This is a genomic window from Pirellulales bacterium (genome assembly GCA_036267355.1).
Taxonomy (GTDB): Bacteria; Planctomycetota; Planctomycetia; order Pirellulales; family DATAWG01; genus DATAWG01.
Window position 1 is genome coordinate 1 of sequence record DATAWG010000005.1, and the last position, 50,228, is coordinate 50,228.

The window sequence follows — 50,228 nt, forward strand, 5'->3', positions numbered from 1 at the left end:
TCCTGTTCCGCCGTCAAGTTCAACCCGTCGTCCTTCAACTCACGCATCACACACCTCAACACGGCTTCAAGTTCGCCCCCCTTTTGCGACGCCACCTCTATCAGAGCAGATTTTCCACCCACTTTCGAGATGCCCACACGCTGTTTCCAATTCGGCCAAAATTGTCTTGACTTGCGGCCAAAATGACGAATAAAATGTAGTTACTCATCTGCCAATGGCTGAATGAGTATCGGTGCCGCCCCAAAAGCGTCACCAGCCTGAAGCCGCTGATTAACCAATCAGCGGCTTCAGCCATTTATAGGGCGCGAGTTGTGGTATGCCTCATACTCGATTCGATTCTTCTGTCGCTGTCCGTTCGACTCGATCAATACGCGGACCACAAGAAATAGTAGCCGCGACGCTTCGCTAGGACCACCAGGTAGCTGAAATCATCGGTCGCTACCAGGACGTTATCGCGCGATCCTCGCTGATTTCTCCACCATCGCAATCCCTTATGTGCGATGCCGGCGACAATTGTGAACTATTTCCAGCGCCTCCAGCCGGCGGCTATCCATTGCCGCAAGCGCCACTAGAAGGTGCCCCGCCTTGTCAATTTCGCCTTTACGGAACTGCGGCTCGGTCCATCACTCCGGAGAGCGGCCCGCGTCTTGGCGATGCGGGGCCTTATAAACCCCGCTAGGGATCGGCTTGCGCCGAATGGACTTCGATTCCCTCTCTTTCCGCTAGCCCGTGGCGGCACGCTTGCGTTTGCCCACAAGCGCCCGGATTGCGCGCGTAACGGCTTCCGATCGGCTGCATTGCTCGCACTTCCGGTAGGCGTCTAGCGCTTCCACGAGCCCGCTAGGCACGCTGGCCGCAAGCACCACGGCCGGCCCGTCCGGATTGGTGACTTTGCGCCCGGCACCTTCGCGCTTGCCGCCATGCTGCTTTGCCTTGGCCATCTTTTTCCTTTTCTTGATAATTGTATAAGAAATCATGGTGACGCCATTACTTGATTGTTTATAATATAATCATCGGAACAAGACAGGTCAACCACTAACGAGCCAAGCCATGATAGCCCCAGTTTGCCAACACACCGACCGCAAGAAACACGGCAAAGACCGCAAGGCCAACCAGCGATGGAAGTGCCCGAACTGCGGCGGCACGTTCGCCAGCAACGAAGCCCGACGCCTGGGCGATATGCGGATCGAATTGGGCGATGCCATCAAGGTGCTGTGCGCGCTCTTGGGTGGGATGAGCATTCGGGCCTGCGAACGATTGTTCGGCATGAAGCGCGACACGATTTGCGATCTTGTTTTGAACGTCGGCGAGCGGTGCGTGGTTCTTGCGCGACACGGTTCGCAACGTCGAGGCCAAGCAAATCGAAATGGACGAGATTTGCGATTTCATCGCCATGAAAGACCGCACGAAGAAAAAGCTCGTGCGCGTCGGCGACGATATTGGTGACTCGTGGACGTGGCTGGCGATCGACGTTGAAAGCAAGCTGATTCTTTCGCATGCGGTTGGGCTTCGCGATGAGGCAGCGTGCGAACGGTTCGTGACGCCGCTTCAATCTGCCGGTTCGGATGCACGTTCGCCGATTCACGCGATTGACCAATGCCCACAGCAAGACCTACCAGCACCGTTCGGCCATGACGGCACTGTTCGTGGCTTGGCACAATTTCGCCCGGCCGAACATGGCCTTGGGCAAGGGCACCACGCCGGCGATGGCGGCGGGACTCACGGACGTGCGATTGGATCTGGATACGCGTTTGCGGCGGGTGGCGTGATTTGTCCGCAGCGTGACAGGCATTGTCTTGCGGCCACCGCCCAGCGTAAAATAGCCTTCCGGTGGCGACTAGCAACGCGTTGCGGGGGGGCATCCGATGGCATCTAGAGCAAAGGATAGCTGGCCGCAATGGGCAGCGCTTCTCGTGCAGGGGGCTGCGGTAGTCGTTGCGATATTGGCCGTCGTCTGGCCGTATTCCTGCGCACAAAGCGAGCGACTGGCCAAGCTAGAGACATCACTGAGCGATACGAAAGAGTCGGCAGCAAAAGCGAAGCAAGACGCAACCGACGCGATTAAGACCGCATCAGCTAGCCTGAACGATTCGATAAGATCATTCGATGCAGCGCTCGACAAACGCATTGACGAATTAAAAGCCAGTGTTGCGTCCGATCTAAAGACCAACTCCGACGCTACGGCAAAGGCGATTTCATCGCTTGACGCAAAGACAGACAAAATTGCCGATCGACTCTCTGGCCAGGATTCAAAAATGGCTCAGTTTGAGGCCAGCCTTGGAACCGTGTCTCGCGACGTAAATACCATCCGCGACAACGTCGGCAAAGTACAAGATTTGACGCAGACGGCGGTGCGCAGTGAAATGCGCCCGCGCGTGACCACGACCCAGACTGGAAAATTCAATGATGCGTCACAGCTCCCCGAACGTGTGCCCGGACATGACGGAGCGATCGCTTTCCGGTGGCGGTTGGTGACGCCGATCGCAGCGGACACGGTGATTGATACGGAGGCCGATACGGTCGATGCGATCCCAGGTGTGTCGGTTTCGGCCGTAGTCGATCGCAACGGCGAAACATGCACGATGCTTGTCTATGGGCCGCTGACCGCAGAAAGGATCAAGCAGGGCGTGGATGCTAAGGTGCGTATTACAACGCACGGCGCGTCGCGGGGCGAATAGACTCTCCGACCCGCCCATCGCCCGGCGTGGTTTTTCATGCGATGCCGGAAAGTTTCCCGAACCCAGCCCCGTTTCCCGGCTTACGCGCTGGTGTGTGGGTCTAAGGGGACAGTGCCACCGGATCCGCGGATACGCCGTGACCGACAAATCATGCGCCGCGAAAACGAACGATTGAAACCAACGATGTTAGATTTCGTGCTAACCGTATGGAGTCTACAGCCAGCGGTTGGCGCTTGCCAGAACCGCGGTGTGAACTTGAACGAATCGCGGCCCGTTGTTTCGCACGGCGCGGGCCGCTGATTATAATGGGAGCGTTGTCCCGCCCGATTGGTCCCCGTTTCGACTCGTCGTTGATTTCGGTTCCTATCTCCGCTATGAATGTCATCCGCTTTCGAGGTCTTGTTGTCTTTCTTGGTCTTACGCTAGCGGCGCCGCGTTGCCCGGCGGCCTCTCGGGCGAACTCGTCACAGCCGGCAACCAGCGGCAGGGGCTCGTCGGGCGCGACCGATATTTCGGTCAGCAGCCCGTTCACCAGCGCCTACGACAATTACATTACGGTCGGCGTCAAGTCGCTCGGCGGTAAACTGCGCCTGCGGATTTCGACCGGGCCGGGCTATGTGCGCAGTCGCAGCTTGATCTCTCTCGTCGACGGGAGCGCGAGCAGCTTTCACGACACCGATTCGGCCCAGGCGGCGATCCGCTGGACGAACGACCAAACCCCGCTTCAAGCTGCTTGGAATTCCGGCGGCACGAATGCGCGTGAACCATCGCCGACGCGCAGCAAAGCGGCCGACTGGACGCGAGATGCCGTCGCGCGTGGCGCCGACGGCAAGCTGCTCGAGGTCGTGCATTGGGACGCCGCGATTCCATCCGAGGCTCGGCATGTGGACGTGGTGCTCGTGTTTACCGACGTTCTGTCCTATACGTCTCGCGATCACGACGATCGCACGGCGGCGGGCCGCAAGCGCGGCGACGCCCCGGCGACGATCGGTTCCTGGTCGGGTGAGCGGCTGAACGGCAAATGGACGTTCAAAATCAATCGGTCGGATCTTACCCCGCCCAACCGCAACGCCGCCGGACAAAAAGAGTATCCGACGCAAGCGCAGATCGACCGCCTGGTCGGCCAAGCGCAGCGGATCGTGAAATCGCGCACCGGCTTCTTGCTGGTGAAGCGCGACTTCGGCAATGCTTCGTCCGGCGGCGGCGATCGCAAGTGGGACACGGGATTCGACATCGTGCCCGCGAATTGAAGGCGGGGCGCCGCCGCGTAGGGCCGTATGGCGTTTTGAGCCGGTGGGTTACAATGCGCGAGACGACGGGTTCACTTCGTTTCGGGACTTTTGAAGTTCTTGTTGGAGAGCCTGCACCTGGAGGCGAAGCGCTCGCTCTGCCCACGTGTCACGGGTTTCCTTCTCGTGCCACATACCGAGCAGCGAGAGCATGAGAATCAGTCCGCAAAAGCAGCGCGATGTGAACGGCCTACGGAGCATGAGAAGACCGGAGACGCCGGCGATGATGGAAAAGAAGACAAAGCAGCAACCGGGGCCACACGCCGCGACAGACATGCTTGCGATGACAACGGTGGCCATGTAAACGGTCGCGAGAAATAATGGCTCCGATCGGAGCGTTCGACGTGGACGCGACGCATCCTGTCCGCTGGCTTCCAAACCTGTACCATGAGCAGAACCGGAATGATGCATTTGACTTTCGTTCCCTGGACTCACGAGAATGCGGCGACCGCCGAAGATCCGTTGGCGCCGAAGCTCGGTGGCCGCCCGGACACCGACCAAATTGAGAGATCATTTTAGCACGCATCTTTGTGCGGCGGGGATAAGTCATGGACAGTCTGGTTGTGCGATTTGCGCGCCGGTTGCTGCCGCTACTTTTGATCGGCGCCATGGCCCGCTCGGCGCCGGCCGGCGAACCGATTGCGCTGCATCCGGATCATCCGCACTACTTCTTGTTTCGCGGCAAGCCGACGGTGCTGATCACGTCCGGCGAGCACTACGGCGCCGTGCTCAATGGAGGATTCGATTACATTCCGTATCTCGACGAACTGCACTCCCGCGGCTTTAACCTGACGCGGACTTTCAGCGGCACGTATCGCGAACAGCCGAGTTCGTTCAACATCGAAGATAATCCGCTCAGCCCGTCTTCGGAAAACTTTGTTTGTCCGTTTGCGATCAGCGACACTCCGGGGGCGGCGGCCGGGGGCGCCAAGTTCGATTTGACCCGCTGGAACGACGCTTATTTCGCGCGGCTCAAGGATTTCGTCGCCCAGGCCGGCAAGCGCGGCATTGTCGTTGAATTGAGCCTGTTTTGCGCGATGTACGACGACGGGCTGTGGAAGCTCAGCCCGCTGAATCCGGCAAACATCATCAATCCCGTGGAAGCGGTCAGCCGGCAGGACGTGTATACGACGCGCCACCCCAAGCATCTCGCATTGCAAGAGGCGCTGGTGCGCAAGATCGTCGGCGAGCTGAAAGACGCCGACAACGTGTATTTCGAGATTTGCAACGAGCCGTATTTCGGCTTTGTATCCAGCGAGTGGAACGACCGCATCGCCGGCGTAATCGCCGGGGCGGAAAAGGACCGGCCGCACCGGCATCTGATTTCGCAGAATATCGCCAACGGATCGCAGGTCGTGAAGGCTCCCAATCCAAACGTGTCGATTCTCAATTTCCATTATGCGAAGCCGCCCAACAGCGTGGCGGAGAATTTTGGATTGCGGCGCGCGATCGCCGACGACGAGACGGGCTTCAGCGGAACGGGCGAGGCGGCCTATCGCGTCGAAGCGTGGGATTTCGTGATTTCCGGCGGGGCCGTGTTCGACAACCTCGACTATTCGTTCACCCCCAAACATCCCGACGGCACATTCCAGCACACGCGCTCGCCGGGCGGCGGCGGCCCCGCGTTCCGCCGTCAGCTTCAAACGCTCAAGCAGTTCGTCGAGTCGTTCGATTTCGTAAAAATGTCGCCGGACGACGGCGTAATCCGCGGCGGAACGCCCGACAAGGCGACCGCCCGCGCGCTAGTCCAACGCGGCGCCCAATACGCGATCTATATCCGCGGCGGGACGAAGGCCGATTTGCGAGTGGAACTGCCGTCCGGCAACTACGAAGCAACCTGGCTGCATCCGTCGTCGGGCGAAACATCGCCAGTCGAAAGATTTGCGCACTCCGGCGGAGTACGCACGTTCGCGTCGCCGAACTACGCCGACGATATCGCGCTGGCAATCCGCCGGCGCTGAGCCTTTCGATCGATCCCGCGGCTTGCGATTCGCGCTGCCATCGAGGGAATAGTCGGCCTGCGTCCGGCCTCTGCCGCTCCAGCTTCGCTCTGCTCGCCCTTCCGACTTGGTCGGCCGGTCGAGCCGCGCTCGTCGGCGACGCGGCCTATTGCCGTTCGCTGCTATCGGGCGAAGGGACCGCGCTGGCAATGGCCGGACGATGTACACTGATCGAAGGGCGCGACTGCGGACGAACGGGCCAAACATTTCTAGCCGGCGCGAATTTCCAATCGGATTTCGCCGATTGGGCCGCCGGGCAAATGCTCGCGGCCGGGGCGGTCGAGCGAGACCGTTTGGACATCTTCGAGCTGCGGAAGTTCGACGTCGAGCGTCAATAGATTTCGTTCCGCAAGCAAACGGCGAATGTCGAATTCGCGCGGCTGCTGGTAGCCGACCACTTTGCCCAGCGGCGTGCCGTTGAGCGACATGTCGGCGAAATAATCGACGCCTTCGACAACCAGCCACACTTGCTCGTGCGGTTCGAGGTTGGTCGGCAGCCCGAATCGACGCGTGTAGCGCACTCGGCCGCGGAAATCGACGCCCAAGATCGCTCCCCAATCGGCAGGCAAATGCACACGGCCCGCGGGCGGCAAGCGGTCGCGGCCTTCATGCCGAGTGCCATCGGCGGCCATCCCGACGCGAGCCAGCGGCTCGTATTCCCAAGGGCCGCGGAGGCGGATGATGTGCGTGTCGGACATGTTGGGAAGAGAGGCCGCGAGTTGCGCTGCTTATGCTTTTTTACCCGGTTCGCCAAGCGGGCGCGCAGCACTGCCGGACGAGCCCAGCGCGGCACCCGGCGGTCGTAGGACACGCGGGCGAGACGGTTGTGTGGCGCCGGCAAGCGAAGTCTGCCATTGCGAAAGTGCGGCTTATGGCCAGTTGGACTCACGAAGTAAGTGCGGACAGCAATTCAGCGACATAATTGCCGACGTCGGCCAATACGGTCTCGCGGGGCGTCCCCGTCTCGCTTGCCGCGGCGATGCGCCGAACCACGGCCGAGCCGACGATCAGGCCGTCGGCCACGGGGGCGAGGCGCCGGACGTGTTCCGGGCCGCTAATCCCGAAGCCGATGCACACCGGCAGCGGCGTTTGTTCGCGAATCCAGGCGACGTTTTCCATCAACTCCGGCGGAAGTTCGCCCCGCTCGCCGGTAATGCCCGTCACGCTCACATAGTAGAGGAATCCGGTCGAAGTTTCGGCGATGCGAATCGCCCGCGGCCGTGGCGTGGTCGGAGTGACCAATTGGATCAAGCTGAAATCGGCGGCGCGGCAAATCCGCGAGAGGGCCCCGGATTCCTCGACCGGCAGATCGGGCACGATCGCGCCGGCCAATCCGGCAGCCTGCGCATCGGCCACGTATTTTTCCAATCCATGCCGGTAGACGATCGCGTAGCTGACCATCGACACCAGTGGCGGCCCGAACGCCGGCTTGAGTTCGCGAACCATCGCTAGAATCTGATCGAGGCGGATTTTTTTCGACAAAGCCCGCGTATACGAAGCCTGAATCACGGGCCCATCGGCGATCGGGTCGCTATAGGGAATGCCAAGTTCGCAGAGGCTCGCACCGCGGCGAGCAATTTCGCGCAGCACCGCGGCGGTGAAGGCCAGATCCGGATCGCCGGCAGTGACGAACGGCATCAACGCCTTCCGCCCGCTACCACGAAGCTTTCGAAAAAGATCATCAATCGCAGACACGCGCCACCTCGATCAACGAATTAACAATATGAAACCACGGATCACACGGATCACACGGATACGAAGCAGAAGACAGGAAACCACGAAATACGCGAAAGGCTCGAAAAGGATAAGAATAGGGAGGAACTGTCGCCACGCAGGATTTGCCCGCTAGGAAGCCGTAACTTGTCGTCGCTGCGTCCTCGATCTTATCGTTCTTCATCCGTGTAATCAGTGTGATCCGTGGTCCCCCTTCTTCGTTTGCTTTTGCTTCTTCCTTTTCGCGTCATTCGCGTACTTCGTGGTTCCGGTCCCCGTCAGCCGAATTGGATTCCACGGAGACGGGCGATTTCGGCGGCATCTTTGTCGCCGCGGCCGGAGAGACACACGACGACGACTTCGCCTGCCGGCCGCGTCGCGGCATGTCGCAATCCCTCGGCCACGGCATGCGAGCTTTCCAGCGCCGCCAGTATTCCTTCCGATTTTGCCAGCTTGTCGAATGCCTCGAGCGCCGCATCGTCGCGGCAACTGGTGTAGCGCACGCGGCCCGTGTCTTTCCAATAACTGTGTTCCGGCCCGACTCCGGGATAATCCAAGCCCGCGGAAACGGAGTGCACGTCGCACGTCTGCCCCTCGGCATCTTGCATGACATAGCTATAGCTGCCGTGCAACACGCCGGGCGCGCCGTAAGAAAGCGTTGCCGCGTGGTCGCCCGGCTGATCGCTACGGCCGCCGGCTTCGACGCCGATCAACTCGACGCCCGGCACTTCGACGAACGGATAAAACATTCCCGCCGAATTGCTTCCGCCGCCGACGCAGGCCACGACCGAATTCGGCATGCGGCCCAATTGCTCGCGGCATTGTGCGATGGTTTCCTGGCCGATGACCGCTTGAAAATCGCGCACCATCCGCGGAAACGGATGCGGCCCGACGACCGAACCGAGAATGTAGTGCGTCGTGGCCACCGAACTCATCCAATCGCGCATGGCTTCGTTGATGGCGTCGCGGAGCGTTCGCGAGCCGCTCGACACCGGCCGCACCTCGGCCCCGAGCAGCTTCATGCTGAACACGTTTGGCCGCTGCCGGCGGATGTCTTCCTCGCCCATATAAACGACGCATTCCAGGCCGAATCGCGCGCAGGCCGTGGCCGTCGCCACACCGTGCTGGCCGGCGCCGGTTTCGGCGATCACGCGGCGTTTGCCCATGCGAACCGTGAGCAGGGCTTGCCCGAGCGTGTTGTTGATCTTATGGGCGCCGGTGTGGTTCAGGTCTTCGCGCTTGAGATAGATTTGGGCGCCGCCGTTTTTTTCGCTGAGCCGCTTGGCGTGGTAGAGCGGCGACGGCCGGCCGACATAATGCTTTAGTAGATCGCTCAGTTCGGCCTGAAAGGCTTTGTCGGCATGAATCTGCTCGTATTGAACCGCCAGATCGTCGAGCGCGCGGATCAACGTTTCGGGCACAAAGCGGCCGCCGAATTCGCCGAATCGGCCGAGCTGGTCGGGAACGTGGGCAGTGGCGGCGGGGAGAGGTGATTGGGGCGCACTCGGCATTTGGAAACGAAGGGGTCAGAGGCCGGAGGTCAGGGGGCAGACAAAGAGGAACGAATTCTGGGCGGCTGCTGGTGGCGCGCGCCCCTATTTCTCGGGCGGCGGTTTCGGTTAGCCTACAGATATCTCGAGCGGGCGCCGAGCGAACTGATTTTTGAGTGTAATTGATCGAGCACGCTTGGACCACTGCCCGGCGCTTGTTTCAATCTCGCGCCGCCACGAGCCTGCATTTTCTCTGGCCCCTGGCCCTCGACCCCTGTCCCCGATCCCCACCCCAATGCCCGAATTACCTGAAGTTGAAACGATGCGGCGGGGGATTTTGGGGATTGTCGGTAGCCGGATCACTGCGGTCGAGCGGGTACGCTGCCGGCGGAAGCCGATTTCCATCGAACCGGAGTTGCCGAAATTTCGCCGCACGGCGGTCGGGGCCACGATTCGCGAAATCGGCCGGATCGGAAAACGCGTTGTCGTGCATTTAGACCGCTCGGCGGCAATCGTGTTCGAACCGCGCATGAGCGGGCTGGTGCTTCTGGCCGATCCGCCGACGGCCGAACATTTGCGGTTTCGCATCACGCTGGCCGGCGGCGATTCGACGGAGCTGGTGTATTGGGACCGCCGCGGGCTCGGCTCGGTTCGCTTGGTTTCCGAGGCCGATTTGAGCGAGCGATATAGCGGCAAGGCGATTGGCCCCGATGCCTTGGCCATTTCGGCCGACGAACTTGCCGCGCGGCTGGCCGGCAGTCACCGGGCCGTGAAAGTCGCCCTATTGGATCAACGCGCGCTGGCCGGGATCGGCAATTTGTACGCCGCCGAGATCCTTCACCTGGCCCGCGTTCATCCCGGCGAGCGTTGCGACGAACTCCGCTCAGCGGACTGGCAGCGGATCCATTCGGCCATGCACGAAGTGCTCGAGGCGGCGATTCACTACGAGGGCTCGACGCTTTCCGACGGCACCTATCGCAATGCCTTGAATCGCGCGGGCGACTATCAAAAGTTTCACCGCGTTTACGGCCGCAAGGGCGAACCGTGTCTGGATTGCGGCGAGGCGAATATCGAGCGAATCGTGCAAGCGCAGCGATCGACGTTCTTTTGCCCGAACTGCCAGCGGCGTCGTGCCGCGCGTTCGATAAGAGCGAAGAAATCTCGGGCGAAGAAATCTCACGCGGAGTCGCGGAGAGGCGGAGGGAGAGGTTGAGAGGGCGGCGGCAAACGGCTGGGGAGGAGTGAACGCTGCGATCAGACGGAGAATCAGAAGGCTCCCTTGCTAGCGCTGCGGGCTCGAGTGTGCGCGCGGCGCGCCCGTTTGCCTTCACCAAACGGTTGGTGTCTAATGGTGCGGGCTGGAGCGTCGTCGTTCGCTTGCGCCCCTGCCCCCCTCCCCCTCACCCTCACCCTTCGAAGGTGCCATCATGTCCGAGAAGCCCGAACGCACTTGCCCCGATTGCGATGCCGAAGCCAGTTGGTTCAATCGCCGCGATTTTCTCCGCACCACCGGAACGATCGCCGCGGCTGGGGCGGCGGCTACGTCGTTGCCGGTTTGGGCGATGGCTGACGCGGCGAAGCCGATCGTGCCGGATCTGAAATCGAAGCCCGAGTCGATCGTCAAGTCGCTCTACGATTCGCTCCACGAAAACCAGAAGAGCAAGATTTGCTTCGGTTGGGATTTCACGGAAGAAAAGCGCGGGCTGCTGCGCACGCGCGTGTCGAACAATTGGAACATCACGCCTCCCTCCATCGGCTCCGATTTTTTCGACAAAGACCAGAAGCAAATGATCCGCGAGGTGTTCGAGGGACTCTATCAATCCGATTGGGTCAAGCGGATCGACAAGCAACTGAAAGACGATGCCGGCGGTTATGGAAAGCACCAAAGCATCGCCATCTTCGGCCATCCCGGAATCGACAAGTTCGAATTCGTCATGACCGGCCGGCATCTGACGATTCGTTGCGACGGCCATTCGGCCGAGCATGTTGCCTTCGGCGGCCCGATCTTTTATGGCCATGCCGCCAGCGGTTTCAACGAAGCGGCCACGCATCCGGGCAACGTTTTTTGGCCGCAAGCGCTCGAGGCCAACAAGGTTTATTCGATGCTCGATGAACGGCACAAGAAACTGGCCCTGGTCGAACACCTGCCGCTGGAAGAATCGGTCGGGTTTCAAGGACCGAAGCGCACCTATCCGGGCTGCCCGGTGACCGAGTTCTCCAGCGATCAAAAGGCCGAGTTGCAGCGAGTGCTTTCGATGCTTCTCGAGCCGTATCGCACCAGCGGCCAGCAAGACGCGCTGCGCTGCCTGAAGGAGCAGGGCGGCTTGGACAAATGCGCGCTGGCATTTTATCGCGAAGGCGACATCGGCGACGATCAGGTGTGGGACTGCTGGCGGTTGGAAGGCCCTTCGCTGGTGTGGTATTTCCGCGGTTCGCCGCACGTGCATGTGTGGGTGAATGTGGCCGATGATCCATCGGTCGAGACGAATTCGTAGGCGGAGGGTTCAAAGGGGTCAGGCACATTTTCGGCGGACGCATTGCTCGCCGTTCGAGCGCTTGTGGGCCGAAAAGTGAGCCAGACCCCGGTGCGGTTCAAAGGGGTCAGGCACATTTTTCGGCGGACGCGTTGCTCGCCGTTCGAGCGCTTGCGGGCCGAAAAATGAGCCAGACCCCAGCGATTGACGAGACCCAATATATTCTGCAATGCACGACTGCTTGATTATCGGCGGCGGAGTGATTGGGCTCTCGCTGGCATATGAGCTTGCTCAGGGCGGCGCTCGGGTGCGCGTGGTCGAGCAAATTAAGCCGGGGCGCGAGGCATCGTGGGCCGCGGCCGGAATTCTGCCGCCGCCCTCCCAAGCCGCAGACGCCGATCCGCTCGAACGGCTGGAGGCGCTCAGTTGCCGCTTGCATTCCGATTGGACCGCACGGTTGCGCGAAGAAACGGGCATCGACACCGGCTTCCGCCGCTGCGGGGCTCTCTATTTGGCCGACGAAGCGCTGCTTGCTGAACTAGATGCGATGGCCGGCCGATGGCGGCGCGGCGGAGTGGAAGTCGAAAAGATTTCGCCGGAAGACGCCGCCGGGTTCGAACCGGCCTTGCGAGCCGCGGTTGCCACTGGCCGGTTGCGCGCCGGCTTGCTGGTGCCGGGCGAGGTGCAAATCCGCAGTCCTTGGAATATGCACGCGCTCGAAGCCGCTTGCATCGCTCGCGGCGTCGAGATATCCGGCGATACACAGGTCGAGGACTTCGAAATCGCCGGCGAAAGAATTCGAGCCGTTCGCACACCGCTTGGATCGATCAGCGCAGAGAGTTTTTGCGTTGCTTGCGGCGCGTGGAGCGGTGGGCTTTTGAGCAAGCTGGGCGTGCATGTCGGGATCAAGCCGATTCGCGGCCAGATCGTGCTCTTGAACACAGGTCGGCCGATTTTGCGGCGCGTGGTCTACGCCGGCCCACATTATCTGGTGCCGCGCGAAGACGGCCGACTGCTCGTCGGTTCGACGCTGGAAGACGTCGGATTCGATCGGAGCGTGACATCCGGCGCGGTGCGCGAATTGCTGGATTTCGCGATCGATTGGATTCCCGAGCTTCGCGGCGCCGAAATGGAGCGATCGTGGGCGGGCCTGCGGCCCGCAAGCGCCAGCGGGCGACCTTGCATCGGCCGTGTGCCCGGGTTGAAAAATGCCTTCGTCGCGGCCGGCCATTATCGCAGCGGCCTGATCCTCGCTCCCGCCACCGCCGTGCTGATGGCCCAACTGATTCGCGGCCAAGAGCCGGAGTTCGATTTGTCGCCGTTCGCTATCGCAAGGGGCGAGGCGGAAGGGGCGAGGGGCGAGTGAGGCGCAAGCGATTTACGAAAATCCCGCGGCGGAACTGCGAGTGACTTTTTTCCTAATCCCTCACCCTCACCCTTGCCTCCGCCATGTCTGTTGAAACACCTGCTCGCATCGCGGTGCTCGGGGCTGGACCGATCGGACTGGAAGCCGCGCTCTATGCCCGCTATTTGGGCTACGAGGTGGATGTATACGAACGTAGCCGCGTGGCCGAGCATTTGTATCAATGGGGCCACGTTCGGCTGTTTACACCCTTCGGCGCAAATAATTCGCCGCTCGGGCTTGCAGCGCTCGCCAACCAAGATGAATCGTGGAACCCGCCGCTCGCCGACGAACTTCTTACCGGCCGAGAGTTGGCGGATCGCTATTACCTGCCGCTGTCGAAGTCGGATCTGTTGGCCGATCACATCCACGAGCGAACCGAGGTATTGGCGATCGGCCGCGGCGGTTTGCTGAAGGGAGATTTAACCGGCGAAGATCGAGCCCACGCCGATTTTCGTATTTTGCTCCGCGATGCTCATTCCGTCGAACCGGCCGGACGACGCGTGGCAACCGCCGATGTGGTGATCGATGCCACCGGCACCTTCAGCCAACACAATTGGCTCGGCGAAGGGGGAATCCCGGCCATCGGCGAGTTGCTGGCCGAGCGCCACATCGACTACGGCATGCCCGACATTCTCGGCGATCGCCGTCCGGATTTTGCACATCGGCATACGCTCGTGGTGGGCGATGGCCATGCGGCGGCGGTCAACGTCTCGGCGCTGGTGCGATTGGGCCATGACGCGCCCTATACACAGGCAACATGGGTCGTGCGGCGTGAGGCAGATTCCGCCGGACCGATCCGCCGCATCCCGAACGATCCCTGGCCTGCGCGCGATGAGTTGGCCGAAGGAGCCAACCGTTTGGTCCGCTCGGAACTTGGCCATTTGATCTTTTGCCCCGGCACGGCCGTTCGGCAGGTCATTTGGCACGAAGGGTTGGAAAAATTTCAAATCGGCTTGAGCGGCGAACGAGCCGGTGAATTGGAAGTCGATCGCGTGATTGCCAGCGTCGGGCATCGGGCCGACAATCAGCTTTTTGCCGAGCTGCAAGTCGGCGAAGATCCGATCCGCGGGGCAGCGACGCGCTGGCCGGCGGAAGGAGAAGAGCATCCCGACCGGTTGCTGCTCACGACGGCCGAGCCTGATTTCTATGTGCTCGGAGCAAAGAGCCTCGGCCGCGATTCACGCTTCACGATCGCCGCCGGCCTGGCGCAGATCCGCGAGCTATTCACGATCCTCGGCGACCGCCCCGATCTCGATCTCTACCGTGCGGTGCGGTAGTTGGAGGACAGAATTACGGCGAGTAAACGGAGTACGCCGAGGCGTTTGCTTCTTTAAGCCTGCAGCCTGTAGCATCAAGCCTCTCCCATGGATTCGCGGTGGATCGATCAGATTCGGGCCGAATTGCGGCGGCCGTTGCCGGGAATCGAAGCCCAGCGGCGGATGGCGCCCATGCCGCTTAGCGGGCCGTATTTCGCCTCACCGCCGGAAGGAGCGCGGCGAGCGGCCGTGATGCTTCTGCTCTATCCGGCCGACGATGGATGGCGGCTGCCGTTGATCGTGCGACCCAAGGATTTGTCGCACCATGGCGGGCAAATCGGCTTGCCCGGCGGACTCATCGAAGCGGGCGAAACGACGTGGCAGGCCGCCCTGCGTGAGTTGGAAGAGGAGATTGGAGTGAAGGGCGAGGGGATCGGCCCGTTGGGCCAGCTTTCGCCGCTCTACGTGTTCGTCAGCAACAATTTCGTGACGCCTTGGGTCGCGACAATCGCTCGAATCCCCACGTTTCTGATGAACGCTGCGGAAGTTGCCGAGGTGATCGAATTGCCGATGGCGACGTTCTTAGACGTGTCGCAAACAGGCGAGTTCAGCAGAGACCGAACCGGCAATACGCAGCGAGTTCCGTATTTTGCCTTCGGCACGCACCGCATCTGGGGCGCGACCGCAATGATTCTGGCCGAATTCGCCGCGGTGTTGCAAGCCGTCGCACACACCGAAAAATAGGGCCGGCCGAACAGTCCGGCCATCGGCTATCGAAACCATCGCTTACGGCGCGCGGCGGTTTACGATGAGCGAGCTGTTGTCGGCGACGTTGAACAGTGGCCGATAGGCGCTGTCGAACGTGTCGCGAGCATGGCAGCCCGGATGCCAGACCACGCTGAAGGCAATATTGGCCGTCTCGCCGGGAACCGATCCGGCAGCCACCTTGTCGGCAATGATATAGGCGAATTCGCCTTCGAGCGAAAACGAATCGCTGATCGCGATGTCCAGATTGGTGCCAACAATCGCACCCAAGCCATCCGCCAAGCCGGCAAATGCTTTCACTTGGCCGCCGTTGCGAAGCCGCCGACCGTAATAGACCGTGTACAAATCGACCGGGCGGTAGAGGGTGTCGTCGGCCGGATGATAGTTGCTATGCACTTCGGCGGCGAACTCGAATCCGAATTCGCTCCAATCGACCACATAGCTCAAATTGCCGCGCATCTGTCCGACCGTAATAGCGTCGTAATACTCGTCGTCCAGATAGTCCCACACAAGGCCGCCTTGCCAACCGCATTCGCGAGTCGGCCGGTAGAAAAGGCCGGTGGTGATGAAGTATTGCTGGCGATGCTCGGTGTAGGGCGTGGCGTTCGGGGCGAAGTCGGACTGGTCGATTTCGGCTCCGATTTGAGCTCCGATGCCGGCACAGCCCCACAGCGGAACGCCCCAATTGAAACCGGTATGGAAACCGAAATCGCCGTTTATTCCATTGTCGATCGGCCCCTTGAATCCCTGGACGCCGCCATAGACCGACAAATCGCGGAACGCATCCTGATGGCACCACTCGTCGAACGCGCGAGCCATATTCTTCGGCCAGCAGTTGCAGCCGCAATCGCAATTTCCATCCGGGCAGCCGCCCGAGGCGCAGTTGCCATTGGCACAACCGCCACCACCTTCTTCCGGCCCGCCCAACGGACCCGATTGGCCATCCATCATCGGCTGCCCAGGTTGCTGCATCTCGACCGACATGCCGGGCTGGCCAGGCATCATCGTGCCGGGAGCCATATGAGGCTGGTCGTCGGCATACTCGATATCCTGCCGACTATAGGCGACCGTGCGGGCGCGCGCCGGCGGATAGCCGTAGTAGGGGCCCGAGGTCGAACCGGCCTGCGGCGTCGGGTAGTTTTGGGCTTGGTTCGCCGGTCGAACAGGACGGCGTTGGTCGGCATTCGGGTCGCGATATTGATTTGAATATTGTGCGTTCTGGCTGGAACGCGGAGGATTGCTCGTCTGGCGATAGCCGCGGTCGGCCGGCGGTTGCGCGGCATTCGAGCGCGCGTCGGCTGCTTGCGGCTGCTGATAGCTGGGCGCATATCCGGGGCTGCCTGCTCGCGGCGATTCCATTGGGCGAACGGGGCGCTCGGGCTGCGATTCGATTGGCCGGGCGTCGGCATCGTCGTCGATGGGCGAGCGATCGTGCCAACCGCTGCTCGAGCCGCCATCCGCCGTTTGAGCCCGGACCGTCGATGCCATGAAGCCAAGCGCGATCGTCGCGCTGGCGGCCAACACCATGCTACCCAGCTTACGCCATTGGACGTTCATAAGGTCCGTTCCTGTTCGCTAGCAATGAGAGAGTGCGGCTAAATGCGTTGCATTTCAGCGTTGGAAATTTATCGACGCTGGGAAATCGGAACTTCCGTTAAAATCGGAATAATCGGAAATGTCGCTCTAATTTGCCGAAGCCGTGCGGTCTCGGTACGCCGGGATGAGACGCGCATTTTTCCGCTTTGCTTGCAGTTTCACGCGTGACCGCTTACAAAATGCTGCACAGGAGCAGGAATTCTTATGGCCGCCGTTCTCGAAAAATGCCCGGTATGCGGCGCGATCCTCGATGAAGAGGATTTGTTTTGCGCCAATTGCGGCACCGCGGCTCCGCAGAACAAGGATCAGCAGAAGCCGCCGTCGGCGCACGAGGTGACCTGCAATTTCACTTGCAAGGGATGCGGCGCGTCGATGAGCTACGACGCGCGGGCCGGGGCGCTGCGCTGCCCATTCTGCGGCTCGACGCAGCTCGAGAAGCAACCCGACGCGAAAGAAATCGCTCCCGATGGCGTCGTCCCCTTCGCCATCCAGCAGGCCGATGCGATCGCGGCAATGCGCAAATGGCTCGGCAGCAGTTTTTGGCGGCCGGGCGATTTATCGGAGCAAGCTTTGGTCGTATCCATGACGCCGGTGTATGTTCCGTATTGGGTTTTCCAAGCCGAAACGCACACGTATTGGACGGCCGACTCGAGTCGCACGCCTCCCGGGGCTCGCGCCTCGTGGTTTCCAACCGCGGGGCAGCACGAAGGCCGATGCGACGGTCTGCTGGTCGGCGCCAGCAGCGCGCTGACTGCGGCGGAAACGTCGGCCATTTGCCCATTCGATCTTGGGCCCGCATTGACGCCCGACAAAGTCGATCTGGTGAATTCCACCTTCGAGCGATTCACGGTTCCACGGAAATACGCCCGGCCCGTCGCGAATCAAGGCTTCGAGGAAATCGAGCGCGAGGCGTGCCAGCAAGATGTTCCCGGAAAAGCGCGCAATCTGCATGTCAATGTTCGCGTCACCAACCTGACAAGTCGCCCGCTGCTGCTGCCGGTTTGGATCATGGCCTATCGATATCAGGACCGCGTTTTTCGATTCGTCGCCAACGGCCAGACCGGCCGATCGACCGGCGAAGCCCCGACTTCGTGGCGAAAGATCGCCGCCGTGGCGATCATTGTCGCGATCGTCGTTCTATTGCTGCTGATGCTTTTGGCCAGCGCGGCGGGAAATCACGGACGACGGTTCGGATGGTCGGAAGAAAGAACGTGGGACTTCGTGCAACGCGCGAAACCGCAAGCGCGCAGCCAACCGCCGTTCGTCATGGGTGCTCGCCCGCGGTTTCGCGAGCCCACCGAGTCGGCGGCAGGTAGTGGCTGAAAGTTGGACCATCCCAAAATTCAGCGTTGACGCAACACTAGCCCGAAGCGTAAGCGAGGATGCGCTCCGTTGCCGGGTCGCTGTTACGAACGTAGTCATCCAATGTGCGCGCGGCTTTGCCGCCTGCAATGAGATGATGCCGCCGTTGCGGGGCTCCCTCGCTAACGCTTCGGGTTAGTGTTGCGAAGATGTTGGATCGTGGATCGGTGGAAGGCGGCGAATCGTCGGGCGAATCGCTTTGACGATCCCAAAATTCAGCGTTGACGCAACACTAGGATCTATAACGTCAACACGCGGCATTTGAGGCCGTCGGCCATCAGGCGTTCATACAACGCTTGCTGCTCTGCTTCATTCGCGCATTCGACGACGACTTGGAACAGTGCGCCAATTTTGGCTTCCTTCGGCGGCTCGCTAGGCTCTTCGCCGGGCACGAGTTCCTCGGCATTGCTCAAGCCGGCCCACATTGCCTGCAAGGCTGGATTGTCGCAATCCACCTCGGCGAGCAGCGATTCGAGCGCGTCGGCGGCAATTCCAGCCATGCCGGCCAGCGGATCGTGGGTTGCCAGAATCAGCTTGGCCTCTGCTTCATCCACGTCGAGCACCAAAATGGGAACGTCCATATCCGGGGTGGTTTCGGCGCGGAGATGGCCATCGATCAATTCGAGCGAACCGTCGGGCAGCTCGCGGGCCAACAGTGCTCCGGCATAACCGACTTGTGCCAAGACACTTTGCAGCGCGTCGCGCTGCGCGTCGTTGTGCGTTCGCCAATTGAGCGCGTTTGGGCGCAACTGGGCCGCCGGCACCCGCCGCAGTTCCTTGATTCGATCGCGAATTTTCATGCCGATCTCCATGCGTTCGCCTGTAAGGCCGTGCCGCTATTTTCGCAACGACACCATTTCGTTGCGCAGCTCGATGATGTCTTCGCGCAGTTCCGTCAGGCCTTCCTCGCGATTCTTGAGCTGGGTTTCGACCACCGCCAGCCGTTCGCGCATATCGATCCCGACACCGATCAGCGCCGTGCTTTGTACCAGCATGAACAAGATGATTTTGATCCAGTCGCCCGCGGAGAGGCTGACGCGGTTGCCGTTGGAATTCGTCATGTCTTGAAAACCTCGGTGAATCCGCCCATCCCAGGGTTGCGATTGCCGCAACCCCGGAATGGCGTGATCGTGGATCGCCCGCTTTCCGTTGAACACTTAGCGAAACAGCAGCGAGCGAACGGGGGTGCGAAATCGCCTCGACGATCGAACGCGGACTCGCTCGACCAGCGGCGTCGAAACCACGACGGGCGACGCGAACACTGAAACCGCAGGCACCACGATCGACGCCACTACCGGCGGACTGACGACAATCGGGGCAGCGACAACCGGTGCCGCCGCAAATGCAACCGCTACGCTCGGAGCAACAACCACCGGCGCGGCGACCACCGGCGTTGCCACCGGCACCGCGACTGCAAACTGCGCAACCGGCGTTAGCATCGAAACGCCTGTCACCACCGGGCAAGCCGACGCGGGCGACAACCAACCGAGACACGTCGTGGCGCAGACCACCAAGCAACTGCAAAACAGCTTCATCGCATTCACTCCTGAAAAGAGACAAGAATCCAGAACCATCGACAACGCACGCGCGGTTACTGTCCGACGAGTTCTTCCAGCACCTTACCGGCTTCGTCGGGCGTGAGTTTTGGTCCGCCCTGGGGCATTTTTTCCGACAATACGGCGCGGATCGCCTTGAGTCGCGTCCGGCAATCGAGGGCGGCCGGGTTTTCGAGCGACACGTTCCCCTTTGGCGCCGCCGCCGAATGGCATTGAGCGCACTTTTGAGCCACGAGCGATTGCAGCCCGATTTTGCCGGGCGTGCTCGGATGCGGCGGCGACGGCTGCGGATCGTTGCTTGCGTTGCCGTTGGCCGCTAGTTTCGCGGCGAGCTTCGTTGCCAGCGCGTCGATGTCGATGGAGGGCGCCGGCTGCGGGGAGTAATTGCTGTAGGCCGAGTAGCTGTAGTAGTAGGGCGTAATCTCGGCGACAGGCACACCGACGGAAACCGCCAGCGGCACCGGCGCAACCGCGACCGTTTGCGCGACGACCGCCTGCGTCTTAACGCGGCAGGCCGCCGCCGCGCTGCCGCAGGCGCCTCCCTGCCAACCGATCAACGAGCAGACAAAAAGAAAATACACACCGAGCCTTGGCCGAGCGATCATCGCAGAACCTCCTTCGAAATTGGTCGTTGATTGAAAAGCGAGCCGTGCCGGCCTTTATTCGTACCCGGCCGACGCCGAAGCGGCCGACGATTTCCGGCAATAGTTGCCGTTGCTGTCGGGCCCATTGCAACGAAAACAACATATCGCTCCGCGCGGCCGTCGCATGGTGCTCCGGATAGATCAAGCGCCGGCTGCGGGCGTTCCAAAGCTGGAAAAACCCGATCGGCACATATCCGCCCGCGTCGAGCTCTTTCTTCAGGCCACCGTTCGCAGGGTCCAAAAATCGCTGCAGAGGTTTTTTGAAAGCAGATAGGCGTAGGGCATCGTGAAATAGCCTGCTTGTCCCCAATCTTCGCCCCACGAGTTGCGGACGATGAACCGCCCCTGAGCATCGGAATAACCGCAGGCCATCACGGCGTGTCCGCCGACGACTTGTTCCGTCGGCCCGGGCATATTCACGATTCCGCTCGCCGCAACCTCGTCGCTCTCGAAGCTGTCGTAGACGGTGAATCCGAATACGAACGGAAACCCGGCTGCCAAACAAGCTTTCATCTGTGTCAGGTTTTGCGGGATTCGCTGATAGGCGGTCACCTTGTGTTGCAGTCCGTCGGCGTATGCTTGTGCTGCCGGCTCGACGGTGAACTGCGAGATGTCGTACGGCCAATCCGTTTCCGGCGGGGCCCCTTCCGACGCCATCACTTTCATCCCGTCGCGAAGCTGAGCGCCGGAATCGGAGTCGATTGTTCCCTCGATTTGCCGCTCGCCGTAGTAAATGAACAAGCGCGAAGGAACAAACGGAGCCGAACTGTCTTGCCGCAGTTGATCGAATTGATCGGCGCCCGCCAGCGCGTTGGCGGTGCAAGAGCCGAGATCCCCTTGGTCGTAAACCGGCGGACAACTGGCCCGCAAATCGATGGCCGAGGGAAGATTCTGCAACACGTGCGGCGGCGCGGAATACAAAAAGTCGCGGTGATCCGGCAGATCGCGAACCCAACCATAACGCTTGTGACTTCGCAGCTTCGGCATCGACATCTCCTTTTCGACAAAAATCAGGCTCGGCCGAAAAATAACTTCCGCTGTTCGAGCTCCTCGCCCGTTCCTCTCCCGCAAGGGGAGACGGTTCTGTGGAGAAGTTATTTTCGGCCGAGCCTTAGTGACGAACTTTCCAAGACTCGGCCAACGTGGCCGCTTCAGCAAAACTCGATTCCCACTGTCCACGCAACACTTGGCGCCCCTCGACAAGCAGCAGCAAGATCGGGTCGTGCGATTGACCGAGCGCATCGCCCAACGCGTCGGCATCGATGCCGAGTTCGCGAGCTGCCTGGGTCGGCGTCACGGGCAAGTAGGCGAACTCGCGAACGGTCGCGGCCAGCGCCGCCGCCAATTCGTCTGCCTTCATTCCGTCGGTCGCGCGGGCGACGGCAAGGTCGTAGGTTTGGCGGTCGAAATCCATTTGCCGTTGCAGCCGCGGCTCATCGTAGAACTCCGCAATTCGCTGCACGAGCGTGGGATCGCTACTGCGCAAATCGACGCGGCCGGTGGCCAGCAGGCGAGTTTGGTCGTCGCGAAACGGGCGCAGCCCGCTTTCCGTGTGGCAGCGAATGCACGAAATCATCGGCACCACCACGCCGTCGGCCAGCGGATCGCTTGTGTCTTTGGCAATCTTGTCGGGCACCGAATCTTGGCGGTTGCCGGCGGCATCGTAGAGCGCCGTGCGCCACAGGCCGTTGGGCGCTACGGCGAACCATTCGCCCGCGTCGAATTTCAGATTCGCTCCGTCGACCGATAGCGGACGGCGGATCGGATCGCGATTGGCATCGACTTGCTGCACGTCGAGCGTTTGATACACGCCTCCGAGCGGGCCTTGCAGCCAGACCACACGCCGGGGCTTTTGCGTGATTCCGGAAATGAGCAGGTTTGCGCCGGCATTGGCGCGGAGCCGCTCGATCGTTTCGCTCTCGACGCCCAGCGTTTTAAGAAACTCGGTCTCGGTGGCCGGGATACCGGAAAATGCGTAATAGGCTGGAGGCACGGTGGAGCGAGCGATGAAATCGTCGGCCCGCAAGATCGCGCCGGCGCTTGTTGTGAGGGATCGCAGTTTCGCGGCTTGATCGAGACCCACCCAGCCGCCGTCGGTTGTGACTCGCAGGGCCGCGGCGGTTGCGGCTTGTGCCGCCTTGGTCGGCGTGGGCGCTTGGCGCGTGGGGTCGGTTGGCCCACTCGAGACGGCGACTTCCGTCGGCAGATGCCAATATGGATCGCTCTCGACCAGCTTTTCCCATGCGGCCGACCAGGCGGCAAATTCACGGCCGTCGGTCACGAAATTCGAAATCGAAAACCGTAGCAGCGTCGGACTCATCGTTGTGGGAACGAAGATCGCCCGGGTGCGGCTCAGCGAATTTAATGTGTACGCCACCACCTGCGTGGCCGCCGGCCGCCGCGCCGCCGGAATCGCGTACAGCGACAGATATCGCACCCCGGGCCGGACTTCGGCGGGCAATTGCTCGACATCCGCCACCGCCGCACGCAGCTCGCTTTCGGGCGTTTGAGCAAGCGCCGTGATGGCGAACATCGCCAGCACGGCGACGAGCGTCAAGGATGTTGCGAAACTGCGAGGCATTGCTGTGAATTTCCTTTTGTCCGGGGTCTGGCTCATTTGTTCGGCCCGCTGTCGGCCGGAAATATCCATCCGACCCTTCCGCCGAAAAATGTGCCTGACCCCCTGGAGCTGCAAGTTGACGCGGCTCACGAACCGCCGCGAATGCTCTGGATCAATTGCAAAATCTGGATCACGATCGGCAGCCAATCGACGAGCGACTGGGCGTCGATCGCCAACTCGGCAGTCGCGGGGGAAGCACTGGCGCCGACCGGCCTGCCCGAGGAGCTGCTCGAGCCGCCCAGTGATTCGAGATAGGCGATGATCGACAGCACGGTGTTGAAACCGCTTGTGTTGCTCAGCAGGCTTTCCAAGCGGGCAAGCCAAGCCGGGTTCAATCCTGCGGCGGCGCCGAATTGCACCAATAACTCGATTGCTTGCCGCAGGCCGTCGGCGGTCGCCAGCGGGGCGGCAAGTTGTTGTAATTTCTGGAGCAGGGCCAGCAAGCCCGGGAGGTTTGCGATTCCGGGCAACGAGGGTGGAATGGATCGCAACGTGACGCATTGGCTCATCGGATCGGTCTCCAAAGGGCTTGGCGAAGGCGCAAAAAAAGAGCCCGCCGCCGGATCGACTCCGGGGCGGGCTCTGGAGATACCTGGTTTGAATCAGGCTCCGCGGATACTCGCTCAACGAACGCAACTATACGACAAAGCTTGGCCCAATTTCAAGCAAAAGCTCTTAGTTAATCGGCGCTTTCACAGGGCGAGAACACGCGAAGACGATCGGTTAGTTCTTTGCCGCGGCCTCGGCCTTTTCAGGGTCATTCGCCGGGATAGGCGAGGTGGCCTCGAATTCGATACTTTCGGTCATCGCCACGTCGGCATCGGCGAAGCGTTCGATCAGATCGCTTTCCATCGTATAGGCCAACGCCAGCCGCCGTCCGTCGGGATCGATCGCAAGATAATACCGCCATTGGATCGGCACTTCTGAAGCAAAACCCGACGCGACGACCTTCAATACCCGCAGGCCCCCCGCCCCTTTTCCTTCGGCAACCGTCTCAAATTTATCGAACCGCTTGCCGAGCGATTTTTGCACCTCGGCTTGAAATTCTTCGATCGTCACCGTCTTGCCCTGATCGAGCCGAGGCAGCGGACTGATATTGCATTGGGCGATCAATTCGCCGCGATCGATCAAGCGGAGAACGACCAATTGTGTTTCGTTGCGGGTGACGTGCCAACGGCGGTCGTAAACCAGTTGATAGCCGCCGGTCTCGCTGCGGAGGGCCAGCGGATGCGTGGAGGGATCGCTTTCGCCGGCCTCCTTGACGATGGCGGGCGTCAGCTCCGCGGAATCGGCCTGCGGCGTGATCTGAATATCGAGTTGAGCGGTGACGTCCAAACCCGGGCCGACGTATCCGATCGCGCGTCTTTCTTTGATACGTAGCTGTATTGAAGTGAGACAGTGATGATCGAGATCAAACGTCGCCGTGCCGTTGAGGCGGATTTCTGTCGCCACCCCCGTGACGGCCGCGTTCAGCCGCCCCCCGACTTTGATCTCCGCCACGGATTTGTTTACGTTGCTGAGTTCACAGGTCACTTCGTTGCGACTGACGATATCGACGCACACCAGTTTGGCCAGCAAAGCGTCGGGCACTTTCCAAGAGCCGCCAACGTTGACCTTCTCTGCGGACATCAGTTGGTCCATCAAAAGCGTGTTGGCCGGCAGATCAATCAAGTCGAGTTCTTCGCGAGTCAGCGGGCCATGGAGCGAGGAAATGGAGACTTTGGCCGCGTCGGCATGAACTAGCACGAACCGCGAATCTTCCCGCAGTTTGGGGGAATCGCGATGTTTGTTGACTTCGATGGCTGCTCCCGCTTCATGGTAATAGCGGAGGGACCGGCGGTTGGCCGTTTTGCCATCGTCGAGGCGGATTTCGTCGTACTTGAATCGCCCCCTGACGGTTATCGGCAGAGATGCCGTTTTGGCGTCTGCGGAGGGTTGCAACTTACCATCGACCTGGATTTTTGCAGCAACGCTGTATACGCCTTTGGATTGGCACTTGCTTTGCAGATCGTAAAGATCGTCTGCCGCCGCCATTTTTGGCAGGTGGACAAAACAGGCAAATGTTAGGGGAAGGAGGAGCGAGCTGCGGCGAACGACGGTGTTCATAAGACGGACCTCCGCTCCGAGATGGGGCAGGGAAAGCGCGTTTTGCATCGAGAAAAGTTGATCTTCGATTAAGATCGACGCCCCCCGCCCCAAAGCTCAAGACAATCAAGAGTTACGTCAACGATATCGGCGGGGTGGGATGATTGGCGAGCAGTGGAGATTTGGGTCGATTGAAGGATTTCGCTTTGAATCGCTTAAAGATTTTGCAACTCGTGTACACGGTTGGCGGCTCGGCGGCAACTAATTAAGGAGTCCATCGCGAACTTTGTCTCGACATTTCAACACCTTATTTCGTAGAAATGTCGGGCAACTGGGCATTGATCAACGAGAGTTTGCGACGGTTTATGAATACCCAAATACGACAATCCAAGCTTCCGCATTTGAAAGGCAACCCAGACGGTTGGGAAAAATCGTCGCCGGATGTTGGAACGACCGATGCTGGGCGAGCGACAGCTCGCAGGGAAAGCTGGCAACGGATATAGGACGGAGAAAGAACTAAGATGCACACCGATTATTTCAACCCAGTCATCCGGCAACTTCGCGATCAGCAGGTGCGTTTCGCTCCGCGCGAAAAAAAGGTCGAGCAAGTGAATCGTGCGGAGAAGTTGTTGACGGAAATCGAGCCCCAACGGACCTACCCCTACGACTACCTGTGCTATCGGATCACCGATTTTCGGCCTGAATTGTTTGCCAACCTGAAGATCAAGGGACAAGACGCCAGCCACGATCTGCGGTTGTTCGTCGAAGATCTCTCCGAGGCGGCGGACGTGCAGGCCGAGACGGCAGGCGAGCAAGTCCTGACGGTCGAGGAATTGAGCCGGTTGTTTAATGTCTCGACGAAGACGATCTCGCGTTGGCGCCAACAGGGGTTGGTGAGCCGGCGATTCGTTTTCGACGGCCGCAAGCGAGTCGGTTTCCTTAAAAGTTCGGTCGAGCGGTTTGCCGCTCAAAATGAGGAACGCGTCCGCCGCGGGGCGCAATTCAGCCAACTTTCAGATTCGGAACGGGAGCAGATCATCGATCGGGCGCGCCGATTTTCCGCCGCCGGAGGGTGTCCAGCCGAGGTGACGCGTCGGCTCGCGCGCCGCATGGGCCGGAGCATCGAGACCATCCGCTATACGCTCAAGCAGTTTGACCAAGAGCATCCCGACATAGCGGTTTTTCCCGAGGCGAGCGGTCCGCTTTCGGAAGAAAGCAAGAAGAAGATCTACCAACAATATCGACGGGGCGGGTCGGTCGAATCGCTGGCCAAGCGATTCTGCCGCACCAAAACGAGCATCTACCGCATCATCAATGAAATGCGGGCGAAGCGAATTTTGGAGCTGCCTCTCGACCTGATTCCGAATCCGAGTTTCGCCCGGGCCGACGCCGCCAAGACAATTCTTGGCCCGACGCCGGAGGCCGATGCTCCGCAGAAGAAGGTGCGATTGCCGAGTGGGCTGCCTCCCTATTTGGCCAGCCTGTACGAGGTGCCGCTGTTGAACCGCGAACAGGAAGCGCATCTGTTCCGGAAGTTCAACTACTTGAAGTATGCCGCCGGGAAGCTCCGCGAAGGGCTCGATCCGGCCCATGCCAAGAGCACCGTCATGGATGAAATCGAGCGGCTCTACGATCAGGCCGTGGCCGTGAAGAACCAAATCGTGCGGGCGAATTTGCGCTTGGTTGTGTCGATCGCCAAGCGGCACGTCGGGCCGACCGACAACTTTTTTGAACTAGTCAGCGACGGGAATATGTCGTTGATTCGGGCGGCGGAAAAATTCGACTATGCCCGCGGCAATAAGTTCAGCACGTACGCCAGTTGGGCCATCATGAAGAACTTCGCACGGACGATTCCCGACGAACATCGTCGCCGCGATCGATTCCGCACGAGCCAATTGGAAACGTTCGCAACGACGGAAGATCAGCGGACCGACCAGTACGAGCAGGAGAGCGCGCAGTCGCAACGGCAATCGCAGGTCGAAAAAATCCTGGGGCGCCTTGACGAGCGTGAGCGAAAGATTATCATTAGTCGATTCGGGCTCGATCACTCCCACGAACCGCTGACCTTGAAAGAGGTTGGGGCCGAGAATGGAGTGACCAAAGAGCGAATCCGCCAGATCGAAGCCCGGGCTCTGAGTAAGCTTCGCGAAGCGGCGCAAGAGGAAAAGATCGATTTGCCAGGGATGTGATCGCGAAAGCGGTAGCATGCGATCCCGGAATCGTTCTTGTTTGGTTGAAGAGATTTCGAGCGTGTCTCCACCGGAGGCACGCTTTTTCAATGGTGCCCCAAGCCAGGGGATCCAAGCGACAGGAGCGACGAGACGCCGGGTTTTGCCTTCGAACTTTGACGTATGAGTCGCGCCCAGATTCCGATTGTCGTCGGAATGGGAAGCGAGCCTAGGCAGTTGGGCTTGGCGTTTTTTGCGGTCCGGCGAGGCGATGCGTTCTCGCGGTCGCTCGATTGATTTTCCAAAAACCCCTTGCAACCCATCTTGCATGGGCGCGTAGGATCATTATATTTACTTGTTTTCGTGGCACCTTCTCGCAGGCTAGCGTAGCTCAACTGGCAGAGCAGCTGATTTGTAATCAGCAGGTTGTGGGTTCAAGTCCCTCCGCTAGCTCGTCCTGTTGCTTCGAGCGACTTAGCCCGCGAGGACCGCAATCAGCCGGCGAGAATAACGGAGGGGGGTTTCCCGAGCGGTCAAAGGGGCCAGACTGTAAATCTGGTGGCTCTGCCTTCGCAGGTTCGAATCCTGCACCCCCCAGCTATTGATTGGTTTTGGTCGGTGGGGTGCTCCGGTGAGAAATCGCATTGAAGGGTGGTGGCCGGATTGTTGACTACCCGGCGTTGGTTCCACGGCATCGACATGCGGTACGCCCGACATTGCATGCTCGCTCGCGAATGTGGAAAAGTCGGCGGCGACTCCCCTTTGCTGCGGGTGTAGCTCAATGGTAGAGCAATAGCCTTCCAAGCTAAAGACGAGGGTTCGATTCCCTTCACCCGCTTTGCCTTTCCGGGCCGGGGAAGGTTTTGAGAGGCCGGTAACTGTGCCGTGGGCAGCATGTCCTGGGCAGTATGTCGTGGGCAGTATGCCATGGGATGGGGAGAGGTTCGGCGTCAACCTGGGGCATGAGCGTGTGCCGAAGAGAGCGTCGTTCAAGAGGCGGTGACTGGGCGTTGGGCTTTATGGTACGTTGAATCTTGGCCGGCCGGCCGCAATGGAGCGCAATTGCTGCTGTAGCTCAGTTGGCAGAGCGCGTCCTTGGTAAGGACGAGGTCATGGGTTCAACTCCCATCAGCAGCTTTTTTTAAAGCAATTGCGGTCGGGAAAAGATTATTGTTGTCGAGATTGTTGTTGTCGAGGATTTTTGCACGGATTTGATTGACGGGTTGTTTCGTTAGCGACAGGCAGGCTCGTGGGCGGTGTTGCCCAAGGAGTTGTTCAACCTTCGCTTTCGCTCGTTCGACCACTGTAGGGAGCTAGAATGGCCAAAGACGTATTCGCACGGACAAAACCCCACGTCAACGTGGGAACCATCGGACACATTGACCACGGCAAGACCACGACGACCGGGGCAATCCTGGCCGTTCAGGCGGCAAAGGGATTGGCAAAATCCAAGAGCTATGCCGACATCGCCAAGGGCGGCACCGTCCGCGACGAAACCAAGACGGTGACGATCGCCGTTAGCCACGTCGAGTACGAAACCGACAAGCGGCACTACGCCCACATCGACTGTCCGGGCCACGCCGACTTCATCAAGAACATGATCACCGGCGCCGCCCAAATGGACGGCGGTATCCTGGTGGTATCGGCCGCCGACGGCCCGATGCCGCAGACGCGCGAGCATATCCTCTTGGCCCGCCAAGTCGGTGTTCCGGCGCTCGTCGTGTTCCTGAATAAGGTCGATCTGGTCGACGATCCCGAATTGCTCGAATTGGTGGAGTTGGAACTGCGCGAACTGCTCACGCACTACGGCTTCCCCGGCGATGAAATCCCGATCGTGCGCGGTTCGGCGAAAGCCGCTTACGACAATCCGGCCGATCCGGCTGCATCGAAGTGTATTTCGGAACTGCTCGATGCCGTCGACAGCTATATTCCCGAGCCGCCGCGTGAAGTCGACAAGCCGTTCTTGATGGCCGTCGAAGACGTGTTTTCGATCGAAGGGCGCGGCACCGTGGCCACGGGCCGGATCGAACGCGGCGTCGTGAAGGTCGGCGACGAAGTCGAGTTGATCGGGCTCGCCGAAAAGCCTCGTAAAGTGATCGTGACGGGCGTCGAAATGTTTAACAAGACGCTCGATCAAGGCCAAGCCGGCGACAACGTCGGCTGCCTGATGCGTGGTATTCGCCGCGAGGAAATCGAGCGTGGCCAAGTGTTGGCGAAGGCCGGCTCGATCACGCCGCACACCAGATTCGAAGCCGAAGTGTACGTGCTTTCCAAGGAAGAAGGCGGGCGGCACACGCCGTTTTTCAGCGGATATCGACCGCAGTTCTATTTCCGCACGACCGACGTGACCGGGACGGCCAATTTGGTCGGCGAAGCGGAAATGTGCATGCCCGGCGACAATGCCCGGCTTAGCGTCGAATTGATCACGCCCATCGCCATGGACGATGGCGTGCGGTTCGCTATCCGTGAAGGAGGTCGAACGGTCGGCTCGGGCGTGGTGACCAAGATTCTCGCCTAAGAACCGATTCGATTCTCCGTAGAAAACGAAGGGGTGTAGCTCAATTGGCAGAGCGCTGGTCTCCAAAACCAGAGGTTGCGAGTTCGATTCCCGCCGCCCCTGTAGCATTGGGTCGGTGATCGCCCGTCTGAAACGCAGACGGCGGTTGCCGGGGACCGCGGTCGAGACTGCAGTTGAAACCACGGTTGAATTGCCGAACCGAGAGCTGCGAGAGCGGCTGTTCCGAGCGAAACAGCATTCGCGAAGTCGGCCAAAGGAATGTGGGCCAGGCGTTGCCTCGATGGCCGTGTGGCCTTGATCGCGGGCGATCATGGTGGATCGACAAAATGGAAACTGACGGAACCCATCGATGGGGAAAGAAAAAGAAGCAGCGTGGGGCGGTTTTTGGCGGGACATGTTCCAGGTGGGTTTGTATAAACGAACCCAAGGACGCATTGCCCGGCAGGTGACGTTCGTCGCGCTCGCGCTGACGATCATCATCGGCGCTTTGCGGATGAGCGACGTATTCGGGACGACAGGTTTCACGCGCTACGCGCTGCCAGGGATCGTCGTGGTCGTGGGGTTGTGGCTTTCGTTTCGCTTGGTGAACTTGCCGAAGTTTGCCGACTTTTTGATCGCCGTCGAAGCCGAGATGAGCAAAGTCTCTTGGCCGACGCGGCCGGAAATGATTCGCGGCTCGGTCGTCGTTATCGTGACGCTGGTTTTTCTAGCCGCGATGTTGACGATTTACGACGCGATTTGGCAACGGCTGTTGGCGTGGCTTGGCGTTCGCTGACCGGTGAGGCCAGCCACGTTGAGATGTGGTTTTGGTGTGAGTGAATAGGATCGAGGACTGGTTGTGAGCGACGACGCTGAAAATCCACGAGAAGCTGCCGAGGCGAGCGCTGCCGCTCCGTCGCACGTAGAAGCTGCGCCTGAAGCTAAGGCGGATGCCGTCCCCGAAACGGCCGCGGCGGAATCGCCCGCGGAAGGTTCGAAGAAGAAAAAGCGTGCGGAGCCAGTCAATTCGCCCCCGCCGGCTTCGTCCGATTCCAACGGCGTTGCCGAGGAGCCGGCCCCGGAGGAGATCCGCAAGGAGTGGTATATCCTCAAGGTGCAAAGCAACCGCGAGGAATCGATTCTCGAAGGATTGATGCGACGCGTGAAGATGGAGGGCCTCGAGCGATTTTTCGGCGAATGCATCGTGCCCACGGAAATGGTGTCGGAGTTCAAAGGGGGCAAAAAGCGGATCAGCAAGCGAAAGCTCTATCCGGGCTACCTCGTCGTCAACATGGAAATCAACGACGACACTTGGTACGTCGTCCGCGAGACGCCCGGCATCGGCGACTTCACCGGTTCCATCGGCCGGCCGAGCCCGATGCTCGCCCAGGACGTGCAAAAAATCCTTGCCAAGAGCGAAGAAAAGACCGACGAAGCACCGAAGCTCAAGATCGCCTTCAAGAAGGGGGATCGCGTCAAAATCAACGAAGGAACATTCGAGAATTTCGAAGGAGACGTCGACAGCATCGACGAGGCGAATGGCCGAGTGATCGTGATGATCAATATCTTCGGCCGTTCGACGCCCGTCGAATTGGAGTATTGGCAGATCGAATCGGTTTGAGCCAAGAGAACCCGGAACCGATTCGCGTTCTTTCGCTCAATTGAGCGACCGGACGAGTGAGAATCGGTTCCTGAAATGTTTTGCGCACCCCGCAGATATCGAACGGTTAAAGCATGGCAAAACAGTTAGTCGGACAAGCGAAGTTTCAGGTGCCCGGTGGCCAGGCGACCCCAGCCCCGCCGGTTGGCACGTCGTTGGGTAAGTTCGGAATCAATCTCGGCCAGTTCGTGATGCAATTCAACGAACGGACCCGCGAGGCGGGCGGAATGCCGATTCCGGTTGTGGTGAATGTATATAACGACCGGAGTTTCGACTTCATCACGAAGAGCCCGCCGGCTGCCGCCCTATTGAAGCAAGCTGCCCAGATTGCCAAGGGCTCCGGCGTTCCGAACAAGGAAAAAGTCGGCAAGGTTACCAAAGCCCAAATCGCCGACATTGTCAAGATGAAAATGGCCGATCTGAATGCCCGCGACGCCGATCATGCCGCCCGCATGGTCGAAGGAACGGCACGCAGCATGGGCATTACGGTTGAAGGTTAAACGCACTAGGCACACGACGGGGTCTGGCTCATTTTTCGGCATATGGCGGCAGGAATTAAGACCAACCGCACCGACGAAAAATGTGCCTGACCCCCTGAACCCGATGGCGTCTGGCTCATTTTTCGGCATATGGCGGCAGGAATTAAGACCAACCGCATCGCCGAAAAATGTGCCTGACCCCCTGAACGAACCAAGAAGCAAACCATGGTTAAGCTCACCAAACGATTCAAAGTGATGACCCAAAAGGTCCCGGCCGACGAAGCGGCAGTGCCGGTCGATCAGGCGGTTGCCATCCTCAAGCAATTCAACACGACGAAGTTCGATCAGTCGGTCGAAATCGCCATCCGCTTGGGCATCGACTCGAAGCAGGCCGATCAACTGGTCCGCGGCTCGATCGTTTTGCCGCACGGCATCGGCAAGTCGAAACGGGTCGTGGTGTTCGCCAAGGGAGACCAAGCGGCGGCGGCAAAGGAGGCCGGAGCCGATGAAATTGGAACCGACGACTTGGCCAAGAAAATCAAAGACGGCTGGACCGATTTCGATGCCTGCATCGCGGCGCCCGACATGATGGGGATGGTCGGCCCGTTAGGCAAGGTGCTGGGGCCGCGAGGCCTGATGCCGTCGCCCCGAGCCGGCACCGTTACGCCGGACGTGGGCAAAACGGTTCGCGAATATAAAGCCGGCAAGGTCGAATTCCGCAACGACGCCGGCGGAATTATCCACGCGGTGGTCGGCAAGCTGAGTTTCGACGAGAAGAAACTGTCCGAGAATATCCAAGCCTTCATCCAACACATCCTGGCTCTGAAGCCCCACGGCGTAAAAGGGCAATACGTCAAGGGGATTACGGTGAGCGCAACAATGAGCCCCGGCGTTCATATCGCGGCGTAGGGTGCCCGCCAAGCCCAGGCATGCCGCATCAAGCTTGACCGACTTCCGTAAACTATAGACTGCCGGCCGAACCCCGGCGATGAACCGATCATGAGCAAACTTGTCAAAGACTTGGTGACCAAAGACCTGCGCAGTCAGCTTGCGGGAATCAACGATGTTTTGTTGGTGAATGTCGTCGGGCTCGATGCCATTCGGACGACGAAGCTTCGCCGCGAGCTGCGCAGCAAGAACATCCGCCTTGAAGTGGTAAAAAACAGCTTGGCCCGCCGGGCGACCGAAGGTACGTCGATCGCCACGGCCTTCGAAGGCATGTCGGGAACACTGGCGATCGTGTGGGGCGCCGAAGATGTCGTGTCGCTCGCGAAAGAGATCACGCGCTACACCGAGTTGAAGGAATTCGAGGGATTCCAGCCTCGCGGCGGCGCGATGGATGGCACGAAGCTGTCGGCGCCCGAAATCAAGGTCGTCAGCAAATGGCCCAGCCGGCAGGAACAACTGAGCATTTTGCTCGGCCAGATCCTCGGCCCGGGCGCGGAGCTGTCGGCTCAATTGATCGGCATGGGCGGATCGCTGGCGAGCCAAATCAAGCAACGTGCCGAGGATTTGGAAAAAGCGGCTCCTGCGGCGGAACCTGCCGCACCGGATGCTCAAGCAACTGCGCAATGACGAATGACAAAGAACTCCATGATCCGTGGGCTTCGAAACGGCTGATCGCTCATCATGTGGACATTCGCCATTCTTTAGTCATTCGTGATTAGAAAATCGTCATTCCCCTAAGTGACCCCGAAACTCTAAGAGAAGGATTGCAAGTAACCATGGCGACCGCTGAAGCGACTCGTGAGTTCTCCGCCGGTGCAAAAGATCTGGGCGAGAAGATTATCAGTTTGACCTTGAAAGAAGCCAAGGAACTGAGCGACTACTTGGAAGAGGTCCACGGCATCAAGCCCGCCGCCGGCGGCGCGGTGATGATGGCCGGCCCTGCGGCCGGCCCCGGCGCTGCTGCTCCGGCAGCCGAGGCAAAGACGGAGTTCGATGTGGTGCTCGAAGGCTTTGGCGACAAGAAGATCGGCGTGATCAAGGTCGTCCGGGCCGCCACGAGCTTGGGATTGAAGGAAGCCAAGGATCTCGTCGAAGGCGTTCCGAGCAAAGTCAAGGAGGGGATTTCGAAGGAAGACGCAGAGAAGCTCAAGAAGGAGTTGGAAGAAGCTGGCGCCACGGTTTCCATCAAGTAACACCGCTGAAACGCCAGTCGAATGCCGACCGCGGTGCGATCCGCTCGCACCGCGATTGCGCGTTGATGCGGTCCGCCGTTGTCGGCGGGCCGCTAGTCGATGAAGCACCTTCCTTATTCACGCGGCACGCGTGGCCATGAGGAGAGCCGCAAAGACCGCTTCGGTGGAGGGCCGAAAGGGAAGGCGTTCGCCGCCCCGCAGCGACGAACACCTTGCGGAGCTTTGCGTAATTCAACTTCGATTGCCCGCAACCCCGCACACGAGTCGCTTGATTCCACACGTCAAGCCACCGTCGATTTGCGATTTCCGAGAGGGTCAGGCTGTGCGCGTGCGCTCGCGCAGCCGATGTTCCCGCCGATTCATCGTCGGCAACTCAAATTAGGAGCTAAGAGCAGCCTATGGCTATCACGGCAGAACGACGTCTGCGTCCGAAAGAAGTCCGCCGCTTCGGCAGCCTCCGCCAACCGCATCAGATTCCCGATCTGACCCAAATTCAGACCCACAGCTACGACAACTTCCTCCAATACGAGATCCCGCTTCAAAAGCGCAAAGATCAGGGCATCGAGGGAGTGTTGCGGGAAATTTTCCCGATCGAAAGCTACGACAAGAATCTGCGGCTGGAATACATCCGCTACGAACTCGGCAAGCCACGCTACGAACCGGATGAATGCCGGCAACTGCGGCTGACCTATGGACGTCCGTTCCGCGTCTGGCTGCGGCTCACCAAGGAAGAGCCGATCGAAGAAGAAGTCTATCTCGGCGATATGCCGATCATGCTCGGTGGCGGCGAATTTATCATCAACGGGGCCGAGCGCGTCGTCGTCAGCCAATTGCACCGCAGCCCCGGCGTCGATTTTGTCGCCGATACGGAATCCGGCGAGCGCAAGCTGCATAGCTGCCGGATCATCCCCGAACGCGGCAGTTGGATCGAACTGAACATCTCGAAGAAGGACACGCTCTCGGTCCGCATCGATCAGAGCGGCAAGTTCTCGGCCATGACCTTGCTCCGGGCAATGGACCCGAAATACAGCCGCGACCCCGATTTGCTGCGCATTTTCTACCCCACGACGGTCGAGAAAATCGTCGATGGCCGCAGCGCCGCGAAAATCGAGGGCAAGATCGCCGTCGAAGATATCGTCTACCCGGCCGAAAGCGAAAAAGCCGGCGAGATCATTCTCGAATCGGGCCAGAAAATCACGAAGAACGCCGTGGAATTGATCATCACCTCGGGCCTGACTTCCGTCGAAGTGATGGCCGATGTCAAAGTGCCGCTGATTCTCAACAGCCTGGCGGAAGACAACACCGGCAGCCACGAAGAAGCCCTGCTGCGGATCTATCAGCGGCTCCGGCCAGGCAATCCGCCGCAATTGGAAAAGGCCCGGGCCTTGTTCCACGAAAAATTCTACGACACCAATCGCTACCGCCTGGGCCGCGTCGGCCGCTTCCGCATCAGCCGTAAGCTGAAGCTCGACATTCCGGAAACGGAAATGACGCTCCGGCCCGAGGATCTGATCGCCGCAATCAAGTATCTGCTCGCGCTCACGTCCGGCGACCCGGACGTCGAGGTCGACGATATCGACCACCTGGGCAATCGCCGCTTGCGAACGATCGACGAATTGGCTTGCGACGAATTGCGCAAGGGCTTCCTGAAGCTGCGGCGCACCGTCCAAGAGCGGATGAGCCTGAAAGACGTCGTCGACATGACGCCGCGCAGCTTGATCAATCCCAAGAGCATTTCCGCGGCGATCGAATACTTCTTCGGCCGCGGCGAATTGTCGCAAGTGGTCGACCAGACGAATCCGCTGTCGATGCTGACGCACGAGCGGCGGCTTTCGGCACTTGGCCCCGGCGGCTTGAATCGCAAACGGGCCGGTTTCGAAGTGCGCGACGTGCACATCTCGCACTACGGCCGCATCTGCCCGATCGAAACGCCGGAAGGCACGAACATCGGTCTGATCTCGAGCCTGGGCATCTATTCGGCCGTCGATGAATATGGATTCTTGATCACTCCGTATCGCAAAGTCCACAAGGGAAAATTGGCCGATGAGGTCGTGTGGCTTCGGGCCGATCAGGAAAGCGAAGCCTATCTGGCTCCCGCTGACGCCCCGGTCGTAAACGGCCATTTGCATGGCGACAACATCATCGCCCGCTTCCGCTCCGACTTCGTGTTAGTCTCGCCCGACAAGATTCAGTACATCGACGTGGCCCCGAGCCAGATGGTCGGCGTGTCCGCCGGCTTGATCCCATTCTTGGAACACGACGATGCCAACCGCGCGTTGATGGGCTCGAACATGCAGCGTCAAGCCGTGCCCCTGTTGATCACCGAGCCGCCGGTCGTGGCGACGGGCATGGAGCGAGATGTCGCCCAAAATTCGGGGATGATCGTTCGCGCTGCCCGCAAGGGAACGGTCACGTATGTCGACGCGAATCGGATCGAAATCGCCGGCGATGTTTATCACATGCGCAAATTCGTCGGCCTCAACGAACGCACCTGCCAAAACCAGAAGCCGATCGTCGAGTTGGGCCAAAAGGTCGAAAAGGCGGAGGTGATCGCCGACGGGGCTGCGACGTTCCGAGGCGAATTGGCCTTGGGCCGCAATGTGCTGGTCGGTTTCATGGCCTGGGATGGGTTCAACTTCGAAGATGCCATCATCATCAGCGAAGAATTGGTCGAGCGCGACGTGTACACGTCGATCCATATCGAAGAATTCGACATCGAAATTCGCGAAACCAAGTTGGGCCGCGAGGAATTCACTCGTGATATCCCCAACGTCAGCGAAAAAGCGCTGCGAAATCTCGATGAGACGGGCATCGTGCGAATCGGCACGTACGTGCGCCCCGGCGATATTCTGGTCGGCAAAGTTTCGCCGAAATCGAAGACCGAACTCACGCCGGAAGAAAAACTGTTGCACGCTATCTTCGGCCGAGCCGGCGAAGACGTGAAAAACGATTCGCTCGAAGTCCCCTCGGGCGTGGAAGGCATCGTCATCGACACGCAAAAGTTTTCGCGCCGCATGAGCCTCAGCGAAGACGAACGTAAGTCGTTCGAAAAGGCCCTCAAGGAAGCGGAAGCCGAAGGGAATGCCCAGATCGCGGCCGCCTTCGGCGATATGGTCGCCGAGATGGAAGGCATCTTGCAACGGCCGTTGACCGACGAAGACGGCACGCCGCTGGTGCGCGATCAGGAGCATCGCTTCGTCGCCGAGCGGGCCTTGCAATTCAAGCTCGATGCAATCGACATCCGCAGCCCGCAACGCAAGACGGAAGTCGAAAAGGCGTACAAGACCAAATGGCCGGCCATTGAGGCTGCCATCGATGCCCGCGATCGCAAGCTGAATAGCATGAAGCGCGGCGACGAATTGCGCAGCGGCGTGCTGCAGATGGTGAAGGTCTACATCGCGGCCAAGCGCGTGATCTCGGTCGGCGATAAGATGGCCGGCCGGCACGGGAACAAAGGTGTCATCGCCAAGATTCTGCCGAAGGAAGACATGCCGTTCCTGGCCGACGGCACGAGCGTGCAAATCCTGTTGAACCCGCTCGGCGTTCCCAGCCGCATGAACGTGGGCCAGATTCTGGAAACGCATCTCGGCTGGGCCGGCGCTTTGCTCGGTTTCCAAGCGATTACGCCGGTCTTCGACGGCGCCACGGAAGAGGCCATCGGCAAGTGCCTGACGGAAGCGAAACTTCCCAAGCACGGCAAGGCCCAACTCTTCGACGGGCGAACCGGAGAAGCGTTGGAGCAGGAAACCACCGTCGGCTACATCTACATGCTCAAACTGCACCATCTGGTCGACGACAAGGTGCATGCCCGGTCGACCGGCCCCTACTCGCTGATCACGCAGCAGCCGCTGGGTGGCAAGGCGCGATTCGGCGGCCAGCGGTTTGGGGAAATGGAAGTTTGGGCGCTCGAGGCCTACGGCGCGGCCTACGTGCTGCAAGAACTGCTGACGGTGAAAAGCGACGACGTCGAAGGCCGCACGAAAATCTACGAATCGATGGTCAAGGGAGAAAACACGCTCGAAGCCGGCACGCCCGCCAGCTTCGATGTGCTCACCAACGAAATTCGCGGACTGGCGCTCAACATGCAACTCGAAAAGCGACGGATTTAGCAGTTCGCGATTTCAAATTTGAAATCTGATAATGGCAACAACCGACGCAATGCAAGTCGTTCGCTTACGGAACAAGTGGTTGAATTACGCGACGTCAGGGCACTGTGGTAACAAAAAGCTACGCGACTGCAAGCCGGAGAGCCCGAGCTTCAGCATCCTCCAACGGATAGGCCCGGATGCGGAGCCCAACTACGTCCAGAAGCTCGAGGCCGGGTGGCAGGGCCGCCTCCACACGCGTAAGTTTGGACTAAACGACAACTAGCAAGAAATAAGGGACCGGAGGGCCATCTGCGGCGAATAAGAGCGGCGAATAAGACATGCCAAAGTACTCGCGTATCACCGTCCGGCCGGAGCAGATGGGCGGTGTGCCTTGTGTGCGCGGTCTGCGCATTCCCGTTGCCACCGTGGTCGGAATGGTCGCAGAGCGAATGACAGACGGCGAAAAATTGGCGCATTACCCCGATTTAGCGGCAGACGAAATCCACGAGTGTCTCCTGTTCGCCGCTGAGGCGGTTCGAGAACGCGAATTGCCCTTGGTCACGCTCTGATGAGATTTCTCATCGACAATGCGCTCTCACCCTGGCTTGCCGAGCAACTTCGCCACGCCGGCCACGACGCGGTGCATGTTCGACACTATGGGATGTAAGCGGACGAAGATGAAAGGATCTTCGATCGAGCGGCTGACGAACAACGAGTGCTGGTTTCAGCTGACACTGATTTTGGGCGATCTTGGCGGATCGCAACAGCCAACAGCCTTCGTTTATTTTGTTCCGCGGCGATTTGTCGCGGGTTCCAGCAAATCAGTTTCGTACTTTGTTAGCAAATTTACCCACCGTCTAAAGCGCTCTGAACGCCGGCGCGATCGTCGTGTTTGAATCACATCGAATTCGCGTTCGCAACCTGCCGCTCGCCTAGCGCGACTTTGCATACGAACCAATCGGTCTTCTCCCAGGAGCCTTGAATATGAGCACCGCAGACAGCTCTTACGACCGGATCAACGACTACACGGCGGTCAAGATCAGCCTGGCCCGGCCGCACGATATTCGCAGTTGGTCGTTCGGCGAAGTGAAAAAGCCGGAAACCATCAACTACCGCACCTACCGTCCGGAAAAAGACGGCCTGTTCTGCGAGCGCATCTTTGGCCCGGAAAAAGACTGGGAATGCGCCTGCGGCAAGTATCGCGGCATGAAATACAAGGGCATGATCTGCGATCGTTGCGGCGTGAAGGTGACGCACAGCCGCGTCCGCCGCAAGCGGATGGGCCACATCGAATTGGCTGCGCCGGTCGTGCATATCTGGTTTTTCAAGGCCATGCCGAGCCGCCTCGGCAATCTGCTCGACATGAAAACGACCAGCCTGGAAAAAGTGATCTACTTCCAGGACTACGTCGTCACGAACCCCGGCGACACGCCGCTGAAAAAGCAGCAATTGCTGACCGAGGAAGAATACCGCGCCGCGCGCGAGCAATATGGCGACGGCTCGTTCGAGGCCGAGATGGGCGCCGAAGCAGTGCGCAAGCTGCTCGTGGGTCTCGATTTGGTCACGCTCTCCAAGCAATTGCGCGAAGATTTGCACGAGACCAATTCCAAGCAAAAAAAGAAGGACCTCATCAATCGGCTGAAAATCGTCGAATCCATCCGCGATAGCGACAACAAGCCGGAATGGATGGTGCTCGACGTGATTCCGGTCATCCCGCCGGACTTGCGACCGCTGGTGCTGTTGGATTCGGGCAATTTCGCCACCAGCGACTTGAACGATCTCTACCGCCGCATCATCAACCGCAACAACCGCTTGAAAAAGCTGGTCGATCTGAATGCGCCAGAGGTGATCATCCGCAACGAAAAACGCATGCTCCAGCAATCGGTCGACGCGCTGTTCGACAACAATCGCTGCAAGCGGCCCGTGCTCGGATCGAGCAATCGCCCCTTGAAATCGCTGACCGACATGATCAAGGGGAAGCAGGGCCGCTTCCGCGAGAATCTGCTCGGCAAGCGCGTCGATTATTCCGCCCGTAGCGTGATCGTGGTCGGGCCGACTTTGCGGCTGCACCAATGCGGGCTGCCGAAAAAGATCGCGCTCGAATTGTTTCAGCCGTTCATCATTCGCCGGCTGAAAGAGCTCAACCACGCCGATACGATCAAAAGCGCCAAGAAGATGCTCGAGCGCAAGGACGATGAGGTATGGGATATCCTCGAAGAGGTGATCCGCAATCACCCCGTGCTTCTCAATCGCGCCCCGACGCTGCATCGCATGGGCATCCAGGCGTTCGAGCCGGTGTTGGTCGAAGGCAACGCGATCAAGCTGCACCCGCTGGTTTGCAAGGGATTCAACGCCGATTTCGATGGCGACCAGATGGCCGTCCATTTGCCGCTGTCGATTGAAGCCCAGGTCGAAGCCCATACGCTGATGATGGCCACGAACAACATCTTCAGCCCGGCCAACGGCGCGCCGATCATCAGCCCGTCGCAAGACGTGGTGATGGGTTGTTATTATCTGACGATGATTCTCCACGCCAGCCAGCAGGGCGAGGGGATGATTTTCTCATCGCTCGACGAAGTGCAGTTGGCCTATTCGCTCGGCGTCGTGAAGACGCACGCTCGGATCAAGGTCCGGCTGCCGAAGAATCGCCGGCTCAAAACCGACAACGAAGCGCTGGCCAAGCCAGGCGCGCTGATCGACACGACCGTCGGCCGCGTGATGTTCAATTCCACGCTCCCCGAGGGAATGCTGTTCTACAACCTTCCGATGCGTTCCAGCGAGTTGGCCAAGGTTATTTCGGATTGCTATCAAGCGCTCGGCCGGCGGAAGACCATCGATCTGCTCGACGATATGAACCGCCTCGGCTTCCGCAACAGTACGCGCAGCGGTCTTTCGTTTGCCACCGACGATCTCATCACACCGTCGAATAAGTCGCGAATCATCGGCGAAGCCGAAAAGTCGGTGCTCAAGATCTACAAGCTCTATCAACGCGGCATCATCACCGAAGGGGAGCGATACAACCAGGTGCTCGACGCTTGGACGCACGCCCGCGAAAAAATCACCACGGAAATGATGACCGAGCTGGAAAACGACCATCGGCATACGAACTACGTCAACCCGATCTTCTTGATGGCCCACTCGGGTGCCCGAGGCGGCGTCGAGCAAATTCGCCAGTTGGCCGGGATGCGCGGTTTGATGGCCAAGCCGTCGGGCAAGATCATCGAAACGCCGATCAAGGCCAACTTCCGCGAAGGGCTGACAGTGCTGGAATATTTCAGCTCGACGCACGGCGCCCGCAAAGGCTTGGCCGACACGGCCCTCAAGACGGCCGACTCCGGCTATCTGACCCGCAAGCTGGCCGACGTTGCCCAAAATGTCGTCATCACGATGCACGATTGCGGCACGACGCAAGGGATCACCAAGGGAGTAATCTACCGCGGTGAAAAGGTCGAAGTCGGTTTGGCTGATTCGATCCGCGGCCGCGTGAGCCGGGCCAACATCGTCAACCCGATCACCGACGAAATGGTGGTCGCCGAAAGCGAGCTAATCACTCCCAAGGTCGCGCGCCGGATCGAGGATCTCGGTCTGGAAAAGATTCAGGTTCGCAGCGCGCTCACCTGCGATGCCCCGCTGGGCATTTGCCGGTTGTGCTACGGCATGGACCTTTCGACCGGCACACTGGTCGAAGAAGGCATGGCCGTCGGAATCATCGGCGCCCAAAGCATCGGCGAACCGGGCACGCAACTCACCATGCGCACCTTCCACATCGGCGGCGTCGGTCAGCGCTCGATCGTCGACAACGAAAGCCGAGCCAAGAAGAACGGCGTCGTCCAGTTCACGCGGCTGAAAGTCGTGCGCAACGACGCGGGCGAGCAAGTCGTGCTCACGCGCAACGGCGAAATTCAAGTGTTGGACCCCAAGGGACGAGAACTCGAGAAATACGAAGTTCCCGCGGGCGCCATCCTGTTGGTCGAAGAGAACCAGGAAGTCAAGACCGGCACCGTTCTCTGCCAATGGGATCCGCACAGCATCCCGATTCTCGCCGAAGTCACCGGCAAGGTTCGCTACGAGGACGTGATCGAAGGCGAAACGATGCGCATCGAAAAGGACCCCAGCGGTCACGTTCGCCGCATGGTGCTCGAACACAAGGGGGATTTCCATCCGCAAGTGGTCTTGGAAGACGAGTCGGGAAAAATTCTCGACTTCTACTACCTGCCGGAAAAGGCCTATATCGAAGTGAACGAAGGCGATCAGGTCACGGCCGGAACGCTGCTGGCCAAAACGCCTCGTGAAGTATCCGGCACGCAAGACATCACCGGCGGTCTGCCGCGGGTGACCGAAATCTTCGAAGCCCGCAAGCCGAAGGATCCGGCCGTTATCGCCGAGATCGACGGAACGGTCGAACTGCTCGGCGAAAAACGCCGCGGCAAACGGACAATCATCGTCCGCAGCGAAAGCGGCATCGAGCGCGAACACCTCGTGTCGCACGGCAAGCACTTGCGCGTGCATGCCGGCGACTTTGTCCGGGCAGGCGAAGCCCTCGTCGATGGCCCGCTGGTGCCGCACGACATCCTCCGCATCTCCGGCGAAGAAGCCGTGCAGCAATACCTGGTTCGCGAAATTCAAAACGTCTATCGCAGCCAGCGCGTCGAAATCGATGACAAGCATATCGAGATCATCGTTTGCCAGATGCTCCGTAAAGTGCGGATCGAAAGCGTCGGCGACACCGGGCTGCTGCCGGGCAGCGTGATGGATAAGTTCGAATTCCGGGCCGTGAATCAGAACCTGTCGCAATGCGTGAAGATCACCGAAAAGGGAGACAGCGATTTCGCTCCCGGCACCATCGTGCCCAAGGATGCGCTGGAGCAGGTCAACGCTCAGATCGAAGCCCTCGGCGGCGAACCGTGCAAGGGCACCAAGCCCAAGCCGGCCACTGCCAGCACCCAGTTGCTCGGGATCACCAAGGCGGCCGTGCAAAGCTCCAGCTTCATCTCGGCCGCTAGCTTCCAGGAAACCACCAAAGTGCTCACCGAAGCGGCCTTGGCCGGCAAGGTGGACCACTTGGTAGGCCTGAAGGAAAACGTGATCCTCGGCCACTTGATTCCCGCCGGAACCGGCTTCCACACCTTCCAAGGCTCGGAAGTCCGAATCCGCAAGGAGGCGCTCGAAGCCTTGGCCCACGAACCGGAACGCGTCCTGCCTCGCCATTTCCCACTCCTGGAAACCGGCGATGCAGGCTCAAAAACTGCGACCGCCGAAGCCCCGGCCGCCACGAGCCTCGACTCCCTGCTCGGCGGCGACGGCAAAGCCGGCAAAGGCTAAAGACACGGCGCGCGATTGTCGCCGAAAACGGCGGCCCGAACTACGACGAGGGCTCCGATTCGGCGAGGGGGGCGGCCCGTAGCACTGCATGGGGCGAAACTGACCCTATGCCGCGCTAAACCAACGCGAATACAAGAAGACGAGCCCGTGGTTTTAAGAACCCCGGGCTTCGTCCGATCTTTGGGGCAAAAATAGGCGGCGGATGGACGGCGCAAAAGCCGACACGCAAGTCGAGCCCCTTGGGACGCCCTCTTCACTTGCCTCGGCGCGGACGCGAAAATGTCGCTACGATTCCGGCGGCGCGCGTGGGTTGGCGCGCCGCGTTGATCCTCGCCGGAGATGTCTTCGTGCGGTGTAACCCGGGCGTCGCCATGCAATGGATCCGATTCAGCGACCTAACCGGGCCGGAGAGCAGGTAAGCGACGATCCGAGTAAACTGAGAATCCTCACGAAGAAACCTTATTGCCCACCTTGGGAGGGTTTTGCAATGCAAACGCAAACCGACAGCCAATTGGTCGCCAAGAAATGTGTTCCCTGTGAAGGGGGCGTGCCCAAGTATTCCTGGGCCGAGGCAGAAGAGCAGTTAAAATCCCTCGACGGCTGGCATCTGACACACGACGGCCAGCGGGTTCGCAAGGACTGGCTGGTCAAAAACTTCATGGCCGGGATGGATTTTTTCAACGCCGTCGCTCGGCTCGCGGAAGACGAGCAGCATCATCCCGATCTGCATCTCGAGGGCTACCGAAACGCGTGGATCGAAATCTGGACGCACGCCATCGGTGGCCTTTCGGAAAACGATTTCATCCTGGCAGCTAAAATCGATCGCCTGCCCGTGACGTTGAAGGGCGGCTAGAGATCGGCCCTTCAATATGCAATTGGTCCCGCCGCTAAAGCATTGGGCTCCAGCCGCCCACGGCCTGCGGCGGGGCTGCGAATTGATCGGGATGCAGCAGGTGGGCGACGACTTCGAGACTATCGACCAGCCGGGGGCCCGATCGATTGAGATATGCGTTGCCATCGACGGCGAAAACCCGTCCGTTGCGAACGGCCGTCATTCCTTGCCAACCTGAAATTCTCGTCAATGCCCGCGCTTCGTCGAGCGTGCGGTTCAATTCGAAGCCGCAAGGGCTGATGAGGATCACTTGCGGATCGTAAGCGAGCACGTCGGGCCAAGCATGATACGTGCTATGCCGGCCGCCGATCGATAAACCATTTCGCCCGCCGGCCAGCTCGATGATCTCGGGCACCCAGTTGGCAGCCAGCATCAACGGCTCGGTCCATTCGATGCACACGACGCGCGGCCGCGCGGCCTCGGCCAATCCGGCCGTTTGGCGGCGGATCATGTCGATCCGAGATTCGAGTTCGGCGAGGCAGCGATCGGCCGCGGCACTTGACCCGGCCGCTTCACCGACGCGCCGCAAATCGTTCAGCACATCGTCCAATCCTTGGGGATTCAGCGCGACGACGCGGCAATCGGCCAATCGCGGATCGCTCGCCACCGCGGAAAGCACATCCTCGTAACTGACCGCGCAAACGTCGCACTGCTGCTGCGTGACGATCAGATCGGGCTTCAAACGGCCGAGCAATTCAACGTCCAAGCCATACAGCGGCCTGGCCGCGGCCGCCAATTCGCGCACCTGCGAATCGATGGCCGCACTCGATGCCGAAGCCGCGATGTGCGACATCGTCACTCGCGGCAATTGGCTTACCGCCGGGGGCCAATCGCATTCATGGCTCACCGCCACGACGCGTTCTCCCAGCCCGAGGACGAATAACATTTCGGTCGCGGCGGACAGCAGCGAAGCAATGCGACAGGCCATGCGAGAGCCACGAAGGATGAAGAGATTTAATCACGAAAGGCGGGAAAACACGCGCAAAAATCTGCCATTGCAAACACTAGTTCGAAGCGTAAGCGAGGATGCGCCGCGAAAGAGCACGGACTTGCTCTGTAGAAAACCTGGCGCGATTGTACCCCTCACGAAATCCATGCCATCCAACAGCCCACGATTTTGGCGTTTGTTGCACGCGAAGTGGGTACAGTCATAGTGCGCCGGACGAGGAGTTTTCTACAAAGCAGCACGGACTCCGAATTCGGCTTTCACGTCTTTGGCAAGTTCGCGTTGCTGGGTGGTTTTTCGGCCGGCGCGGCGGCGCGGAAAATGGTGATGCAGTTCGTGAATAGATAGGAATTCGGAACCAGGATTCGGCGGTCGGCAACTTCCAAGGTCGTATAACGCAAGTCGATATGAATCACTTCCCCTTCCAACGCGATATTCGAAAACACCGAGATTCGATCGCTGCGGCGAAATGGTTGGTACATCAAAATCAGCACGCCCGCCAACGCATTGGAGATGATGTCTTTCAATGCGAAGCCGACCGCGAAACCGGTCAGCCCCAGACCGGTCACCATGGCTGCGACATTCACGCCCAGCGTGCCAAGCGCCGTGACGACGCCGACCAACAGCAGCGAAACTTTGATCCCCCGCGTAACGATCCCCAGCGCGTCGCTCTCGATCAAGCGCGTCGATCCGAAGCGGCGCACCAATCGATCGAGCCCCGCCGCGATCAGCCAAAATGCCAACAATAGACCCGCGGCTGCCAAGATTTTCGGCACATACAGCAGGGCTTGCGCTGTGACGGTCCGCCAGACTTGTTCGTTGAAGGTGAGAGGCATCGGCACCTTGGCACTCTTATCAGACGGTTCGCGATTGCGTCGAGCCCCAAATCAGGGCAATTTTACCGCAAGCGAAAATGGACCGCATTCGCCCGAACCTGTCAAGCATAATAGGCCGTGTGCGACAACTCGCGATCGTGATCCCGAGCAGCGGGCTCGCGCCGGGGTCGTCGCCAGGCGGCAGCCTCGGCGCCATAATCCTGTCCCTCGACCCACGCTCCCCGAATCGCCGCTGGACTCGTAGAATCAAACGTCCGAGAAACGGAGCCGCCCTTTGACCAGCCGAACGCTTAGCTACCGCGATTGGGTCGCGCAGGTCGCGGCATTGGCCGGCGCGGTGCGCAAAATCGACAGGCTTGGGCAAGCGATGGGGCTACGTCCCGCGGCGGAGGCCGAGTGGCACGGCAACCTGTTTCAAAAGCTGCTGCCGCAACTCGCCGAGGAACCGTTTCTCGTCGTGGCCGTCACCGGCGGGACCAACACCGGCAAGAGCGCGATCTTCAATCATCTCGTCGGCAGCCGCACCAGCCTCGTCGATCCAAACGCCACGCAGACGCGCCATCCGGTTTGCTCGGCCGCCAAAGCGTTCCTGGCCAACCACGCCCCGGAACTCGCCCGCGTGTTTGCCGACTTCGAATTGCGCCCCTGGCATTCCGAACGCGATGCAGTCGACGACGGACCGGCGAATGCGCTGATCGTGCGGGAAGAGCCGGGCGGCACACAGCCCGAGCGATTGTTGCTGCTCGACACGCCCGACGTCGATGGCACGCTCAAGGAAAACTGGCGGCTTGCCGAAATCGTGCGCCATGCGGCCGACGTGCTGGTTTGCGTGCTGACACAGCAAAAATACAACGACGCGGCGATCCGCGATTTCTTTCGTCCGGCCGCCGACGTGGATAAAACCGTTCTGGTCGTGTTCAACATGGTCAATCAGCCGGACTCGCGGCGGCAACGCGAGGTTATCGCCGGCTGGCTGAAAACGTTTCGAGCCGCGACTGGCGTCGATCCGGTGCAGGCGTACGTCGCTCCTTGGGACGAGCCAGCCGTCGAAGCCAACCGTCTACATTTCTATCCGCTCACGCCCGGCGCGACCAACCCGCGGCAAGATCTCGCCGATTTGCAGTTCGACGCGATCAAGATTCGCTCGTTTCGCGGCAGCTTGCGCGGAGTGCTCGATCCGGGGAAGGGTTTGCCGGCGTATCTGGCGATCCTCGAACGGCGAGCGCAGGAATATTCCCAGGCGCGCGACGTGCTTTGCCGCATGAACTACTCCGATCGACTCGATCTGCCGCCGTTTCCGCCTCGGCGATTGATGGACGAAATCTGGCGTTGGCTGGAGCCGCGCCGCACGCGGCTCGACCGGTTTGTGCACGGGGCCTATGCCGCGGGTTGGACCGCCGTGACCGCGGCAATCCGGAGCGCCCAAGCAGTTGCGTTGCGGCTGGCTGGCAGCATGCCGGCCGAAGCCGAGCCGGACGAAGCGACGCTGTTTCACCAGCGCGAGCGAGATTGCCTGCGAATCGCCGTCGCTCGATGGTTGGAACAGTTGAACGAATACCGCCGCATTGGCAGCGAATTACTTCGGACCGAGCTCGAGCGCGCTCTCGATGCTGTCGACCGGCAGCAACTGTTCGACGAGCTCGAAGCCCGGCATCGCATGATGCCGATGATCAGCGATTCGTCGCGGAAATTCATCCACGACGAACTGGATGCGTTCGAGCGGCAAAATCCGCGATTGGTGAAAACTCTCACCGCGGGCCTGCTGGCCGCCGCGGTTGCTCGGCCGGCGGCGAGCATCACGTTGGGCTACATGGGTGGCCACGCGTTCGATCAGTTGGCTTGGCATGTGGTGGTCAATTGGCTCACCGATTTTACGGCCGGGGCTGCGGGCGCAGCGGTCGGCGAAGCGGCAGCCCTGCAAACCGGCCAGATCGCACTGGTACCGCTGATCCGGCGGCTGTACGCACGGCTGTATAAGGAACGCACCGAGGTGCTATTCAATGAATTGAAGCAACTCGTGTTGGGGCCGACCCTCGAGCGCATCGACCGCTTCGCCAACGCGGCCAAGACCGACAATTTTTTCACCGCCGTGCGCGCGATCGACGAATTGCGGTCATCGTTGGCCACGGCCGAATCCGCCGCTGGCCCCGTCACGAATTCCGGCATTATTTAGCGACGCACACAGCCCCGGGCCCTTTCATCCACCACCACGGAAATTGCGTGAGCGACTACGACGAAGATCAGCAATTGGCCGAATTCGATCGGCTGCTGGCGGCGATCAACGAATGGACTGCGCGGGCCCCGCACTGGCCGTCGTTCGCGAAGGCGGCGGCGATCTGGGCCCGCGTCGAACCGCGGCTCCGCGAATTGCAAAGCCGGCTCGACCGGGTGCTGGTCGTCGGCATCGTCGGCGGCACGGGAACCGGGAAAAGCACGCTCGTCAACGCGTTGGTCGGCACATGCGTGTCGCCGGCCAGCGATATTCAGCGGCCGACCACGACCCGGCCCGTCGTCGTTTGCCATCCCGATGTCGATGCGTCGTTTCTCAATGTTGGCCGGAGCGTCGCCGGATCCGACGCCACACCGACTCGAAGCGTCGGTGAACCCGACCGCGATGGACCTTCGCTCGCGGCGCCATTCGAACTCACGAAGGTCGATGCGCCGCTGCTCGCGGGGATGATCCTGATCGACTGCCCGGACCCCGACACGCAGGGCGATGCGACGGAAGAAACCGCGAACCGCAATCGGGATTTGTTGCGCCGCGTGTTGCCGCAATGCGACGTGATGCTGTTTGTCGCTACCGCGCAAAAGTACAAAACGGCCGCTGTCGCCGAAGAAGTTTTGGCGCATGCGCCCGGACGGCAAGTCGTGTTCGTCCAAACCCATGCAACCCGCGATCACGATATTCGCGCGGATTGGAGGCGGCAGTTGGAAGCGATGGGCTTCATCGTGCCGCCTATGTTCTTGATCGATAGCGAGGAGGCGCTTGCCGCCCACGAGCGCGGCGAGCCGGCGATGCCCGCCTTGCAACAATTGCGGGAGTTTCTAAGAACCGAACTAGCCGCGCGAGCGCGGCATCGCATCCGCCGCGGCAACGCCCTCGATCTGGTCGCCTGGTGGCAGGCACGGGCGAGGCAAGAAGCCGAGAATCTGTGGCCCGCGGTCGCGGCGCTCGAGGCACGAATCGCCGTTGAAGAGGCTCGGCTTTCCGGTCAAGTGCGCGACCGTTTGGCGACCCGATGGCGTGCGAATCGGCAGTGGTGGCGACAATTGCTCTTCGAGCAAGCGACGCGGCGCTGGGGTAGCGGGCCCTTTGCCGCGTTCTTGCGGTTCGTCAACCGGCCGCTCGCGCCGTGGCGGTCGTTTGCGCCGCTCACCCACGGATTTCTGTTAGGATCCGCGCTGACGCAGCAATCGCGTGGGCCAAGGCCAACGATGCCCGTCGTCGCCAATGGAGGGTCTCCAGATTCCGACGGTGATTGGACATCCGCCGCCGAGATTGGCATTAGCGAAGCCGATCTGGCGGAGGCGCGCAGCGTGCTCGCGCAGCAGGCGAATCGAGCGGGACTATCGGCGACGGATTCGGATGGCGACAATTCGGCTACGAGCGACGCGCAGCAAGTGGCGATCGGTTCGATGATTCGGCAACTTGGCGGACGTGCGGCGGCAGCGGTCGATTTGGCGATCGAACGCAGGGTCGCCCGCTATGCAGGTCCGATCTTTCACGGCTTCTTGGAAGCCCTGTTCATCCTCTTGCTGGGCTTGCTTGTCGCACGCCTGGGCTGGAATTTTTTCTATGAATACACATGGCTCGGCAAGCCGCTGCTGGGACTGGATTACCTCGTGTATGCGGCGATATGGCTGTTCGTTTGGGGTCTTTTCCTGCGCTGGCTATTGGCCATCCGAATGGAACGCGGCTGGCGGCGAGAGATTTCGGCATTGGCCGAGAATTTGAATTGCCGCGAAATTGTCGGCCAATTATTTGCCGATTTTCGCCGTCCCGCCGCCCGAATCCGGCGACACGTTGCGGCACTCGAAGCGATCGATGCCCAGCGGCGCCAGCTTGGCGATCGAAGCGGCAGCGAGTCGAACGGCGACCGCGGCCGACTCGGCCGGCTGCGGCAGGAATGAGTCGTTATGAAATGCCGGAAATCCGGTCGAGGGCGAAGCAACCGCCTCCGGTTTCAGGTCCGAACAATCGCCGCTCGCGAATTACGGCCATGGACAAGTCGAAGCTGATTCCTCAACCGGCGGCCGTGGCGATCT

At 60.2% G+C, this 50,228-nt stretch carries 40 protein-coding genes, 5 tRNA genes and 1 pseudogene; 30 read left to right on the forward strand and 16 right to left on the reverse strand.

From position 1 onward, the window contains the following. Window positions 1-722: 722 nt before the first annotated feature. Window positions 723-977, reverse strand: coding sequence for a hypothetical protein (locus VHX65_01060; protein HEX3997122.1), 255 nt, complete (start codon window positions 975-977; stop codon window positions 723-725). A gap of 58 nt (window positions 978-1,035) precedes the next feature. Then, on the reverse strand, window positions 1,036-1,335 hold the full coding sequence (locus VHX65_01065) for a hypothetical protein (protein ID HEX3997123.1): 300 nt from the start codon (window positions 1,333-1,335) through the stop codon (window positions 1,036-1,038). Between VHX65_01065 and VHX65_01070 the strand changes: the two genes are divergently transcribed. From VHX65_01070 to VHX65_01085, 4 genes are all read left to right on the forward strand, one after another. Then, window positions 1,325-1,876, forward strand: a complete 552-nt coding sequence (locus VHX65_01070; protein HEX3997124.1) for a hypothetical protein — start codon at window positions 1,325-1,327, stop codon at window positions 1,874-1,876. The two genes, VHX65_01065 and VHX65_01070, sit on opposite strands and share 11 nt — an antisense overlap. Beyond that, window positions 1,866-2,678 carry a hypothetical protein gene (locus VHX65_01075; protein ID HEX3997125.1) on the forward strand — a complete coding sequence of 271 codons (813 nt, stop codon included), beginning with the start codon at window positions 1,866-1,868 and terminating at the stop codon, window positions 2,676-2,678. The genes VHX65_01070 and VHX65_01075 overlap by 11 nt, the downstream gene beginning before the upstream one ends. 374 nt (window positions 2,679-3,052) lie before the next feature. Next, window positions 3,053-3,928 (forward strand): hypothetical protein, encoded by an 876-nt coding sequence (locus VHX65_01080; GenBank protein ID HEX3997126.1) that lies wholly within the window; start codon window positions 3,053-3,055, stop codon window positions 3,926-3,928. Window positions 3,929-4,515: 587 nt separating this feature from the next. Then, window positions 4,516-5,928 (forward strand): putative collagen-binding domain-containing protein, encoded by a 1,413-nt coding sequence (locus VHX65_01085; GenBank protein ID HEX3997127.1) that lies wholly within the window; start codon window positions 4,516-4,518, stop codon window positions 5,926-5,928. Between the two features lie 248 nt (window positions 5,929-6,176). On the opposite strand, the gene VHX65_01090 is transcribed toward VHX65_01085, so the two are convergent. From VHX65_01090 to trpB, 3 genes are all read right to left on the reverse strand, one after another. Then, window positions 6,177-6,665, reverse strand: a complete 489-nt coding sequence (locus VHX65_01090) for a hypothetical protein (protein ID HEX3997128.1) — start codon at window positions 6,663-6,665, stop codon at window positions 6,177-6,179. A 187-nt stretch (window positions 6,666-6,852) separates the two neighbouring features. Next, a complete protein-coding gene (gene trpA / locus VHX65_01095; protein ID HEX3997129.1) occupies window positions 6,853-7,662 on the reverse strand; it encodes a tryptophan synthase subunit alpha in 810 nt (269 codons plus the stop codon). A gap of 296 nt (window positions 7,663-7,958) precedes the next feature. After that, on the reverse strand, window positions 7,959-9,191 hold the full coding sequence (trpB, locus tag VHX65_01100) for a tryptophan synthase subunit beta (GenBank protein ID HEX3997130.1): 1,233 nt from the start codon (window positions 9,189-9,191) through the stop codon (window positions 7,959-7,961). A gap of 274 nt (window positions 9,192-9,465) precedes the next feature. On the opposite strand from trpB, the gene mutM reads away from it, so the two are divergent. From mutM to VHX65_01125, 5 genes are all read left to right on the forward strand, one after another. Beyond that, window positions 9,466-10,383, forward strand: a complete 918-nt coding sequence (mutM, locus tag VHX65_01105; GenBank protein ID HEX3997131.1) for a bifunctional DNA-formamidopyrimidine glycosylase/DNA-(apurinic or apyrimidinic site) lyase — start codon at window positions 9,466-9,468, stop codon at window positions 10,381-10,383. Window positions 10,384-10,597: 214 nt separating this feature from the next. Continuing rightward, window positions 10,598-11,665, forward strand: a complete 1,068-nt coding sequence (locus VHX65_01110; protein ID HEX3997132.1) for a DUF3500 domain-containing protein — start codon at window positions 10,598-10,600, stop codon at window positions 11,663-11,665. Between the two features lie 208 nt (window positions 11,666-11,873). Beyond that, a complete protein-coding gene (thiO, locus tag VHX65_01115) occupies window positions 11,874-13,010 on the forward strand; it encodes a glycine oxidase ThiO (protein ID HEX3997133.1) in 1,137 nt (378 codons plus the stop codon). A gap of 83 nt (window positions 13,011-13,093) precedes the next feature. Then, window positions 13,094-14,326, forward strand: a complete 1,233-nt coding sequence (locus VHX65_01120) for a hypothetical protein (protein HEX3997134.1) — start codon at window positions 13,094-13,096, stop codon at window positions 14,324-14,326. Window positions 14,327-14,413: 87 nt separating this feature from the next. After that, window positions 14,414-15,049: a CoA pyrophosphatase gene (locus tag VHX65_01125; GenBank protein HEX3997135.1), complete on the forward strand. Its 636-nt coding sequence runs from the start codon at window positions 14,414-14,416 to the stop codon at window positions 15,047-15,049. A 42-nt stretch (window positions 15,050-15,091) separates the two neighbouring features. Here the strand turns inward: VHX65_01125 and VHX65_01130 are convergent, their stop codons facing one another. Beyond that, window positions 15,092-16,627, reverse strand: coding sequence for a DUF6666 family protein (locus VHX65_01130; protein ID HEX3997136.1), 1,536 nt, complete (start codon window positions 16,625-16,627; stop codon window positions 15,092-15,094). Window positions 16,628-16,870: 243 nt separating this feature from the next. Between VHX65_01130 and VHX65_01135 the strand changes: the two genes are divergently transcribed. Next, window positions 16,871-17,989, forward strand: a complete 1,119-nt coding sequence (locus VHX65_01135; GenBank protein ID HEX3997137.1) for a zinc ribbon domain-containing protein — start codon at window positions 16,871-16,873, stop codon at window positions 17,987-17,989. 278 nt (window positions 17,990-18,267) lie between these two features. Here the strand turns inward: VHX65_01135 and VHX65_01140 are convergent, their stop codons facing one another. The 8 genes from VHX65_01140 to VHX65_01175 form a co-directional block, all read right to left on the reverse strand. Continuing rightward, entirely contained in the window at window positions 18,268-18,828 is a 561-nt protein-coding gene (locus VHX65_01140) for a ParB N-terminal domain-containing protein (protein HEX3997138.1), read from the reverse strand. 36 nt (window positions 18,829-18,864) lie between these two features. Then, a complete protein-coding gene (locus VHX65_01145) occupies window positions 18,865-19,089 on the reverse strand; it encodes a hypothetical protein (GenBank protein HEX3997139.1) in 225 nt (74 codons plus the stop codon). 96 nt (window positions 19,090-19,185) lie between these two features. Further along, window positions 19,186-19,563: a hypothetical protein gene (locus VHX65_01150; protein ID HEX3997140.1), complete on the reverse strand. Its 378-nt coding sequence runs from the start codon at window positions 19,561-19,563 to the stop codon at window positions 19,186-19,188. 56 nt (window positions 19,564-19,619) lie between these two features. Then, entirely contained in the window at window positions 19,620-20,189 is a 570-nt protein-coding gene (locus VHX65_01155) for a hypothetical protein (protein HEX3997141.1), read from the reverse strand. Between the two features lie 255 nt (window positions 20,190-20,444). After that, complete coding sequence (locus VHX65_01160; protein HEX3997142.1) at window positions 20,445-21,215, reverse strand: C1 family peptidase; 771 nt, start codon at window positions 21,213-21,215, stop codon at window positions 20,445-20,447. A 124-nt stretch (window positions 21,216-21,339) separates the two neighbouring features. After that, window positions 21,340-22,809 carry a hypothetical protein gene (locus VHX65_01165; GenBank protein ID HEX3997143.1) on the reverse strand — a complete coding sequence of 490 codons (1,470 nt, stop codon included), beginning with the start codon at window positions 22,807-22,809 and terminating at the stop codon, window positions 21,340-21,342. A 125-nt stretch (window positions 22,810-22,934) separates the two neighbouring features. Next, window positions 22,935-23,357 carry a hypothetical protein gene (locus tag VHX65_01170; protein HEX3997144.1) on the reverse strand — a complete coding sequence of 141 codons (423 nt, stop codon included), beginning with the start codon at window positions 23,355-23,357 and terminating at the stop codon, window positions 22,935-22,937. Window positions 23,358-23,571: 214 nt separating this feature from the next. Continuing rightward, on the reverse strand, window positions 23,572-24,954 hold the full coding sequence (locus tag VHX65_01175; protein HEX3997145.1) for a hypothetical protein: 1,383 nt from the start codon (window positions 24,952-24,954) through the stop codon (window positions 23,572-23,574). A gap of 500 nt (window positions 24,955-25,454) precedes the next feature. On the opposite strand from VHX65_01175, the gene VHX65_01180 reads away from it, so the two are divergent. The 18 genes and pseudogenes from VHX65_01180 (at window position 25,455) to VHX65_01265 (ending at window position 44,141) form a co-directional block, all read left to right on the forward strand. Continuing rightward, window positions 25,455-27,122, forward strand: coding sequence for a sigma-70 family RNA polymerase sigma factor (locus tag VHX65_01180; protein HEX3997146.1), 1,668 nt, complete (start codon window positions 25,455-25,457; stop codon window positions 27,120-27,122). Between the two features lie 359 nt (window positions 27,123-27,481). Then, window positions 27,482-27,554, forward strand: a tRNA-Thr gene (locus VHX65_01185). Window positions 27,555-27,616: 62 nt separating this feature from the next. Further along, window positions 27,617-27,698, forward strand: a tRNA-Tyr gene (locus tag VHX65_01190). A gap of 170 nt (window positions 27,699-27,868) precedes the next feature. Further along, a tRNA-Gly gene (locus tag VHX65_01195) sits at window positions 27,869-27,939 on the forward strand. Window positions 27,940-28,165: 226 nt separating this feature from the next. Next, a tRNA-Thr gene (locus VHX65_01200) sits at window positions 28,166-28,238 on the forward strand. A gap of 181 nt (window positions 28,239-28,419) precedes the next feature. After that, complete coding sequence (gene tuf / locus VHX65_01205; protein ID HEX3997147.1) at window positions 28,420-29,619, forward strand: elongation factor Tu; 1,200 nt, start codon at window positions 28,420-28,422, stop codon at window positions 29,617-29,619. Between the two features lie 29 nt (window positions 29,620-29,648). Then, window positions 29,649-29,721: transfer RNA gene (locus tag VHX65_01210), tRNA-Trp, on the forward strand. A 247-nt stretch (window positions 29,722-29,968) separates the two neighbouring features. After that, the gene (gene secE, locus VHX65_01215; GenBank protein HEX3997148.1) at window positions 29,969-30,394 is read left to right on the forward strand and encodes a preprotein translocase subunit SecE; all 426 of its coding nucleotides are present in this window, start codon (window positions 29,969-29,971) and stop codon (window positions 30,392-30,394) included. A 63-nt stretch (window positions 30,395-30,457) separates the two neighbouring features. Beyond that, a complete protein-coding gene (gene nusG / locus VHX65_01220; protein HEX3997149.1) occupies window positions 30,458-31,219 on the forward strand; it encodes a transcription termination/antitermination protein NusG in 762 nt (253 codons plus the stop codon). Window positions 31,220-31,332: 113 nt separating this feature from the next. After that, a complete protein-coding gene (gene rplK, locus VHX65_01225; GenBank protein ID HEX3997150.1) occupies window positions 31,333-31,758 on the forward strand; it encodes a 50S ribosomal protein L11 in 426 nt (141 codons plus the stop codon). A 204-nt stretch (window positions 31,759-31,962) separates the two neighbouring features. Beyond that, entirely contained in the window at window positions 31,963-32,646 is a 684-nt protein-coding gene (gene rplA, locus VHX65_01230) for a 50S ribosomal protein L1 (GenBank protein HEX3997151.1), read from the forward strand. Between the two features lie 90 nt (window positions 32,647-32,736). Continuing rightward, window positions 32,737-33,312, forward strand: a complete 576-nt coding sequence (gene rplJ, locus VHX65_01235; protein ID HEX3997152.1) for a 50S ribosomal protein L10 — start codon at window positions 32,737-32,739, stop codon at window positions 33,310-33,312. A gap of 149 nt (window positions 33,313-33,461) precedes the next feature. Further along, the gene (gene rplL / locus VHX65_01240; protein ID HEX3997153.1) at window positions 33,462-33,878 is read left to right on the forward strand and encodes a 50S ribosomal protein L7/L12; all 417 of its coding nucleotides are present in this window, start codon (window positions 33,462-33,464) and stop codon (window positions 33,876-33,878) included. A gap of 398 nt (window positions 33,879-34,276) precedes the next feature. Beyond that, window positions 34,277-37,987 carry a DNA-directed RNA polymerase subunit beta gene (gene rpoB / locus VHX65_01245; protein HEX3997154.1) on the forward strand — a complete coding sequence of 1,237 codons (3,711 nt, stop codon included), beginning with the start codon at window positions 34,277-34,279 and terminating at the stop codon, window positions 37,985-37,987. A gap of 317 nt (window positions 37,988-38,304) precedes the next feature. Further along, entirely contained in the window at window positions 38,305-38,535 is a 231-nt protein-coding gene (locus VHX65_01250; GenBank protein HEX3997155.1) for a DUF433 domain-containing protein, read from the forward strand. Further along, window positions 38,535-38,807 (forward strand): annotated as a pseudogene (locus VHX65_01255) (DUF5615 family PIN-like protein). Before VHX65_01250 ends, VHX65_01255 begins: the two are co-directional and overlap by 1 nt. A 143-nt stretch (window positions 38,808-38,950) precedes the next feature. Next, a complete protein-coding gene (gene rpoC, locus VHX65_01260) occupies window positions 38,951-43,288 on the forward strand; it encodes a DNA-directed RNA polymerase subunit beta' (protein HEX3997156.1) in 4,338 nt (1,445 codons plus the stop codon). A gap of 487 nt (window positions 43,289-43,775) precedes the next feature. Beyond that, window positions 43,776-44,141: a 4a-hydroxytetrahydrobiopterin dehydratase gene (locus VHX65_01265; GenBank protein HEX3997157.1), complete on the forward strand. Its 366-nt coding sequence runs from the start codon at window positions 43,776-43,778 to the stop codon at window positions 44,139-44,141. Window positions 44,142-44,175: 34 nt separating this feature from the next. On the opposite strand, the gene VHX65_01270 is transcribed toward VHX65_01265, so the two are convergent. Both VHX65_01270 and VHX65_01275 read right to left on the reverse strand, forming a co-directional pair. Continuing rightward, the gene (locus tag VHX65_01270) at window positions 44,176-45,108 is read right to left on the reverse strand and encodes a cobalamin-binding protein (GenBank protein ID HEX3997158.1); all 933 of its coding nucleotides are present in this window, start codon (window positions 45,106-45,108) and stop codon (window positions 44,176-44,178) included. Window positions 45,109-45,386: 278 nt separating this feature from the next. Then, window positions 45,387-45,962 carry a mechanosensitive ion channel domain-containing protein gene (locus VHX65_01275; protein HEX3997159.1) on the reverse strand — a complete coding sequence of 192 codons (576 nt, stop codon included), beginning with the start codon at window positions 45,960-45,962 and terminating at the stop codon, window positions 45,387-45,389. A gap of 274 nt (window positions 45,963-46,236) precedes the next feature. On the opposite strand from VHX65_01275, the gene VHX65_01280 reads away from it, so the two are divergent. Beyond that, window positions 46,237-48,135, forward strand: a complete 1,899-nt coding sequence (locus VHX65_01280; GenBank protein HEX3997160.1) for a GTPase — start codon at window positions 46,237-46,239, stop codon at window positions 48,133-48,135. A 47-nt stretch (window positions 48,136-48,182) separates the two neighbouring features. Beyond that, a complete protein-coding gene (locus VHX65_01285) occupies window positions 48,183-50,093 on the forward strand; it encodes a dynamin family protein (GenBank protein ID HEX3997161.1) in 1,911 nt (636 codons plus the stop codon). The last annotated feature ends 135 nt before the right edge of the window (window positions 50,094-50,228 follow it).

What these genes read in the sequence shown, in the direction of transcription:
- VHX65_01130 (HEX3997136.1), bottom strand. Translation starts at nt 16,627, where the DNA reads ATGAACGTCCAATGGCGTAAGCTGGGTAGCATGGTGTTGGCCGCCAGC.
- VHX65_01135 (HEX3997137.1), top strand. Translation starts at nt 16,871, where the DNA reads ATGGCCGCCGTTCTCGAAAAATGCCCGGTATGCGGCGCGATCCTCGAT.
- VHX65_01180 (HEX3997146.1), top strand. Translation starts at nt 25,455, where the DNA reads ATGCACACCGATTATTTCAACCCAGTCATCCGGCAACTTCGCGATCAG.
- secE (HEX3997148.1), top strand. Translation starts at nt 29,969, where the DNA reads ATGGGGAAAGAAAAAGAAGCAGCGTGGGGCGGTTTTTGGCGGGACATG.
- thiO (HEX3997133.1), top strand. Translation starts at nt 11,874, where the DNA reads ATGCACGACTGCTTGATTATCGGCGGCGGAGTGATTGGGCTCTCGCTG.
- rplA (HEX3997151.1), top strand. Translation starts at nt 31,963, where the DNA reads ATGGTTAAGCTCACCAAACGATTCAAAGTGATGACCCAAAAGGTCCCG.
- VHX65_01120 (HEX3997134.1), top strand. Translation starts at nt 13,094, where the DNA reads ATGTCTGTTGAAACACCTGCTCGCATCGCGGTGCTCGGGGCTGGACCG.
- rpoB (HEX3997154.1), top strand. Translation starts at nt 34,277, where the DNA reads ATGGCTATCACGGCAGAACGACGTCTGCGTCCGAAAGAAGTCCGCCGC.
- VHX65_01090 (HEX3997128.1), bottom strand. Translation starts at nt 6,665, where the DNA reads ATGTCCGACACGCACATCATCCGCCTCCGCGGCCCTTGGGAATACGAG.
- rpoC (HEX3997156.1), top strand. Translation starts at nt 38,951, where the DNA reads ATGAGCACCGCAGACAGCTCTTACGACCGGATCAACGACTACACGGCG.
- VHX65_01110 (HEX3997132.1), top strand. Translation starts at nt 10,598, where the DNA reads ATGTCCGAGAAGCCCGAACGCACTTGCCCCGATTGCGATGCCGAAGCC.
- VHX65_01125 (HEX3997135.1), top strand. Translation starts at nt 14,414, where the DNA reads ATGGATTCGCGGTGGATCGATCAGATTCGGGCCGAATTGCGGCGGCCG.
- rplL (HEX3997153.1), top strand. Translation starts at nt 33,462, where the DNA reads ATGGCGACCGCTGAAGCGACTCGTGAGTTCTCCGCCGGTGCAAAAGAT.
- rplJ (HEX3997152.1), top strand. Translation starts at nt 32,737, where the DNA reads ATGAGCAAACTTGTCAAAGACTTGGTGACCAAAGACCTGCGCAGTCAG.
- mutM (HEX3997131.1), top strand. Translation starts at nt 9,466, where the DNA reads ATGCCCGAATTACCTGAAGTTGAAACGATGCGGCGGGGGATTTTGGGG.
- VHX65_01275 (HEX3997159.1), bottom strand. Translation starts at nt 45,962, where the DNA reads ATGCCTCTCACCTTCAACGAACAAGTCTGGCGGACCGTCACAGCGCAA.
- VHX65_01155 (HEX3997141.1), bottom strand. Translation starts at nt 20,189, where the DNA reads ATGATCGCTCGGCCAAGGCTCGGTGTGTATTTTCTTTTTGTCTGCTCG.
- VHX65_01085 (HEX3997127.1), top strand. Translation starts at nt 4,516, where the DNA reads ATGGACAGTCTGGTTGTGCGATTTGCGCGCCGGTTGCTGCCGCTACTT.
- trpB (HEX3997130.1), bottom strand. Translation starts at nt 9,191, where the DNA reads ATGCCGAGTGCGCCCCAATCACCTCTCCCCGCCGCCACTGCCCACGTT.
- VHX65_01060 (HEX3997122.1), bottom strand. Translation starts at nt 977, where the DNA reads ATGATTTCTTATACAATTATCAAGAAAAGGAAAAAGATGGCCAAGGCA.
- VHX65_01075 (HEX3997125.1), top strand. Translation starts at nt 1,866, where the DNA reads ATGGCATCTAGAGCAAAGGATAGCTGGCCGCAATGGGCAGCGCTTCTC.
- VHX65_01140 (HEX3997138.1), bottom strand. Translation starts at nt 18,828, where the DNA reads ATGAAAATTCGCGATCGAATCAAGGAACTGCGGCGGGTGCCGGCGGCC.
- VHX65_01250 (HEX3997155.1), top strand. Translation starts at nt 38,305, where the DNA reads ATGCCAAAGTACTCGCGTATCACCGTCCGGCCGGAGCAGATGGGCGGT.
- VHX65_01145 (HEX3997139.1), bottom strand. Translation starts at nt 19,089, where the DNA reads ATGACGAATTCCAACGGCAACCGCGTCAGCCTCTCCGCGGGCGACTGG.
- tuf (HEX3997147.1), top strand. Translation starts at nt 28,420, where the DNA reads ATGGCCAAAGACGTATTCGCACGGACAAAACCCCACGTCAACGTGGGA.
- VHX65_01160 (HEX3997142.1), bottom strand. Translation starts at nt 21,215, where the DNA reads ATGCCGAAGCTGCGAAGTCACAAGCGTTATGGTTGGGTTCGCGATCTG.
- VHX65_01080 (HEX3997126.1), top strand. Translation starts at nt 3,053, where the DNA reads ATGAATGTCATCCGCTTTCGAGGTCTTGTTGTCTTTCTTGGTCTTACG.
- rplK (HEX3997150.1), top strand. Translation starts at nt 31,333, where the DNA reads ATGGCAAAACAGTTAGTCGGACAAGCGAAGTTTCAGGTGCCCGGTGGC.
- VHX65_01270 (HEX3997158.1), bottom strand. Translation starts at nt 45,108, where the DNA reads ATGGCCTGTCGCATTGCTTCGCTGCTGTCCGCCGCGACCGAAATGTTA.
- VHX65_01265 (HEX3997157.1), top strand. Translation starts at nt 43,776, where the DNA reads ATGCAAACGCAAACCGACAGCCAATTGGTCGCCAAGAAATGTGTTCCC.
- VHX65_01150 (HEX3997140.1), bottom strand. Translation starts at nt 19,563, where the DNA reads ATGAAGCTGTTTTGCAGTTGCTTGGTGGTCTGCGCCACGACGTGTCTC.
- VHX65_01165 (HEX3997143.1), bottom strand. Translation starts at nt 22,809, where the DNA reads ATGCCTCGCAGTTTCGCAACATCCTTGACGCTCGTCGCCGTGCTGGCG.
- VHX65_01170 (HEX3997144.1), bottom strand. Translation starts at nt 23,357, where the DNA reads ATGAGCCAATGCGTCACGTTGCGATCCATTCCACCCTCGTTGCCCGGA.
- VHX65_01175 (HEX3997145.1), bottom strand. Translation starts at nt 24,954, where the DNA reads ATGAACACCGTCGTTCGCCGCAGCTCGCTCCTCCTTCCCCTAACATTT.